Source organism: Streptomyces fildesensis (assembly GCF_016107395.1).
Taxonomy (GTDB): domain Bacteria; phylum Actinomycetota; class Actinomycetes; order Streptomycetales; family Streptomycetaceae; genus Actinacidiphila; species Actinacidiphila fildesensis.
Map to the genome: position 1 here is coordinate 1 of NZ_JAAIKO010000019.1, position 57671 is coordinate 57671.

Annotated in this window: 39 protein-coding genes, 1 tRNA gene and 2 pseudogenes (1 of these 42 running past the window's edge); 21 read left to right on the forward strand and 21 right to left on the reverse strand. The window is 70.9% G+C overall.

The features are described 5' to 3' along the window. From C6N31_RS45940 to C6N31_RS23455, 6 genes and pseudogenes are all read right to left on the reverse strand, one after another. A pseudogene (locus C6N31_RS45940) lies at nucleotides 1-136 on the reverse strand (ABC transporter permease); the annotation flags it as partial. Nucleotides 137-217: 81 nt separating this feature from the next. Further along, nucleotides 218-1099 (reverse strand): glycosyltransferase family 2 protein, encoded by an 882-nt coding sequence (locus tag C6N31_RS23435; RefSeq protein ID WP_198358131.1) that lies wholly within the window; start codon nucleotides 1097-1099, stop codon nucleotides 218-220. A gap of 8 nt (nucleotides 1100-1107) precedes the next feature. Further along, nucleotides 1108-1887: a CDP-alcohol phosphatidyltransferase family protein gene (locus C6N31_RS23440; RefSeq protein WP_138355762.1), complete on the reverse strand. Its 780-nt coding sequence runs from the start codon at nucleotides 1885-1887 to the stop codon at nucleotides 1108-1110. Then, nucleotides 1865-2926: an iron-containing alcohol dehydrogenase family protein gene (locus C6N31_RS23445; RefSeq protein WP_138355761.1), complete on the reverse strand. Its 1062-nt coding sequence runs from the start codon at nucleotides 2924-2926 to the stop codon at nucleotides 1865-1867. The genes C6N31_RS23440 and C6N31_RS23445 overlap by 23 nt, the downstream gene beginning before the upstream one ends. Beyond that, nucleotides 2914-3663, reverse strand: coding sequence for a phosphocholine cytidylyltransferase family protein (locus C6N31_RS23450; protein WP_198358100.1), 750 nt, complete (start codon nucleotides 3661-3663; stop codon nucleotides 2914-2916). The genes C6N31_RS23445 and C6N31_RS23450 overlap by 13 nt, the downstream gene beginning before the upstream one ends. Continuing rightward, nucleotides 3660-5471, reverse strand: a complete 1812-nt coding sequence (locus C6N31_RS23455; protein WP_138355759.1) for a DUF5941 domain-containing protein — start codon at nucleotides 5469-5471, stop codon at nucleotides 3660-3662. The genes C6N31_RS23450 and C6N31_RS23455 overlap by 4 nt, the downstream gene beginning before the upstream one ends. Nucleotides 5472-5938: 467 nt before the next feature. Here C6N31_RS23455 and idi point away from each other — a divergent pair, with 467 nt between their 5' ends. Continuing rightward, nucleotides 5939-6547 (forward strand): isopentenyl-diphosphate Delta-isomerase, encoded by a 609-nt coding sequence (gene idi / locus C6N31_RS23460; RefSeq protein WP_138355758.1) that lies wholly within the window; start codon nucleotides 5939-5941, stop codon nucleotides 6545-6547. Between the two features lie 94 nt (nucleotides 6548-6641). Here idi and C6N31_RS23465 read toward each other — a convergent pair whose 3' ends face one another. After that, nucleotides 6642-7184, reverse strand: coding sequence for an ATP-binding protein (locus C6N31_RS23465; RefSeq protein ID WP_138355772.1), 543 nt, complete (start codon nucleotides 7182-7184; stop codon nucleotides 6642-6644). A gap of 181 nt (nucleotides 7185-7365) precedes the next feature. Then, nucleotides 7366-8091 (reverse strand): HdeD family acid-resistance protein, encoded by a 726-nt coding sequence (locus tag C6N31_RS23470; RefSeq protein ID WP_244809511.1) that lies wholly within the window; start codon nucleotides 8089-8091, stop codon nucleotides 7366-7368. A 152-nt stretch (nucleotides 8092-8243) separates the two neighbouring features. On the opposite strand from C6N31_RS23470, the gene C6N31_RS23475 reads away from it, so the two are divergent. Next, a complete protein-coding gene (locus tag C6N31_RS23475) occupies nucleotides 8244-9038 on the forward strand; it encodes an enoyl-CoA hydratase/isomerase family protein (protein WP_164295578.1) in 795 nt (264 codons plus the stop codon). 54 nt (nucleotides 9039-9092) lie between these two features. Here C6N31_RS23475 and C6N31_RS23480 read toward each other — a convergent pair whose 3' ends face one another. Then, entirely contained in the window at nucleotides 9093-9779 is a 687-nt protein-coding gene (locus tag C6N31_RS23480) for a pyridoxamine 5'-phosphate oxidase family protein (protein ID WP_164295579.1), read from the reverse strand. A gap of 177 nt (nucleotides 9780-9956) precedes the next feature. Between C6N31_RS23480 and C6N31_RS23485 the strand changes: the two genes are divergently transcribed. Together C6N31_RS23485 and C6N31_RS23490 are read left to right on the forward strand one after the other, a co-directional pair. Continuing rightward, nucleotides 9957-10826, forward strand: coding sequence for an SCO6745 family protein (locus C6N31_RS23485; RefSeq protein WP_138355755.1), 870 nt, complete (start codon nucleotides 9957-9959; stop codon nucleotides 10824-10826). Between the two features lie 86 nt (nucleotides 10827-10912). After that, the gene (locus tag C6N31_RS23490; RefSeq protein ID WP_198358101.1) at nucleotides 10913-12031 is read left to right on the forward strand and encodes a winged helix DNA-binding domain-containing protein; all 1119 of its coding nucleotides are present in this window, start codon (nucleotides 10913-10915) and stop codon (nucleotides 12029-12031) included. Nucleotides 12032-12098: 67 nt separating this feature from the next. On the opposite strand, the gene C6N31_RS23495 is transcribed toward C6N31_RS23490, so the two are convergent. Beyond that, complete coding sequence (locus tag C6N31_RS23495) at nucleotides 12099-12992, reverse strand: DMT family transporter (protein ID WP_138355753.1); 894 nt, start codon at nucleotides 12990-12992, stop codon at nucleotides 12099-12101. A gap of 112 nt (nucleotides 12993-13104) precedes the next feature. Further along, entirely contained in the window at nucleotides 13105-13923 is an 819-nt protein-coding gene (locus tag C6N31_RS23500; RefSeq protein WP_138355752.1) for a TrmB family transcriptional regulator, read from the reverse strand. Nucleotides 13924-14299: 376 nt separating this feature from the next. On the opposite strand from C6N31_RS23500, the gene C6N31_RS23505 reads away from it, so the two are divergent. Beyond that, complete coding sequence (locus tag C6N31_RS23505; RefSeq protein ID WP_232485555.1) at nucleotides 14300-16222, forward strand: putative Ig domain-containing protein; 1923 nt, start codon at nucleotides 14300-14302, stop codon at nucleotides 16220-16222. 88 nt (nucleotides 16223-16310) lie between these two features. Here C6N31_RS23505 and C6N31_RS23510 read toward each other — a convergent pair whose 3' ends face one another. Continuing rightward, nucleotides 16311-16694 carry a hypothetical protein gene (locus C6N31_RS23510; protein ID WP_138355750.1) on the reverse strand — a complete coding sequence of 128 codons (384 nt, stop codon included), beginning with the start codon at nucleotides 16692-16694 and terminating at the stop codon, nucleotides 16311-16313. A 103-nt stretch (nucleotides 16695-16797) separates the two neighbouring features. Continuing rightward, on the reverse strand, nucleotides 16798-18435 hold the full coding sequence (locus tag C6N31_RS23515) for an ABC-F family ATP-binding cassette domain-containing protein (RefSeq protein WP_138355749.1): 1638 nt from the start codon (nucleotides 18433-18435) through the stop codon (nucleotides 16798-16800). A 17-nt stretch (nucleotides 18436-18452) separates the two neighbouring features. Here C6N31_RS23515 and ddaH point away from each other — a divergent pair, with 17 nt between their 5' ends. The 9 genes from ddaH to C6N31_RS23560 all read left to right on the forward strand — a co-directional run bounded on the left by ddaH (nucleotide 18453) and on the right by C6N31_RS23560 (nucleotide 28170). Then, nucleotides 18453-19235 (forward strand): dimethylargininase, encoded by a 783-nt coding sequence (ddaH, locus tag C6N31_RS23520; protein ID WP_138355748.1) that lies wholly within the window; start codon nucleotides 18453-18455, stop codon nucleotides 19233-19235. Between the two features lie 128 nt (nucleotides 19236-19363). Beyond that, nucleotides 19364-20332, forward strand: a complete 969-nt coding sequence (locus C6N31_RS23525; protein ID WP_138355747.1) for an acyl-ACP desaturase — start codon at nucleotides 19364-19366, stop codon at nucleotides 20330-20332. Between the two features lie 206 nt (nucleotides 20333-20538). Next, entirely contained in the window at nucleotides 20539-21417 is an 879-nt protein-coding gene (locus C6N31_RS23530; protein ID WP_198358102.1) for a TIGR03084 family metal-binding protein, read from the forward strand. After that, nucleotides 21414-23003: an acyl-CoA carboxylase subunit beta gene (locus C6N31_RS23535; RefSeq protein WP_198358103.1), complete on the forward strand. Its 1590-nt coding sequence runs from the start codon at nucleotides 21414-21416 to the stop codon at nucleotides 23001-23003. The genes C6N31_RS23530 and C6N31_RS23535 overlap by 4 nt, the downstream gene beginning before the upstream one ends. A 29-nt stretch (nucleotides 23004-23032) precedes the next feature. Next, the gene (locus C6N31_RS23540) at nucleotides 23033-24952 is read left to right on the forward strand and encodes an acetyl/propionyl/methylcrotonyl-CoA carboxylase subunit alpha (protein WP_138355744.1); all 1920 of its coding nucleotides are present in this window, start codon (nucleotides 23033-23035) and stop codon (nucleotides 24950-24952) included. Beyond that, nucleotides 24949-26133 carry an acyl-CoA dehydrogenase family protein gene (locus C6N31_RS23545; RefSeq protein WP_138355743.1) on the forward strand — a complete coding sequence of 395 codons (1185 nt, stop codon included), beginning with the start codon at nucleotides 24949-24951 and terminating at the stop codon, nucleotides 26131-26133. Before C6N31_RS23540 ends, C6N31_RS23545 begins: the two co-directional genes overlap by 4 nt. Nucleotides 26134-26246: 113 nt before the next feature. After that, on the forward strand, nucleotides 26247-26984 hold the full coding sequence (locus C6N31_RS23550) for an enoyl-CoA hydratase family protein (protein WP_138355742.1): 738 nt from the start codon (nucleotides 26247-26249) through the stop codon (nucleotides 26982-26984). Next, the gene (locus C6N31_RS23555; RefSeq protein ID WP_138355741.1) at nucleotides 26972-27604 is read left to right on the forward strand and encodes a TetR/AcrR family transcriptional regulator; all 633 of its coding nucleotides are present in this window, start codon (nucleotides 26972-26974) and stop codon (nucleotides 27602-27604) included. Before C6N31_RS23550 ends, C6N31_RS23555 begins: the two co-directional genes overlap by 13 nt. Before the next feature lie 176 nt (nucleotides 27605-27780). Further along, on the forward strand, nucleotides 27781-28170 hold the full coding sequence (locus C6N31_RS23560; RefSeq protein WP_138355740.1) for an MmcQ/YjbR family DNA-binding protein: 390 nt from the start codon (nucleotides 27781-27783) through the stop codon (nucleotides 28168-28170). Here the strand turns inward: C6N31_RS23560 and C6N31_RS23565 are convergent. The 3 genes from C6N31_RS23565 to C6N31_RS23575 form a co-directional block, all read right to left on the reverse strand. Then, nucleotides 28139-28942 (reverse strand): N-formylglutamate amidohydrolase, encoded by an 804-nt coding sequence (locus tag C6N31_RS23565; protein ID WP_138355739.1) that lies wholly within the window; start codon nucleotides 28940-28942, stop codon nucleotides 28139-28141. The genes C6N31_RS23560 and C6N31_RS23565 overlap by 32 nt on opposite strands. Before the next feature lie 135 nt (nucleotides 28943-29077). Further along, nucleotides 29078-29151 (reverse strand) — tRNA-Met (locus C6N31_RS23570). Between the two features lie 92 nt (nucleotides 29152-29243). Next, nucleotides 29244-29906 (reverse strand): nitroreductase family protein, encoded by a 663-nt coding sequence (locus C6N31_RS23575; protein WP_381588429.1) that lies wholly within the window; start codon nucleotides 29904-29906, stop codon nucleotides 29244-29246. Nucleotides 29907-30270: 364 nt separating this feature from the next. Here C6N31_RS23575 and C6N31_RS23580 point away from each other — a divergent pair, with 364 nt between their 5' ends. The 5 genes from C6N31_RS23580 (at nucleotide 30271) to C6N31_RS23600 (ending at nucleotide 35848) form a co-directional block, all read left to right on the forward strand. Beyond that, nucleotides 30271-31920, forward strand: coding sequence for an ABC-F family ATP-binding cassette domain-containing protein (locus C6N31_RS23580; protein ID WP_138355737.1), 1650 nt, complete (start codon nucleotides 30271-30273; stop codon nucleotides 31918-31920). Nucleotides 31921-31962: 42 nt separating this feature from the next. Next, on the forward strand, nucleotides 31963-32904 hold the full coding sequence (locus C6N31_RS23585; RefSeq protein ID WP_187145069.1) for a pseudouridine-5'-phosphate glycosidase: 942 nt from the start codon (nucleotides 31963-31965) through the stop codon (nucleotides 32902-32904). Then, nucleotides 32901-33806: a carbohydrate kinase family protein gene (locus C6N31_RS23590; RefSeq protein ID WP_138355736.1), complete on the forward strand. Its 906-nt coding sequence runs from the start codon at nucleotides 32901-32903 to the stop codon at nucleotides 33804-33806. The genes C6N31_RS23585 and C6N31_RS23590 overlap by 4 nt, the downstream gene beginning before the upstream one ends. 119 nt (nucleotides 33807-33925) lie before the next feature. Beyond that, a complete protein-coding gene (locus C6N31_RS23595; protein ID WP_138355735.1) occupies nucleotides 33926-34891 on the forward strand; it encodes an aldo/keto reductase in 966 nt (321 codons plus the stop codon). Nucleotides 34892-35056: 165 nt separating this feature from the next. Further along, entirely contained in the window at nucleotides 35057-35848 is a 792-nt protein-coding gene (locus C6N31_RS23600; RefSeq protein WP_138355734.1) for a VOC family protein, read from the forward strand. Between the two features lie 36 nt (nucleotides 35849-35884). On the opposite strand, the gene C6N31_RS23605 is transcribed toward C6N31_RS23600, so the two are convergent. The 5 genes and pseudogenes from C6N31_RS23605 to C6N31_RS46950 form a co-directional block, all read right to left on the reverse strand. Next, a complete protein-coding gene (locus tag C6N31_RS23605; protein ID WP_138355733.1) occupies nucleotides 35885-39289 on the reverse strand; it encodes a hypothetical protein in 3405 nt (1134 codons plus the stop codon). 765 nt (nucleotides 39290-40054) lie between these two features. Further along, complete coding sequence (locus C6N31_RS23610) at nucleotides 40055-41143, reverse strand: DEAD/DEAH box helicase (RefSeq protein ID WP_198358104.1); 1089 nt, start codon at nucleotides 41141-41143, stop codon at nucleotides 40055-40057. Then, on the reverse strand, nucleotides 41140-42993 hold the full coding sequence (gene drmB / locus C6N31_RS23615) for a DUF1998 domain-containing protein (protein ID WP_198358105.1): 1854 nt from the start codon (nucleotides 42991-42993) through the stop codon (nucleotides 41140-41142). Before drmB ends, C6N31_RS23610 begins: the two co-directional genes overlap by 4 nt. Then, nucleotides 42990-46115 carry a helicase-related protein gene (locus C6N31_RS23620; RefSeq protein ID WP_198358106.1) on the reverse strand — a complete coding sequence of 1042 codons (3126 nt, stop codon included), beginning with the start codon at nucleotides 46113-46115 and terminating at the stop codon, nucleotides 42990-42992. The genes drmB and C6N31_RS23620 overlap by 4 nt, the downstream gene beginning before the upstream one ends. Nucleotides 46116-47829: 1714 nt before the next feature. Further along, nucleotides 47830-48657, reverse strand: a pseudogene (locus C6N31_RS46950) (sigma-70 family RNA polymerase sigma factor); the annotation flags it as partial. Between the two features lie 757 nt (nucleotides 48658-49414). Here C6N31_RS46950 and C6N31_RS23630 point away from each other — a divergent pair. Together C6N31_RS23630 and C6N31_RS23635 are read left to right on the forward strand one after the other, a co-directional pair. Beyond that, complete coding sequence (locus C6N31_RS23630) at nucleotides 49415-55705, forward strand: protein kinase domain-containing protein (RefSeq protein ID WP_198358108.1); 6291 nt, start codon at nucleotides 49415-49417, stop codon at nucleotides 55703-55705. A gap of 28 nt (nucleotides 55706-55733) precedes the next feature. Further along, on the forward strand, nucleotides 55734-57671 hold the 5' portion of the coding sequence (locus C6N31_RS23635; RefSeq protein ID WP_198358109.1) for a DEAD/DEAH box helicase. Its footprint extends 1011 nt past the window's final position; the window shows 1938 of its 2949 coding nt (coding positions 1-1938); it begins with the start codon at nucleotides 55734-55736; its stop codon lies beyond the right edge, outside the window.

Consider the following 57671-nt stretch of genomic DNA (forward strand, 5'->3'; position numbering starts at 1 on the left):
CGCCGAGGCCCGGCCGGGCACCGCTGACCGACAGCCCGTACTTCGCCGCCAGCTCGGAAGCCGACAGCCCGTCGTCGGCCGGGGAGTCCGATGGGACACTCACGGCGACGGCGCCGTCGTGCGCTGTTCCGCTCACAGTAGACACTTTCGTCCTCAAGGTGCGCGTCCGGGGTAGGGGGGTCCCGGACTGCGACCGATGCTCTCAGGTTCGAGCTTGTCAGATGATCGGGGGTCGGCCCAGTCGGGTCAGCCGCCATACCGTGCGCCACTTCATGGGGCGCCGGGGGCCGCAGGGCGTCGCCCAGCCCTCCCGGAAGCCACCGATCCACGCCCGCAGTGCGGGACCGGAAGGACGTCTGGCCAGTGTCAGCAGGATCCAGGTGCCGAGATAGGCGGGCACCAGGGGCCAGGGCAGGTTCCGGCGTGCCAGCCACACCCGGTTGCGGGCCACCATCCGGTGGTAGACCGCGTGCCGGCTGGGCTCGGTGAGCGGGTGGTGCAGGACCATGTCCGACCGGTAGTCGATCATCCAGCCGGCGTCCAGCGCCCGCCAGGCCAGGTCCGTCTCCTCGTGCGCGTAGAAGAACTCGTCCGGCAGCCCGCCGACCTGCGCCAGCACCTTCGTACGGACCGCGCTGGCGCCGCCCAGGAAGGTGGTCACCCGCGAGGAGTGCATCGGGTCGGACGCCCGCAGGCGCGGCACGTGGCGGCGCTGGGTGGTGCCGGTCTCCGGGTCCGCGATCCGGAAGCTGACGATGCCCAGCTCCGGGTCGGCCGCGAAGGCGTCGCGGAGCAGCTCCCCGGTGTCGGTGCCGGGCAGCAGCCCGTCGTCGTCCAGGAACAGCACCACGTCGACATCGGAGCCGTTCGGGCCGAAGAGCTCGACGCCGACGTTGCGGCCGCCGGGAATGCCCAGGTTCTCGGGCAGCTCGACGGTGCGCAGCCGCGGCGCGGACCCTTCCAGCTCGGGGAGCGGGGAGCCGTTGCCGACCAGCGCGACCTCGATCGGCGGGCCGTCCTGCTTGGCCACGGAGTCCAGCAGGTCGCGCAACTCCACGGGACGGTTGCCCATGGTGATGATCACCGCGCCGAGCTTCAGCGGCGTACTCACTTCAGCCTGCTCGACGCGAGGATGCTGACCAGGTGCAGGAGGGACTGCAGCAGCGCGATGCCGGCCAGCACGGCGACACCGAGGCGCGAGAAGAACAGGTCGCCCCTGACCTGGTCCAGGATCGCCAGCACCAGGATCAGCAGCGACGCCTCGATGCCGAGGACGAGCCGGTGGAACTTCAGCGCCGCGGCGGCCTTGCGGGCCAGCGCCATACCGGACGAACGCGGCTCGGAGGCCGCCTCCTTGACCGGCGGCAGCCCGTGCTGGTGACGGGCGACGCCGACCAGGTCGGTCTCCGCCTTGATCAGCACGGCACCGAGGGCGGCCAGCGTGCCGAGGAACGCCCACAGCCAGTCGATCCGCCCGGAGCCCCACAGATCGGCGGCACGCAGACCGAAGCCGACCAGCACGGCGGCGTCGCACAGATAGGCGGCGACGCGGTCCAGGTACACCCCGCCCAGCGAGTACTGCTTCTTCCAGCGGGCGAGCTCGCCGTCGACACAGTCGAACAGCAGATACAGCTGGACCATCACCACACCGAGCACGGCACCGGCGATCCCCGGCACCAGCAGAGCCGGGGCGGCGAGGACGGCGGCGACGGTCATCACGTACGTCACCTGGTTGGGGGTGACCCGCGTGTTCACCAGGTGCCGGTCGATGCGCAGCGAGAGCTCACGCATGTAGAGCCGGCCGGCCCAGTGCTCGCCGCTCCGCCGGTCCTTCACCCCTGGGGGGTGAACGACCGGGCGGAGTTCAGCTACTGATGGTTTTGGCATAGTCGGCGTATGCGTCCTTGATCTGGTCTGCGGACAGGTCGAGGTGTTCCAGGATCGTGTAGCGCCCGGGGCGGGTCTGCGGTGCGTACTCGACCGCCTTGACGAACTCCTCGTCGGAGAAGCCGATCTCGCCGGGCGTGACCGGCAGGCCGTGGCGTCGCAGCACCTCGGCGATCAGGCCGGACTCCTCGTGCGCCCCGCGCAGGTACATGGCGAAGGCGGCGCCCAGGCCGACCTGCTCGCCGTGCGCGGCGGCGCGCTTCGGGTACAGCAGGTCGAAGGCGTGGCTGATCTCGTGGCAGGCGCCGGACGACGGGCGGGTGTCCCCGCTGATCGACATGGCGATGCCGGAGAGCACCAGGCCCTCGGCGAGCGTGGTGAGGAACGCGTCGTCACCCACCCCGCCCGGGTGCCGCAGTACGGACTCGCCCGCGGAGCGGGCCATGGCGGCGGCGAGACCGTCTATCGGCTCACCGGTCTCACGGTGCGACAGTTCCCAGTCCGCGATGGCGGAGAGGTTGGAGATCGCGTCGCCGATCCCGGAGCGCACATAGCGCACCGGGGCCTCGCGGATCACGTCCAGGTCGATGACCAGCGCTATCGGGGTGGGCACCCCGTAGGAGCCGCGCCCGTTGTCGTTGTCCAGCGTGGAGACCGGCGAACAGATGCCGTCGTGCGAGAGGTTCGTCGCGACGGCGACCATCGGCAGCCCGACCCGGGCGGCCGCGTACTTCGCGACGTCGATGATCTTGCCGCCGCCCAGGCCGACGACCGCGTCGTACCGCTTGCCGCGCATGGCGTCGGCGAGCTTGACGGCGGCGTCGATGGTGCCGCCGTCGACCGGGTACCAGTCGGCGCCGGGCAGCTCGGGAGCCAGCCGGTCGCGCAGCTTGAGGCCGGAGCCGCCGCTGACCGCGACGGCGAGCTTGCCCGAGCTGGAGATCCGCTGGTCGGCCAGGAGGCCGGCCAGATCGGCGAGAGCGCCGCCGTTGATGTCGACGACGACCGGCGAGGGGATCAGCCGGGTCAGTACTGGCACGCGATCCCCCGTGCCTTCTTCAGGTCGTCGTGGTTGTCGATCTCGACCCAGGCCACGTCGCCGATCGGCGCGGTGTCGATGGTGAAGCCGCGGTTGACGAGCTCCTGGTAGCCGTCCTCGTAGTAGAGGTCGGGGTCCTTCTCGAAGGTCGTCTTCAGCGCGTCGGCCAGGTCGGCTGCGGCCGACGACTCGATCAGCGTCACGCCGATGTACTCGCCGGTCGCGGTGGCCGGGTCCATCAGCTTGGTGATGCGCTGCACACCCTTGGCCGGGTCGGTGATGACCTTCATCTCCTCGTCGGCGAGCTTCTTCACCGTGTCGAGGGCGAGGATGATCCGCCGGTCCTGGCCGCGGGCGGCCAGCAGGGTCTTCTCCACGGAGACCGGGTGCACGGTGTCGCCGTTGGCGAGGATCACACCCTCCGTGAGAATGTCCCGGGCGCACCACAGCGAGTAGGCGTTGTTCCAGGTCTCCGCCTTGTCGTTGTCGACGAGGTACAGCTTGACGCCGTACTTCTTCTCCAGGGCGGCCTTGCGCTCGACGACGGCTTCGCCGCGGTAGCCGATCACGATCGCCGCGTCGGTGAGGCCGACCTCGGCGAAGTTGCCCAGGGTCAGGTCCAGGACGGTGGTGGTGCCCGCCCCCTCGGGGTCGACCGGCACCAGAGCCTTGGGCAGGGTGTCGGTGTAGGGACGCAGACGCCGTCCGGCGCCGGCTGCCAGCACGAGGCCGATCATGCGGGTTCTCCTGATTCGTCGTGTACAGCGGGTGCGGCTGACGACACCCAGAAACGGATGCTCTCGGTGAGCACCACGAGTGTCAGCGCCCCGGCGATGACCGTCAGCGTGACGGTAAAACCTGTGTGGTGCGCGAGGGCGGCCGCCGCGGTGACCGCCAGCGCCCTGCCCTCGTGTCCGCCGGTCGCGCGTACCAGGGCCCTCGGTGGCGCCCCGGTGCCGCCGCGGATGCGGTACACCGTGTCGTAGTGATGGTAGGCGACGGCGGCCACCAGGCCGAAAGCGGCGGGCAATGCCCCGTTCACGTCCGAGACGGCCGCCAGCGCGAGGATCGTGGTGTATTCGCCCGCCCGGAAGAACGGCGGGACCAGCCAGTCGAGCGCACCCTTCAGCGGCCGCGCGACGGCCAGACCCGAGGTCAGGACGTATACGACGGCGGCCAGCACCGGCCACCAGCTGCCCCATGGGGCCAGCGCCGCGGTCGCCACCAGCGCGGCGGCGCCGAGCAGGGCGATGGCGGGGGCGGTGAAGGACGGCAGCCGGCGGGCGAGCGGCCCGGTGGCGCGGGCGACGGCTTCGGCGAGCGGACCGCTGTCGGCCAGCTCGGCGAGCGCCTGGGCGGCCCGGTCGGTGCGGACCGCCTTGCGGGTGAGCGAGCGCAGCACCCGGCCGGCGGTGGTGTAGCAGGCGGCGAGCGCGCAGCCGATGATCAGCACGGTCAGGGTGATGCGGGGCGTGGTGACGGCGGTGAGCACCGCGATCATCGCCCAGCGCTCACCGATCGGCAGCACGATCATCCGGCGCACCCAGACCGTCCAGCCGACGCTGTCGAGCTTGTCGGACAGGGCGGCGGTCGGACTCGTGTTGGCCGTCGCGTCGTGGTTGGCCTCGGTGAACGAGAAGTCGACGACGTGCCGGCAGGTCTGCAGCACCATCGCGCCGAGCGCCAGCGCCCACACGTCGTCACCGCCTCGGGCCGCGCCGAGCGCGAGGCCGGCGTAGTACGCGTACTCCTTGGCCCGGTCGAAGGTGGCGTCGAGCCAGGCGCCGAGCGTCGAGTACTGCAGCGAGTAGCGGGCCAGCTGCCCGTCGGTGCAGTCCAGGACGAACGAGGCGATCAGCAGGACACCGGCGGCGACGAAGCCCGGCCGGGTGCCGGTGGCCGCGCAGCCGGCCGCGATGAGCGCGACGAGCAGGGACGCTGTGGTGACCTGGTTGGGGGTCAGCCCGCGGCGGGCACACCAGCGCGCGAGGTAGCGGGAGTACGGGCTGATGCAGTAAGTGGTGAAGAAGCCGTCGCGCGCCTTGACGGCGTTGCGCAGCCGGACCTTCTCCCCGTCGACCGCGGCGACGGCCGCTGCGGCTTCGGCCCGGTCGGCGTCCGAGGCGGGTACGGCGGCGACCAGGACACCGAGCTCAGGGCGGTGCGGAGCCACCCCCTCGGCCTCGATGGCGGTGGCGAGGGTATCCGGCAGCAGACCCTCGGCCGGCCCGGCGGCGAGCGCCCTGACCAGCGCGGGACGCGCCGCGGCCTGGACGGCCAGCGCGCCGGGAACGGCGGAGGCGTCGAAGCGGGGGTCCGTGAGTGCCAGCCGCAGCGCGTGCGTGTGGCCGACGAAGCGCCGGTCGACGATCGCCACCCGGTCGGTGGCGGGCACCGCGGCGATACGTGCCGCGAGACCGCCGGCCGCCGCTTCGGACTCGCTTCCGGACTCCGGCGCTTCGATCACGTCGAATCCGAGCGACCTCAGGTCGCCCTCGAGCGGCGACGCCGGAGCCGGCGGGCCGGTGAGGATGGCGGTCGGCAGAGGAACTCACTCCCTGGACATGTGGGGATGCCGGCGAGGACGGCGGTGGGCGGGCCGGTGTGGACGGCGGTCGGCAGAGGCTATCGGATCCGCGGAAGCGGCCGTTCACCACCCGTTTGCTTCCTCGTGCGCTTCGCCGGGGCCCTCCCCGCCGTGCGAATGACGTGATCATCATGGTCGATCCGGGCGCCAGCAACAAACAGCGGCCGTGCGGTGGCCGTACCCGGCCGTCCGGGTGACACCGACGCGGCTCTCGCGCCCTTCATCGCCGCAGCTCATCGCGGACGACGGGGGTCACCGGTAGCGGCCCCGCCACTGTGCGTCATGCCGTCGCACCGGCATCCGGAACGTGAGGCACACGTGTGCCAGCGACCCCGTCCGGGTGACAGGGAGCATGCGGTGCAACCACTTCGGTGAGCGGCGCGTGAGGCAGACTGAGGACTTGTCGTCGAATGCGAAGGATGGACATGCCAACCAGTCCCGCCACCGGCCGGCCCGGCACCCCCGCGACGGATCCCTCCAGCAACGGGGTCGCGGAACCGATCATGCTGGAGCTGGTCGACGAGGCCGGTGTGACGATCGGCACCGCCGAGAAGCTGTCCGCTCATCTGGCCCCCGGCCGGCTGCACCGCGCCTTCTCCGTCTTCCTCTTCGACGACGAGGGCCGGCTGCTGCTCCAGCGCCGGGCGATGGGCAAGTACCACTCCCCCGGCGTCTGGTCGAACACCTGCTGCGGGCACCCGTACCCGGCCGAGCCGCCGTTCGTGGCCGCCGCCCGCCGCACCGCCGAGGAGCTGGGAACGGCTCCCGCGCTGCTGCGGGAGGCCGGCACCGTCCGCTACAACCACCCGGACCCGGCGTCCGGGCTGGTCGAGCAGGAGTTCAACCACCTGTTCGTCGGCCTCGTACGGGCGCAGCTGCGGCCCGACCCCGAGGAGATCGGCGAGACCGCGTTCGTGACGCCGCCGGAGCTGGAGGAGATCCGCGAGCGCGGGCCGTTCTCCGCCTGGTTCGGAACGGTGTGGGACGCGTCGCTGCCCGCGATCCGCGAGCTGACCGGCGACGCCGGCTGGTAGGAACGCGCTGATCCGCCGGGGCGGCTCCGCGGAGCGGGCCCGGCGGACCGGCTCCGCGGCCTCAGGGGTTCAGCCTCAGGGGTTCGGGCACGTCTCAGGAGTTCGGGAACGGCAGTGGCAGCAGCGCCCAGATCACCTTGCCGCCGGAGTCGGTGTGCGTCACGTCGCACATGCCGCCGGCTTCCGCCGTGATGGCCTTGACCAGCAGCAGGCCGCGGCCGCCGGTGTCGCCGTACTCCGCCTCCAGCGCCTTGGGACGGTAGGGGTGGTTGTCCTCGACGCCGACCCGGATCCAGTCCGGGCCCACCGCGACCTCGATGGTGATCTGCGGCGACAGCAGCGCCGCGTGCCGGACCGCGTTCGTCACCAGCTCCGACACGATCAGCAGGATGCCGGCCATCAGATCGTCGCCGACGGGCACCTTCCGGTCGGTGATGAGATCCCGGACACCGTGCCGGACCTGGGGTACCGAGGAGTCCACCGCCGGTGCGGTGAAACGCCACGCCCCGGCGTACGGCGGCGGCGGAGCGAACGGACCGCCTGGCCCGCCCGAAGCGCCAGGACCACCCGGATCATCCGGATCGACCGGCACCTCGGCCGTCGCCGGATCGGGCGGGACGCTCCCGCGGACCTCCATGACGGCATCCACCATCGCCTTCGTGTGACGTGTCCCCGCAGTTCTTGCCGCTGCCCGCTGTCGGGCCGACGGCGAGATCCGCCTCACGGATCGAGTCTCCGGAGTGGGGGGCAGTTCACTGGGCGGGTGCCCGTAAGTCCGCACCTTTCGGCGCTTCATGTCCATCAGCGAAAGACTTTTGTCACTCGGGCGACCGATTCCGATCGCCTTGTTCCTGCTTCGTGGAATGTTCCACCATCGGGTCATTCGGCGGTCCCGCCGACGCCGCGGATTCCGGGCCCGCCCCCGCAACGGCCTCCCGCCGGGCTTCCGCCTGGGCGTCCGCCTCGGTGCGGGCGTCCGTGACCATGCCGACGACCCGCCGGCCGCCGATACCGCCGGCCATCAGTCCGAGGCCGTCCAAGAGCAGCATGAGGGAGAAGAAGAAGCCGAGGACGTAGCGGCTGCTCTCCGGCCAGTTGGCCAGCACCAGGACGCCCAGCAGGATGCCGACCGCGCCCTGCACCACGGTCGAGAGCGTCTGCGGTCCGCGCACCACCAGGCCGCCGAACAGCCGGAACACCCCGCCGGTCAGGAAGAGCAGCGCGGCGAACATCGTCAGTGCCGCGGCGGTGCCGTCCGGCCTGCGGATGACGACGACCCCCGCCGCCAGGTTCAGCGCCGCGACGACCAGCGCGAGCCAGAAGAAGTTCGTGTCGCGTGACTGGACGGCGTGCAGCAGGCCGACGAAGCCCCCGATCAGCAGCAGCCAGCCGAAGAGCAGCACCGAGGTGAGGGTGGCGAAGGCCGTGTAGGCGAGACCGAACAGCCCGCACAGCACCAGGACGGCGCCGAGTGCGGCAAGCCATCCGAAACTGCGGCTGATCCGGGCCTCCGGTCGCGGGTCCCGCTTCCTGAGTGCGGCCACGTCCGCCTCCTCGCCTCGGTCGAATGAATGTCCCGTATAGCCTTTTTACTCCTATTTGTTCGCGGATAGGATCCGATGATCGGCCACCTGCGCACCACACCCACGCCGAACGGAACATCACGCCGCACGGAACATACGGAAGGGGAGCCCGGATGCCCGAGCCCGGCCCGAAGCCCGGCCCACAGCCCGGACTGCTGCTGGACATCGCGGACGGCACCGCAACGGTGACGATCAGCAATCCGGCGAAGCGGAACGCCATGACCACGGAGATGTGGGAGGCGCTCCCCGGTCTGCTGGACGGGCTCGCCTCCGATCCCGCCGTGCGGGTCCTGGTGCTCACCGGCGCTGACGGCACCTTCTGTGCGGGCGCGGACATCTCAGGGCTGCGGGAGGCGGGCAGCGGCTCCGCCAGGACACAGGACGCGGCGGTCCGGGCCGAGGAGGCGCTGGCCGCCTTCCCCAAGCCGACGGTCGCGGCCGTGCGCGGCTTCTGCGTGGGCGGCGGCTGCCAGCTCGCCGCCGCCTGCGATCTGCGGTTCGCTGCCGAGGGAGCGCGCTTCGGCGTCACCCCGGCCCGGCTCGGCATCGTCTACGCCGCCTCGTCCACCCGGCGACTGGTCGGCCTGGTCGGGCCCGCGACCGCCAAGTACCTGCTGTTCTCGGCCGAGTTGATCGACCATGAGCGGGCGCTGCGGACCGGGCTCGTCGACGAGGTGCTCCCTGACGGGCAACTCGACAAGCGGGTCGCGGAGTTCACCGCGGTCCTGGCCTCGCGCTCGCAGCTCACCCAGGCCGCGGCGAAGGAGTTCGCGGCGCCCGGCCTGGACCCGGCGCGGATCGAGCACTGGGAGCGGCAGGCGCGCGCGAGCGGGGACACGGCCGAGGGCGTGGCCGCGTTCCTTGAGGGGCGGCCCGCCCGCTTCGACTGGTCGCCGACGGCGGGCTGAACCGGCCCGGATATCCGTTTCTGGGATCAGTCCCGCGGAGACCACCCCGGATGGTCAGCCCGCCTGCGTGCCCGCCCGTTCCGCCACGTGCGGCGGGAGCGGGATGCCGGCCCGCAGGGCCGGGTCCGGCTCGGGCTCGCCCCAGGTGTGGAGCAGCGGCAGCACCCCGGCCCATACGGGCAGTTCGCCGTCGGGGCCGTCGGCGTCGTCGGTGTGACCGGTGCTGGTCTTCACCGAGGCCTCGTCGATCCCCAGCGCGAGCAGCGTGGTGGCGGCGAGCTCCTTGCGGGACGGGCCGCGCGCGTGGTCCCACCGGCCGGGCGCGGACTGCTCGGCCAGGACGCGCAGCCCGTGCAGCTTCTCGTCGGGATCGGTGACGGCACGCGGCACGCCGAGCACCATCGCGCTGCGGTAGTTGACGCTGTGCTCGAAGACGGACCGGGCCAGCACCAGACCGTCGATGTGGGTGACGGTGACGCAGACGGACGCCCCGGGCGACTGCACCAGGCTGCGGCTGGCGGCCGAGCCGTGCAGATAGAGCGTGTCGGCGGCGGCGTCGAACCCGTAGACCGTGGGGACCGCCAGCGGCGAGCCGTCCACCACCACGGCGAGATGGCAGATGAAGCCGGCGCCCAGTACCGCGTCCAGGTCGTCGCGGGACACGCTGCCCTGCTCCCGCAGCCGCCGATGACGGGTCCGGTCCGTGACCGGGAGCATGCGTGCGGGTATGTCGGTGGACATCAGGGCCTCCGTAGGACGTACAGCTGACACGTCAATACTATCGATCTCGACACTTTGCTTCCGTTCCTTCCACCGATTCATGATTCTGGAACCTCTCGTGCAACGTTTTTCGTCGCGGTGGCCGGAACGTATGCATGCCTATCGGCAGCATGCTGACCAGTCGGTAACCTGGGGGCCATGACTACTACCGCTTCGGACCCCCGCGCGTCGCGCCGCTGTCAGAACACTCTCAACCCGCTGCACTCCAGTACGTACTTCTCGCCCGAGTTCACCGCCGAACTCTCCCGGCTCGGCCTCGAACCCGGCAGCATGACGTACTTCGCGGGCCGTGCGGCGCCGCTGGGGGCCGTCGGAGCCGGTACCGTCACCGCGACCTTCTACAACTTCAACCACGACCTGGTGGCCCGGCACATCCCGCGCGCCTGGACGATCGCCACCCCCGAGGCCGTCATCGACGCCCGGCTGCGCGCCGTCGACACCGCGCTCACCCGGCTGCTCGGCGCGGACACCGTCGCCTCGCCCGAGATGGCGGAGGCCGCCGCTCTGGCGCTGCGCGCCTCCGAGGCCTGCGACCGGGCCGCCCGCCCGCTCTACGCCGCCAACGCCGACCTGCCGGTGCCGACGGCGCCGCACCTCGCGCTCTGGCACGCCGCCACGCTGCTGCGCGAGCACCGGGGCGACGGGCACCTCGCCGCGTTGGTAGCGGCCGAACTCGACGGCCTGGAGGCCATCGTCAGCCACACCGCGACCGGCAAGGGCTTCACCCCCCGCTTCGTCCAGGCCAGCAGGGGCTGGACGGCCGAGCAGTGGGCCGCCGCCCAGGACCGGCTGCGCGAGCGCGGGCTGCTCGACACGGCGGGCGAGCTCACCGACGCGGGCGTCGAGCTGCGGCGGGACATCGAAGCCGCGACGGACCGCGTCGACCGGGCCCCGTACGAGCACCTCGGCGCCACCGGCGTCGCGCGCCTCACCGAACTGGCCGGATCCTTCACCCAGACCGCCCTGGCCTCCGGCGCCTTCCCGCTGGAGCACTTCGGCAAGGGGTGACACGGTCGCTCGCCGACGGTGGGTCAACGGGCCGTTCGTGACCGGATGCACAAGTCCTGGGCGGCAGGTGCGGCAGGATGGGGTCCATGCCGGAACTGACGCCCGCCCAGGTGCGGTCCTGGCGCGTGCATGCGCAGGGGCTGGCCGGCCCGCGCGACGGGGCCGGGGTCGTCGAGGCGGCGCGCCGGGCCGGCGCGCTGCAGGCGCAGGACGCCAAGGCGTGCCGGTTGCAGGTACGCGCCAGGACCTCGGGGCTCACCGCCGGGGACGTCGACGCGGCGTGCGGCGCCGGTGACCGGTCGCTGGTCCGTACGTGGCTGATGCGCGGCACCCTGCACGCCGTCCCGGCGGCGGACGTGCGCTGGATGACGTCGCTACTGGGCCCGCGTGCCACCGCCGCGCAGCGCGGCAGACGACTGCGGCTCGGTCTGGACGAGGAGACCTGCGCCCGCGCGCTTCCCGCGCTGGAGAAGGTGCTGGCCGGGCGCCCGCCGATGCTCCGCGACGACATCGTGCGCGGCCTCGGCGAGTTCGGCCTCACCCTGGATCCGCGCAGCCAGGCGCCGGCCCATCTGATGCTGTACGCGGCGGCGACGGGCCTGGTGTGCCGGGGACCCGAGGCCGACGGTGACAAGTCGACTTATGTCCTGCGCGAGGAGTGGCTCGACGGCGTCGCCGGGCCGGACCTGTCGGGGACCGAGGCCCTGGCCGCGCTCGCCGAGCGGTACGTGTCCGCCTACGGACCCGCGACCGACAAGGACTTCGCCAAGTGGTCGGGGCTGCCGGCCGGCCAGGCACGGCGCGGGTTCCAGGCGGCCGGGGAGTACCTGGCGGAGATCGCGGGACCGGACGGCCCGCTGTGGGTGGGGGCCGGCACGGACGCGCCACGGCCGCCGAACCCGTCCGTCCGGCTGATCGGGCACTTCGACCCGTATCTGCTCGGCTACCACGACCGGGATCTGCTGCTGGACCCGTCCTTCGCCCGTCTCGTCGCGACCGGCGGCGGGTTCCTCACCCCGTGCGTGCTGCTGGACGGCGAGGTGGTCGGCGTCTGGCGGCACGAGCGGGGTAGCGGCGACCGGCTCACCGTCCGCGTCGACCCGTTCCGGCCGCCGCTCGACGCCGTCGTCGTGCGCGGCATCGAGGCCGAGGTCGCCGATCTGGGGCGGTTCCTCGGGGTCGAAGCCGGCTGGGACCGGGCCTGAGAGCCCCTGCGAAACTGCGACGTCGACCAGTTCGGGCGCGTACTCGGCCGCCAGAACGGCTCGACCCTCAGCTCGCGCTCGTCGTGGATTCCTTCTCCGGCTGGCCGTCGGACTGCGCGCACGGCATCGCCGGGTGCCGTCCCAGCAGCACCACCCCCACCGTGATCGCCGCGAGCCCGGCCGCCTCCCAGGCCAGCGCCCCGGGTGTCACCCGCAGCCGGTCCCCGAGGAAGCCGATGCCGCAGGCGATGCCCGCCAGTGGCTGTGCGGCCGTCAGCGCGGGCAGCGACATCCGCAGCGGGGCGGTCTCGAAGGCGCTCTGGACGAGGACGAGTCCGGTGAGCCCGATCGCCGCGACCACGTACGGCTGCCAGTGCACCGCCAGTATCTGGACGCCGTCCTCCCGGGCCAACTCACCGCAGATCCGCGTCAGCGCGTCCTGCAGCCCGTAGAGCAGGCCGGCCGCCAGCGCCAGCAGGGTCGCCTCGGACGAGGCGGGCAGCCGTTTGGCACAGGCCACCAGCAGCAGCGCGAGCCCGACGACGATCCCCAGCACCAGCCAGTGGCGCAACGCTCCCGCCTCCGGGCCGCCGCCGGCCGGCTGCCCGGCGACGATGAACGCCGTCACGCCGAGGGCCAGCAGGGCGACTCCCGCCCAGCCGCTCCGGCCCAGCGGCTGCCCCGACAGCCATCTGGACAGCGCCAGGGCGAACAGCAGATTCGTCGCGAGGAGCGGTTCGACGAGGGACACCTCGCCGCGCGCCAGGGCCAGCGCCCCGAGCACCTGGCCGCCGATCATGAGTGCCATGCCCAGCAGCCACTGGGGCATCCTGATCAGATCGAGGAGGAGTCGGAAGGAGAGGAAGTCCGCGAGCGGGGCACGCTGCGCCGCGCGCTGCTGCAGTACGAAACCCAGTCCGAGGCAGCAGGCGGCACCGACTCCGAGCAGGAACACGGCCACGCGGCCACTTTAACTCCCGTGACGCGCGACCGAACGCGTCCCGGCCACCCCGGCCGGGCGGCGCCGCCCACGCCGGCCGAGCCGCCCCAGCCCGGTCGGAACCCCGCACTGCTCACGACGGCGGATCCATGGGCCGGGTCTCGGCGCTCCCCCATACGGTCAGGAAGGCGAGGCGCAGACAGCCCGCGAGGGCCGGGTGCTCGATGAAGAGCGCGGTGGTGGAGCCGGTTCCGGCCACCGGGTCGGGCATGTCGCACAGCACCAGCGAGGCGTCCGCGATGATCAGCTTCATCGGCAGTTCGGCGGCGAACCGCGCCTCCTCCCCCGCCTCGCCGAACCGGCGGACGTTCTCCAGGACTTCCGCGTCGCCGAGCGCGTCGTGCGTGTAGATCGCCCGGACCGTTCCCCCGGCCTTGCGCAGTCTGCGGACGACCTTGATGCCCTCGGTGTTGGCGGCGGGGGCGACGAAGGGCGGCTTGCAGAAGCTGAGCAGCTCGTGGCCGGCCTGCTCCTGGATGTCCGCGAAACGCTCGGCGATCACCTTCGGGTCGCGCAGCACCTCGATGTAGTCGAGCGGATCGGTGTGCGTGCGCCCGTCGGTCCAGATCGGCAGCAGCGCGGAGGCGAGCCCGGCCGAGACCCGGTCCAGCCGTTCCAGCGACTCCCGCTGAAGGGCCATCAGCCGGGCGATCGCCAGTTCCGGCGCGATCGCGGAGAACGTCGCCACCCGGCCGGGCCGTGCGACGGCGAGCCGTCGGCGCACGAGCGCGTCGAGGACGTCGTAGACCCGCTGCCGGGGAACGTCCGCCTCGCGGGCCACCTCCGCCGCGGTGTACGACTCGCGTCTGACGAGCGCGAGGTAGACGCGTGCCTCGTACCGCGCGAGCCCCAGCGCCACAAGGTCGTTGACCGGACCCTCTTCGAACTCCATGAGCGCTCAAGCTATACGCCCGGGATCACCCACCGAAAGGAAGACTTTGCCATTGCCCGGTAGTCCCTTGGGGCAGGTGTCACTACGTTCAGCGTTGGCCACCACTGAACGGGGTGGCAGTTGTTCCCCCAGCGTTGGCGTCACCCTCGCCGCCGCATTCCTCTCCAATGAACGTGCGCCACGCGAAGCCCTGCGGCGTTCTCTTCATCAGGCAGTGTCATGACCATGACACTGCCGTGGACGGTTGCCCGCCGCCGGGACCGATCCCCCCATGGAGGGCTGTTCATTGCCATCGAGAACCCCCACCCGCGCCGGACGCCTCACCCGTCGCGGCGTCACCGCCGTCCTGTCGGCGGCGGCCCTGGCCTCCGTCGGCATGCTGGCCGTCGCCGGCCCGGCCACCGCGTCGGCCGCCCCCACAACGGCCGCCCCGGCCGCGGCGAGCAGCTCCACCGCCCACACCGAGCGGCTCTGCTCGGAGCCCACCCAGGCCGGCTACATGGCCTGTCACGCACTCGCCCGCACCGACCTGGTCCAGCACCTGACCCTCGCCCCGAACGCGCTCCCGTCCGGCTACGGCCCCACTGACCTGCAGAGCGCATACGCCCTGCCTTCGGCCGGTGCCGGTGCGACCGTCGCGATCATCGACGCCAACGACGACCCCAAGGCCGAGGCGGACCTCGGTTCGTATCGCAGCACGTACGGCCTGCCGGCCTGCACCACCGCCAACGGGTGCTTCAAGAAGGTCGACCAGAACGGCGGCACCAGCTACCCGCCGGCCGACGCCGGCTGGGCGGGCGAGATCTCGCTCGACGTCGACATGGTCAGCGCCGTCTGCCCGCAGTGCCACATCCTGCTCGTCGAGGCGGCCACGGCGTCCATGGAGGACCTGGGCGCCGCGGTGAACCGCGCGGTCACGATGGGCGCCAAGTACGTCTCCAACAGCTACGGCGGCGGCGAGGACTCCACCGACCCCAGCTCGGACGCCTCGTACTTCAACCACCCCGGCGTCGCGATCACCGTCAGCTCCGGTGACAGCGGCTACGGCGTCGAGTACCCGGCGGCCTCGCAGTACGTCACCGCGGTCGGCGGCACCTCGCTGAGCCGCTCCAGCACCCCCCGCGGCTGGACCGAGAAGGTCTGGGGCAGCACCAGCGGCGACGGCGCCGGCTCCGGCTGCTCCGCCTACGACCCCAAGCCCTCCTGGCAGACCGACACCGGCTGTGCCAAGCGCACCGTCGCCGATGTCTCGGCGGTCGCCGACCCGGCCACCGGCCTCGCGGTCTACAACAGTTACCAGGCGAGCGGCTGGAACGTGTACGGCGGCACCAGCGCGTCCGCGCCGATCATCGCCTCCGTCTACGCCCTCGCCGGCACCCCGGCCGCGGGCACCACCCCGGCCTCGTACCCCTACGCCCACGCCTCGTCGCTCAACGACGTGACCACCGGCACCAACGGCTCCTGCGGCAGCAGCTACCTGTGCACCGCCAAGGCCGGCTACGACGGCCCGACCGGTCTCGGCACCCCCAACGGCACGGCCGCCTTCACCAACGGCTCGACCGGCGGCAACACCGTCACCGTGACGAACCCGGGCAGCCAGTCGAGCACCGTCAACACCGCGGTCTCCCTGCAGATCCAGGCCACCGACTCCGGCAGCGGACAGACCCTCACCTACAGCGCCACCGGCCTTCCGCCGGGCGTCACGATCAACCCCTCCACCGGCCTGATCAGCGGTACGCCCACCACCGCCGGGACCTACAACGTGACGGTGACCGCCAAGGACGGCACCAACGCCACCGGCAGCGCGTCCTTCACCTGGGTCGTCAACCCGGTCGGCGGCGGCTGCAGCACCTCGCAGCTCTTCGGCAACCCGGGCTTCGAGACCGGCACCGCCAGTCCCTGGACCGCCACCGCCGGCGTGGTCGACAACAGCGCCAGTGAGGCCGCCCACTCCGGCTCCTGGAAGGCGTGGCTCAACGGCTACGGCTCCACCCACACCGACTCGCTCGCCCAGACGGTGACGGTCCCCAGCGGCTGCCACGCCACCCTGACGTTCTGGGTGCACATCGACACCGCCGAGACGACCACCTCCACCGCCTACGACAACCTGACGGTGAAGGCCGGCACCACCACGCTGGCCACGTACTCCAACCTCAACAAGAACACCGGCTACGCGCAGAAGTCCTTCGACCTCTCCTCCTTCGCCGGGCAGTCGGTGAAGGTCACGTTCACCGGCACCGAGGACTCCAGCCTCCAGACGAGCTTCGTACTCGACGACACCGCCCTCAACATCAGCTGAACCACGGCTGGTTGAGGTAGTCCCGCAAGGAAGTCGAAGGACGTCAGACGGACCCGGGCAGGCCCCCACAGCCTGTCCGGGTCCGTGTCTATGGCTGCCGCACGCCGACCGTCACGGTCCATGCCTGCAGGGCGTGGCAGGAGACCATGCCGGGCGCCGAAGGCGCGGGGCAGACCTTCCGAGCGGCGGTCAGCTTCACGATGCCGCGGGAGGAGCCGCGGAAGGTGTCGGCGGACATCTCGGTCAGGCCGGCACCGGACGTGGTCACCGGGCCCCAGCCGGCACCCGGCAGCGAGACGCGTACCGAGCTGCCCACGTCGAGGCAGATGTGCGTGCCGTCCGACGACTCGCCCACGACGATGGAGTCGCAGCGGAGCCCGTTGTTCTTGTCGTTCGTCAACGGATGATCCGCACCGCAGCCGGCCGCACTCAGCAGCGCCACCACGGCAACTGCCCCTACCCATACGCGCATCCGACGGCCTCCCGGTCTCCCGGTTCCTGAACGGTCACGGGTTGGACGTGGCCCACGGCATTCCGGTTCCGCGCGGCGGACCCCGCGCGGAACCCCGCCCGGATCAGGCTTCGGAGACCCGGCCGTCCGCGACCTCGATGCGCCGCGTGGTGCTCACCGCGTCCAGCATCCGCCGGTCGTGCGTGACCAGCAGCAGCGTGCCGTTGTACGAGGCGAGCGCCGACTCCAGCTGCTCGATCGCGGGCAGGTCCAGGTGGTTGGTCGGCTCGTCGAGGACCAGCAGATTGACGCCGCGGGCCTGCAGCAGGGCCAGCGCGGCACGGGTCCGCTCCCCCGGCGACAGCGTCGCCGCGGGGCGCAGCACGTGCGCGGCCTTGAGGCCGAACTTGGCGAGCAGCGTCCGCACGTCGGCGGGCTCCAGGTCGGGGACCGACAGCGAGAACGCGTCCATCAGCGGTTCGTCGCCGAAGAACAGTCCGCGGGCCTGGTCCACCTCGCCCACGACGACGCCCGGGCCGAGTGCCGCGTTGCCGGCGTCCAGCGGGAGCCGGCCGAGCAGCGCGGCAAGCAGCGTGGACTTGCCGGAGCCGTTGGCGCCGGTGATCGCGACCCGGTCCGCCCAGTCGATCTGCAGGTCCACCGGGCCGAACGTGAAGTCCCCGCGGCGGACCTCGGCTCCGCGCAGCGTCGCCACCACGGCCCCGGACCGGGGCGCCGCGGCGATCTCCATCTTGAGCTCCCACTCCTTGCGGGGCTCTTCGACGACGTCGAGGCGTTCGATCATGCGCTGCGTCTGGCGGGCCTTCGCGGCCTGCTTCTCGGACGCCTCGCTGCGGAACTTGCGGCCGATCTTGTCGTTGTCCGTCGCCTTGCGGCGGGCGTTCTTGACACCCTGGTCCATCCACGAGCGCTGCATCTGTCCGCGCGCTTCGAGGGAGGACTTCTTGTCGGCGAACTCGTCGTACTCCTCGCGGGCGTGCCGGCGGGCGACCTCGCGCTCCTCCAGGTACGCCTCGTAGCCGCCGCCGTAGATGTTCACCTGCTGCTGGGCGAGGTCGAGTTCGACGACCTTGGTGACGGTGCGGCTGAGGAACTCGCGGTCATGGCTGACGACGACGGTGCCGGCGCGGAGCCCCTTGACGAACTTCTCCAGCCGGTCGAGGCCGTCGAGGTCCAGGTCGTTGGTGGGCTCGTCGAGCAGGAACACGTCGTAGCGGCTGAGGAGCAGCGAGGCGAGGCCGGCGCGGGCGGCCTGGCCGCCGGAGAGCGAGGTCATCTGCTGGTCGAGGCCGATGGCCAGCCCCAGCGAGGCGGCGACCTCCTCGGAGCGCTCCTCCAGGTCCGCGCCGCCGAGGTCGAGCCAGCGCTCCAGGCCGGTGGAGTACGCGTCGTCGGCGCCGGGAGCCTCGTCGACGAGGGCCTGGGTGGCGGCGTCGAGCGCGCTCTGCGCGGCGGCGACGCCGGTACGGCGGGCGAGGAAGTCCCGTACGGTCTCCCCGGGACGCCGCTCGGGCTCCTGCGGCAGATGGCCGACGGCGGCGCTGGGCGGGCTCAGCCGCAGCACACCCTGCTCGGGGGTGTCGAGCCCGGCGAGCAGCCGCAGCAGCGTCGACTTGCCGGCGCCGTTGGCACCGACCAGGCCGATCACATCGCCGGGGGCGACGACGAGTTCGAGGCCGGAGAACAGGACTCGGTCCCCGTGTCCTGCGGCAAGATCCTTGGCAACAAGAGTGGCACTCATCAGGGAGCAGATCCTATATGCCCAGCAAGAAGGCGATCGTCCGCCGTCCCGGTCCGCGCCTGGCCGAGGGCCTGGTCACGCACATCGAGCGCTCGCCCGTCGATCCCGCCCTCGCGCTGCGGCAGTGGGAGCGCTACACCGCCGTCCTGGCCGAGCACGGCTGGGAGACCACTGAGGCCGCCCCGGCGGACGACTGCCCGGACGGGGTGTTCGTCGAGGACACCATGGTCGTGTTCCGGGACGTGGCGCTGATCTCGCGCCCCGGCGCCCCCACACGGCGCCCGGAGACGGCCGGCGCCGAGGAGGCCGCGGTCGCGCTCGGCTGCTCGGTGCGGCGGATCCAGGAGCCCGGGACGCTGGAGGGCGGCGACGTCCTGAAGGTCGGGGACACCATCTACGTCGGCCAGGGCGGGCGCACCAACGCGGAGGGCCTGCGGCAGCTGCGTGCGGCCTTCGAGCCGCTGGGCGCGCGGGTGGTCGGCGTCCCGGTGAAGAAGGTGCTGCACCTGAAATCGGCGGTGACGGCCCTGCCGGACGGAACGATCATCGGATATCCGCCACTGGTCGACGATCCGGCCATCTTTACGCACTTCCGACCGATGCCGGAGGAGGGTGGGTCACACGTGGTGCTCCTCGGCGGAAATGTGCTGCTCATGGCCGCGAGCGCTCCCCGGAGCGCGGAGCTGCTGAGCGGCCTGGGATACCGGCCGGTGCTGGTCGACATCAGCGAATTCGAGAAGCTGGAGGGCTGCGTCACGTGCTTGTCCGTGCGGCTGCGCGAGCTGTCCGCGCGGAGCTAGTCATTCCGTATCTGTCGGTAGTCGTTCCATACACCCAGCGGGGCGACGGTTGCCTTTTCGGCGACTCATAACCTACGGTAGCGTAACTTACGTCCCCGTAGGTGCCTTGCCAGCCATCAGGAGCCACCGTGACCATCACCGAATCCCACCGTCCCGGATCGGACACATGGAGTGACGCGCGGCTGCTGTACGCCCTGGAAGAGGTCGTCGAGACCGAGCTCAACCGTCACCTCGCCGTAGCCAAGGAATGGATGCCGCACGAGTACGTGCCGTGGAGCGACGGCCGTAACTTCGACGGGATCATGGGCGGCGAGGCCTGGGCCCCCGAGCAGTCCAAGGTCACCGACATCGGCCGGATCGCGCTCGTCGTGAACCTGCTCACCGAGGACAACCTCCCGAGCTACCACCACGAGATCGCCTCGCTCTTCGGCCGCGACGGCGCCTGGGGCACCTGGGTGCACCGCTGGACCGCGGAAGAGGGCCGGCACGGCATCGTCATGCGTGACTACCTGCTGACCAGCCGTGCCGTGGACCCGGTCGAGCTGGAGCGCTTCCGCATGATGCACATGTCGGAGGGCTTCGAGTCCGACAACCGGCACAGCATGCTGCACTCGGTGGCCTACGTGGCCTTCCAGGAGCTGGCCACCCGCGTCTCGCACCGCAACACCGGACACCAGTCGGGGGACCCGGTCTGCGACCGGATGCTGGCCCGGATCGCGACCGACGAGAACCTGCACATGGTCTTCTACCGCAACCTGCTCGCGGCGGCACTGCAGCTCGCTCCCGACCTGACGATGCAGGCCATCCGCGATGTCGTCGTGCAGTTCCGGATGCCCGGTCACGGCATGCCCGGCTTCGAGCGGGCGGCGGCCCGGATGGCCATCGGCGGCATCTACAACCTGCGCATCCACCACGACGACGTGCTGCAGCCGGTGCTGCGCCACCTCAAGGTCCTCGAGGTCAGCGGCCTGAGCCCGGACGGACTGCGGGCACAGGAAGAGCTCGGCATGTTCATGGGCGGCCTCAACGACCAGGCCGTGAAGTTCGACGAGCGCAAGCTCGCGCTCGATGCGCGACGGGCGGCCCGCGCCTCCTGACGCCCGGCCGAGCGGCCACCCCTCTCGGATCAGCGCGCGAACGCGACACTGCTCGCACCGCCCATCGCCCCTGCGCACCAGCGCGGGGGCGATGGGCGGTTTTCGTGTGCGGCCAGAAAATCATGCATGCACGCTTGATTGTTCTTGGCGGCACTGCCAGTCTCTGACCCACAACGTTGCTGACCGGGTGTCAACAAGGGGTGGTCATGGCCGATCCACTGTCCGTGCTCGTCGACCTGCGGGCCGAGAGCGAAGACCTCGACCGGCTGGTGGCGCCGCTCCCGGCGGACCGCTGGGCGGCGCCCACCCCCGCCGAGGGCTGGACGATCGCCCACCAGATCGCCCACCTCGCCTGGACCGACGGCGTCGCCCTGATCTCGGTGACCGACCCCGAGGCGTTCGCCCGGGAGACCGAGCGGGCCGCCGCGACCTTCGAGACGTTCGTCGACGACGAGGCCCGCAAGGGCGCGTCGCTGCCGCCGGCCGAGCTGCTGAAACGCTGGCGCACGGGCCGCCAGGCCCTCCTCGACGCCCTGGCCGCTCAGCCGCCCGGCACCCGTTTCCCCTGGTACGGGCCCCCGATGAGCGCCGCCTCGATGGCCACCGGGCGGCTGATGGAGACCTGGGCGCACGGCCAGGACGTCGCCGACGCCCTGGACGCCCGGCGTGAGCCGACCGGCCGGCTGCGGCACGTGGCCCGGATCGGTGTGCGGGCCCGCGACTACGCGTACTTCGTACGGGGACTGAAGCCGCCCGCCGAGGAGTTCCGGGTCGAACTGACGGCGCCCGACGGCGAGCTGTGGACGTACGGGCCCGAGGACGCCGAGCAGCGGGTGACGGGTCCCATGATCGACTTCTGTCTGCTGGCCACCCAGCGCAGGCACCGCGACGACCTGGCCGTACGCGCCGAGGGGGAGGACGCGGACCGCTGGCTGGAGATCGCACAGGCCTTCGCCGGACCGGCGGGACCGGGTCGCGAACCGCAGTCCCCGACCCGGCCGAGGCCGGTGGACCCTCCTCGATCCGTGAATGCGCCGGAGTCGGCGGACGCCGCGTCCGCGCAAGAGGACGGGGCCGGCGCATGACTCTCCTGGACACCGCGGACGAGGAGTACACGGCCAACCGCGCGACCATGCTCGCCCGGCTCGCGGAGGTCGACGCCGCGCACACCACCGCGATCGACGGCGGCGGAGCGAAGTACGTGGAGCGGCACCGCAAGCGCGGCAAGCTGCTCGCCCGCGAGCGCATCGAGCTGCTGCTCGACCCGGACACCCCGTTCCTCGAACTCTCACCGCTCGCCGCCTGGGGCAGCGACTACCCGGTGGGCGCTTCGCTGGTCACGGGCATCGGTGTCGTGGAGGGCGTCGAGTGTCTGATCACCGCCAGCGACCCGACCGTGCGCGGCGGCGCCAGCAACCCGTGGACGCTGAAGAAGGCGCTGCGCGCCAACGAGATCGCCTTCGCCAACCGGCTGCCGGTGATCAGCCTCGTCGAGTCCGGCGGCGCCGATCTCCCCAGCCAGAAGGAGATCTTCATACCCGGCGGCGCGCTGTTCCGGGACCTGACGCGGCTGTCGGCCGCCGGGATCCCCACCATCGCCGTCGTCTTCGGCAACTCGACCGCGGGCGGGGCGTACATCCCCGGCATGTCCGACCACGTGATCATGGTCAAGGACCGGTCGAAGGTCTTCCTCGGTGGACCGCCGCTGGTCAAGATGGCGACCGGCGAGGAGAGCGACGACGAGTCGCTGGGCGGCGCCGACATGCACGCTCGGGTCTCCGGTCTCGCCGACTACTACGCCCTCGACGAGCCCGACGCCCTGCGGACCGCCCGCCGCGTCGTCTCCCGCCTCAACTGGCGCAAGCAGGGCCCGGCCCCGCGGGCGTCCGTCGAACCGCCGCTGCACGATGAGGACGAGCTGCTCGGTATCGTCCCCGGCGATCTGCGGACGCCCTTCGACCCCCGCGAGGTGATCACCCGCGTCGTCGACGGCTCGCGGTTCGACGAGTTCAAGCCGCTGTACGGGCCGAGCCTGGCCACCGGCTGGGCCGAGGTGCACGGCTACCCCGTCGGGATCCTCGCCAACGCGCAGGGCGTGCTGTTCAGCGCCGAATCGCAGAAGGCCGCGCAGTTCATCCAGCTCGCCAACCAGCGGGACATCCCGCTGCTCTTCCTGCACAACACCACCGGCTACATGGTCGGCAAGGAGTACGAGCAGGCCGGGATCATCAAGCACGGCGCCATGATGATCAACGCGGTCGCCAACTCCAAGGTCCCGCATCTGTCGGTCCTGATGGGCGCGAGCTACGGCGCCGGCCACTACGGCATGTGCGGCCGGGCCTTCGACCCGCGCTTCCTCTTCGCCTGGCCCAGCGCCAAGTCCGCCGTGATGGGGCCCGCCCAGCTCGCCGGGGTGCTCTCGATCGTCGCCCGCCAGTCGGCGGCGGCGAAGGGACTGCCGTACGACGACGAGGCGGACGCCGCGCTGCGCGCCATGGTCGAGCAGCAGATCGAGTCCGAGTCGCTCCCGATGTTCCTGTCCGGACGGCTCTACGACGACGGCGTCATCGACCCGCGCGACACGCGGACCGTACTCGGCCTGTGCCTGTCAGCCCTGCACGGCGCGCCCGTCGAGGGCGCGCGTGGCGGCTTCGGCGTCTTCCGGATGTGAGGGCAGTGATGCCGGATGTGAGGGCAGTGATGATCGAGTCCGTTCTGGTGGCCAACCGCGGCGAAATCGCCCGGCGGGTCTTCCGCACCTGCCGTGACCTGGGGATCGCCACGGTCGCGGTGTACTCCGACGCGGACGCCGGCGCCCCGCACGTACGGGAGGCCGACACCGCCGTACGCCTGCCGGGGAACGCTCCCGCCGACACGTATCTGCGCGGCGATCTGATCGTCGCGGCCGCCAAGGCGGCGGGTGCGGACGCCGTCCACCCCGGATACGGCTTCCTCTCCGAGAACGCCGGCTTCGCCCAGGCCGTGCTCGACGCGGGGCTGGTCTGGATCGGCCCGTCCCCCGGCGTGATCGAGTCCATGGGGTCCAAGACCCGCGCCAAGAGCATCATGTCGGCGGCCTCCGTTCCGGTGCTGACCGGTCTCCGGCCGGAGTCGATCGGTCCGGACGACCTCCCGGTGTTGGTGAAGGCGGCGGCCGGCGGCGGCGGGCGCGGCATGCGGATCGTGCGGGATCTCGCGCTGCTGGACGAGGAGTTGGCCGCGGCGCGTGCCGAGGCGGCCTCGGCCTTCGGCGACGGTGAGGTCTTCGTCGAGCCGTTCGTGGAGACGGGCCGGCATATCGAGGTGCAGGTCCTCGCGGACACCCATGGAACGGTGTGGACGCTCGGCGAACGGGACTGTTCGGTGCAGCGCCGGCACCAGAAGGTGATCGAGGAGACCCCGGCGCCGGGCATCGGCGACGAGTTGCGCCGTACGCTGCACGACGCCGCCTCCGCGGCCGCCCGCGCGATCGGCTACACCGGTGCCGGCACCGTCGAGTTCCTGGTGACGCCGGGCGGCCGTCCGTTCTTCCTGGAGGTGAACACCCGCCTCCAGGTCGAACACCCGGTCACCGAATGTGTGACTGGACTCGACCTCGTACAGCTCCAGCTGCGGATAGCCGAGGGCGCCGCGCTGCCGGCGGAGCCGCCCGCGCCGCAGGGCCACGCGATCGAGGCCCGGCTGTACGCCGAGGACCCGGCACGCGGCTGGCAGCCGCAGTCCGGCGTCCTGCACCGGATGGAGCTGCCCGAACTGCCCGAACTGCGGCTCGACTCAGGGGTGGTGAGCGGCGACACCATCGGCGTGCACTACGACCCGATGCTCGCCAAGGTCATCGCCTGGGCCGACACCCGGGACGAGGCCGTACGGCTGCTCGCCCGCGCCCTGGAACGTGCCCGGCTGCACGGCCCGGTCACCAACCGGGAGCTGCTGGTGCGCGTGCTGCGGCACCCGGAGTTCGCGGCGGGCCGGCACTCCACCGCGTTCCTGGAACAGCACAGCTCGGTACTGGCCGGCGACGGCGCGGACACCGGTCCCGTACGGCTGGCGGCGCTCGCCGCCGCGCTGTCCGACGCGTCGGGCCGCTCCGCGTTCGGCGGCTGGCGAAACGTCCCTTCCCAGCCGCAGACCAAGAACTACGCGACGGTGCCCGGCGCCGAGCCGTACGAGGTCCGGTACCGCCTCACCCGTTCCGGCCTGGACGCCCCGGACCATCCGGGGGTGCGGCTGCTGCACGCGGAACGCGGCCAGGTCGTCCTGGAGGCGGACGGGGTACGCCGCGCGTTCGACGTGGCGGTCTACGGCGACCGGGTCCATGTCGACTGCGCACTCGGCGCGTTCGCCTTCACCGCCCTACCGCGCTTCCCGGAACCGGTCAGCGGCACCGAGCCGGGCTCGCTGCTCGCTCCCATGCCCGGCACCGTCATCCGGATCGGTGAATTCGCCGTCGGCGACCACGTCGAAGCGGGCCGCCCGCTGCTCTGGCTCGAGGCGATGAAGATGGAGCACCGGATCACCGCTCCCGCCTCGGGAACGCTCACCGCACTGAACGCCGAGGTCGGCCGTCAGGTCGACGTCGGCGCCGTACTCGCCGTCGTCAAGGAGGAAGCACGCCCATGACCACCAGCCAAGGCACCTTCGACAGCGCACTCCTGGAAAGCGACGAGCGGCGCGCCCTGCGTGCCGCCGTCGGGGATCTCGGCCGGCGCTACGGCCGCGACTACTTCACCGCGGCCGTCCGCGCGGGGAAGCAGACCGACGAGCTGTGGCGGGAGGCAGGCGCGCTCGGCTATCTCGGGGTGAACCTCCCCGAGGAGTACGGCGGAGGAGGCGGCGGCATGGCCGAACTCTCCATAGTGCTGGAGGAGTTGGGCGCGGCCGGCTGCCCACTGCTGCTGCTCATCGTCTCCCCCGCCATCTGCGGCACCGTCATCGCCCGCTTCGGCACCGAGGAACAGAAGCGCCGCTGGCTGCCGGGGCTGTCTGACGGGTCGCTGCGGATGGCCTTCGGGATCACCGAGCCCGAGGCCGGCTCCAACTCGCACCGCATCACCACCACCGCCCGCCGCGACGGCGACGACTGGCTGCTGACCGGGCGCAAGGTCTTCATCTCGGGTGTGGACATCGCGGACGCCACGCTCATCGTCGGCCGCACCGAGGACGCGCGCACCGGCAAGCTCAAGCCGTGTCTGTTCATCGTCGACCGGGAGACACCGGGGTTCGAATACCGGCAGATAGAGATGGAACTGGGCGCTCCCGAGAAGCAGTTCCAGCTCTTCCTCGACGATGTGCGGCTGCCGGCCGACGCCCTGGTCGGCGACGAGGACGCCGGGCTGCTGCAGCTGTTCGCGGGCCTCAACCCGGAGCGGATCATGACCGCCGCGTTCTCGCTGGGCATGGGCCGGTTCGCTCTGGACAAGGCCGTCGAGTACGCCCGCACCCGCCAGGTGTGGCAGTCCCCCATCGGCGCCCACCAGGCGATAGCCCACCCGCTCGCGGTCGCCCACATCGAGCTGGAACTCGCCCGGCTGATGATGCAGAAGGCCGCCTACCTCTATGACGCGGGCGACGACATGGGGGCGGGCGAGGCCGCCAACATGGCGAAGTACGCGGCCGCCGAGGCCGGGGCCAAGGCCGTCGACCAAGCCGTGCACACACTCGGCGGCAACGGGCTCACCACCGAGTACGGGCTGGCCGCCCTGCTCACCGCGTCCCGCGTGGGCCGGATCGCTCCGGTCAGCCGTGAGATGATCCTCAACTTCGTCTCGCACCACACCCTGGGCCTGCCCAAGTCATACTGATATCCACCCATTCACGGTGATGCACACCGAGTCCGGGGCCCCGAGTCCTTCTGGGCCCGACGAGTCCCGCCGGGCCCGCCGCGGCCTGCCGATCCGCATGGAGGAGACCGATCGTGTCCGACGCGCCCTTCGTACGCCGCGACCACCAGCGCGGTATCGCCCTGCTCACCCTGGACTCGCCGCACAACCGCAACGCCCTGTCGGCCCGCCTGGTCACCGAGCTGCGCGAAGGGCTCGACGAGGCGGTCAAGGACCCCGGCGTCCGCGCGATCCTGCTCACCCACACCGGGAGCACGTTCTGCGCGGGCGCCGACCTCAAGGATCCGGCCGCCGGAGGGCCGCTCGGCCTGGCGGAGCTGCTGCGGAGCATCGTCGAGTCGCCCAAGCCCGTGGTCGCCGAGGTCACCGGCCACGCACGGGCCGGCGGTCTCGGGCTGCTCGCGGCGTGCGACATATCGGTGGCCGGCGAGGGAGCGAGCTTCGCCTTCACCGAGGCGCGGCTAGGCCTGGCCCCGGCCGTCATCTCGCTCACCGTCCTGCCGCGCACCGACCCGCGCGCGGCCGCCCGCTACTACCTGACGGGCGAGGTCTTCGACGCGGCGGAGGCCGTCCGGATCGGCCTGGTGAGCGCGACCGCCGACGCGCTGGACGGCATCCTGGACGGTCTGCGGGCCGCCTCGCCGCAGGGTCTCGCCGAGTCCAAACGGCTCACCACCGCAGAGGTGCTGCGTACCTTCGACCGGGACACGGCGGCACTGGCCGAACAGTCCGCCCGGCTCTTCGCCTCGCCCGAGGCGGCGGAGGGGATACGGTCCTTCGCCGAACGCCGGAGTCCGTCATGGGCGTGGTGACCACCCGGGCCCCCAAGCAGGACCGCAGCCGCGCCACCCGGCGGAAGCTGCTGGAGGCGGCCGTCTCCTGTCTGGCGGAACGCGGCTGGAGCGGCAGCACGGTCGCCGCCGTGGCCGAACGCGCCGGGGTCACCCGGGGCGCGGCCCAGCACCACTTCCCGACCCGGGAGGACCTCTTCACCGCCGCGATCGAGCATGTCGCGGAGGAGTGGCTGGACGCCGTCCGGGAACGGGCCCGCGCACTGCCCCGTGACGGTGAGTCCCGTACCCGCGCCGTCGTCGACATGCTCGTCGGCGTCTACACCGGCCCGCTCTTCCGCGCCGCCCTCCACCTGTGGGTCGCGGCCGCGGACGAGGAACAGCTGCGGCCCCGGGTCAACGCCCTGGAGGCCCGGATAGGCCGCGAGGCACACCGTCTCGCGGTGGAGTTCCTGGACGCCGACGAATCCGTCGAGGGCGTCCGGGAATCCGTCCAGGCCACCCTGGACATGGCCCGCGGCCTCGGGCTGGCCAACCTGCTCAGTGACGACTCGGCTCGCCGCGCGGGCATCGTCCGGCAGTGGTCACGCATCCTGGACACCGTCATCCACACCCGCCCGGAGCAGCCGCCGGGGTCGTGACACCGCTGCCGCCGGCGTACCGGCCCTGGCCTACCGGCCCTGGCCTACCGGCTCCGGCGTACCGGCTCCGGCGGGTGATCACGGGCGTGGGCGTGCACGGCAGGCGGGCTGTCGGACCCCGGCCCTACCATCGATCACAGACAGCCACGGTCCGCCGCCGAGCTCCTGGAGTCGCCATGCCCCGCCGCGCCCACGATCCGCTCGCCGTCCGCGGGAAGGTCCGCGCGTTCGCCCTGCGGCTGCCGGAGGCGGTCGAGGAGTTCCCCTGGGGCGAGTCCGTCATCAAGGTCAACAAGAAGGTCTTCATCTTCCTCGGTGTCGAGGACGGCAGCTATCCGCCGGCCATCACCGTGAAGCTCAAGGACGAGGACGTGCACGCCCACGCGATGACCGCTCCCGGCGCCGAACCGGCCGGCTACGGCCTGGGCAAGGCGGGCTGGGTCCGGATCCCGCTCGACGAGGGCGTCCCGTCCGCGGAGCTGTTGTCGGACTGGACGGAGGAGAGCTATCGCGTGATCGCCCCCAAGCGGCTCGTCAAGGAGCTGGACGGGCCGCCGGCTCCGTGACGGCGTCGACGAGCGCGGTCAGTGCCCGCACCACGGCGGACAGACCACCGGTGGGCGCTCCGCCCGGCTCGCTCATATAGAGGTCCCGGCGGATCTCGATCATGAGCGCGGACACCTCGGTGCGGTGGCCGTAGTGCTTGAGCGGGACGTAGCAGCCCGCGAACGGGGTGTTGAGGCCGAGCTCACCGCACTCCGCGAAGGCCCGGCGGGCGGCGTCGAGCAGCCAGCGCGGGGTGTGGTGCTCGTCGGTGCCCAGACAGATCGCGGGGCGGGCGCCGGCCGCGTGCAGTTCGTAGGGCAGCGGCCGGGACGGGTACGAGTGCACATCGATGATGACGGCGCGGCCGGTGGCGGCGAGGCGGGCGTCGATCAGCTCGGTGAAGGCTGCCGCGTAGGGGTCGAAGTGCTCGGCGAGCAGCTCCCGTTCGTGGTCGGGGTCGTCGTCGCGCAGCCGCCCGCGGTGCGAGGTGCCGGTGTAGACCGCGCCCATGCCCACGGCCCGCATCTCCTCCCGCTCGTCGGGGAATCGCTCCGGGTCGACGACGAGGCGCGAGAGCAGATTGGCGTGCGTCCAGGGCGTGACGGCGGCACCGTCCGCCGCCCGGCCGGCGATGAGATCGGTATGGGCGTCCGTCATGTGGTCCAGCTCCCGCGACAGCACGGCGTCGTCCAGCAGAACGCTCCTCCGGGCGGCGGGAGTCAGCGTCCGTGAACTGTGCGGGACATGGAGGACGACGGGCGATCGGTCGGCACCGGATCTCTGCTCATACATCGGTCCGGTATATCCCAACGGATCTTCCCGATCACCTCATTTGCGCCGCAGCAGACGGGCGCCGGCGGCCGGGCCGGAACCGGCACATGACAAAGCAGCAGGCCCGGTGCTTGCGCACCGGGCCTGCTGTGTAAGTAGCGGGGACAGGATTTGAACCTGCGACCTCTGGGTTATGAGCCCAGCGAGCTACCGAGCTGCTCCACCCCGCGTCGGTGAACCCAACCCTACGCGGTGGGGGACGCAGGACCAAATCATTATCCGCGCGGCGCTCCCCGGGAGCCGGTACAGCCGGCCTGACCGGTCAGAGCCGGACCACGACCTGGTCGAGGTCCTTGCGGTGGATGTCCGGGACCCGGGCGCCCTCCGCCGGGTAGCCGACCGGGATGACGTACGAGGCGCGCTCCTCGGGAGGGCGGTCGCAGACGTCGTTCAGGAAGCGCATCGGGCTCGGTGTGTGGGTGAGGGTGGCCAGGCCCGCCTGGTGGAGCGAGGCCAGCAGCAGGCCGACGGCGATCCCCACCGACTCCTTGGTGTAGTAGGGCCGGGGCGATTCCGGGCCCTTGTGGACCTCGAAGACGACGATGACGGCCGGGGCGTCCTCGAGGAACGGCTTGTGCCAGTCGGTGCCGATCGGGGCGAGCGCCGCCAGCCACTCCTCGGAGGCCCGGCGCTCGTAGAACTCGCGCTCCTCGGCCTCCGCCGCCTCGCGCAGGGCACGTTTGCGCTCCGGGTCGGTGAGGACGACGAACCGCCAGGGCTGCACGTTCGCCCCGCTCGGGGCGGTGGCCGCGGTGCGGATCGCCCATTCGACGACGCCCTGCGGGATCGGCCGGGAGGAGAAGTCCCGCACGGTCCGTCGGCTCGCCATGACCTCGTGGAAGGTGCGGCTGCGCGCCTCCGCCTCGTGGGCGGGGACCGTGTGGGGGTGGAGCGGCACCGTGGGATATGCGGAGTCGTCAACCATGGGCATCACCTCAGCACATCGCGCGCCGTCACGGAAGAAGGCACCCCGGCCACACGACCCCCGGCCACGGGACCCACCGGCCGCCCGGCCGGCAGTCAGAAAAGGCGTTGCACGCCCACCGACCCCCGGCGTAACGTCTTTCTCGGCCCTGTTGTCGTCGATTGGAGAAGGCCGTTGCGCGTCTGAGGTCATGAGACACCGTGCCCGTGGGGATTCCCGCGTGCCCGAGTGCGACCTCGGCAGTGACCCGCCTTCCGTTCCGCCAGGGCGTCATCACCCACTCCATCTCCCCCTCAGGGGTTGAGCCGCGTCGCGTTCCGGTGTCTCCACAGTTGCCCTCTCATCCAGCAACCAGGAGGCCCTCATGGCATTCACCCCCCTTTCCATCACCTGCTCCCGCCTCTCCTTCTCCTGGCCGGACGGCACCCCCGTGCTCGACGAGTTCGACTTCGCCGCCGGCCCCGGCCGCACCGGCCTGATCGGACTCAACGGCTCGGGGAAGTCGACGCTGCTCCGGCTCATCGCCGGTGAACTACGCCCGGCCGGGGGAACGGTGAAGGTCTCCGGCGAGATCGGCTACCTGCCGCAGAACGTCTCGCTCGACACGTCCGTCAGGGTCGACACCGCGCTCGGCATCGACGTGGCCCGCGCCGCCCTGCACGCGATCGAGGGCGGCGACGCGAGCGAGGAGCACTTCGCCGCGGTCGGCGACGACTGGGACGTGGAGGAGCGCGCCCGCGCCACCCTCGACCAGCTCGGCCTCGGCCACATCACCCTCGACCGCACCATCGGCGAGGTGTCGGGCGGGGAGTCGGTGCTGCTGCGGCTGGCCGCGCTGCTGCTGCGCCGGCCGGACGTCCTGCTGCTCGACGAGCCGACCAACAATCTGGACCTGGACGCCCGGCGCCGCCTCCATGAGGCCGTCGCGTCCTGGTCCGGGCTGCTGCTCGTGGTCAGCCACGACCGGGAGCTGCTGGAGCTGGTCGACCGGATCGCCGATCTGCGCGGCGGCGAGACGCACTGGTACGGCGGGAACTTCTCGGCGTACGAGGAGGCGCTCGCCGTCGAGCAGGAGGCCGCGGAACGGATGGTGCGGGCGGCCGGGACCGATCTGCGCCGGCAGAAGCGCGACCTGGCCGAGGCCCGGGTCAAGCTGGCCCACCGGGTCCGCTACGGCCAGAAGATGTCCGACCAGAAGCGCGAGCCGAAGATCGTGATGAACCAGCGCAAGCGCGATGCCCAGGTCTCTGCCGGCAAGCACCGCATCCTGCACACCGAGAAGCTGGAGGAGGCCAAGGAGCGCTTCGACGAGGCCGTCGAGGCGGTCAGGGACGACGACGAGATCCGCATCGACCTGCCGCACACCACCGTCCCCGCCGGCCGGACCGTACTGACCCTGCGCGGGCTGCAGGTCCGCTACGGCGCCCGCGCCGACCTGGACGTGCACGGCCCGGAACGGATCGCGCTCCTGGGCCGCAACGGGGCGGGCAAGTCCACTCTGCTGCGGACGATCGCCGGGCAGCTGGAGCCGGTGGCGGGCGAGGCGGTGGCGCACGTGCCGATGCGGTACCTGCCGCAGCGGCTCGACCTCCTCGACGACGAGCTGACGGTCGCGGGCAATGTCGCCCGCTTCGCGCCCGGCGCGACCGACAACCAGATCAGGGCGCGGCTGGCCCGTTTCCTCTTCCGGGGCGGGCGCGCGGACCAGCCGGTCGGCACCCTCTCGGGCGGTGAACGGTTCCGCGCGTCACTCGCCGCGCTGATGCTCGCCGATCCCGCTCCGCAGCTGCTGATGCTCGACGAGCCGACGAACAATCTGGACCTGGCCAGCGTGCGCCGGCTCACGGCGGCCCTGGCCTCGTACCGGGGAGCGCTGATCGTGGCCGGACACGATCTTCCGTTCCTGCACGGCATCGGCATCACACGCTGGGTGCGGCTCGACGGCGAGCTGACGGGCATCGATCCGCCCACCGCCGGCGGCGAGCCGGAAAGGGAGCTGTGGAGGGAGGTGTGAGCTGGAGGTTTGGGAACGCCGGCGGTCCGACAGGAATGAGAGATGGACCCTCGTACAGTCGTTCCCTCCTCGCTGTCCCTTGCGCTCTCCGACGAAGTGCGGGACGCCCTCGACCGGCGCACGCCGGTGGTGGCCCTCGAATCGACGATCATCGCCCACGGTCTCCCCCGGCCCCGCAACCTCCGGGTGGCCGTGGAACTGGAGGACATCGTCCGTGCCGCGGGCGCCGTCCCGGCGACCGTCGCCGTGCTCGACGGGACGGCGCACATCGGGCTCGGCAAGGATCAGCTGGAGCGGGTCGCGAGCGACCAGGGCCTGCGCAAACTCGGCTTCCGGGACCTCGCGCCGGCGCTCGCCACCGGTGCCGGCGGCGCGACGACGGTCTCCGGCACGGCGTTCCTGGCCGCCCGTGCCGGGATCCGGGTCTTCGCCACCGGCGGTCTCGGTGGGGTGCACCGCGACTGGGTCAGCCATCAGGACGAGTCCGCGGACCTCAGGCTGCTCGCCCGTACCCGCATCACGGTCGTCTGCGCGGGCGTGAAGTCGATACTGGACGTGCCGGCCACCCTGCAGCGGCTGGAGACGCTGGGCGTCGGCGTCCTCGGCTTCCGTACCGCTACCTTCCCCGGCTTCTACCTGACGAGTTCCGGTGAGCCACTGGACTGGACGCTGCAGGAACCGTCCGAGGTCGCCGCCGTGATGCGCGCCCAGGACGCGCTGGGCGGTCCTGGCGCCGCGCTGATCGTGGCCAATCGCGTCCCCGAGGCGGAGCAGCTCGATCCCGCGCTGCACGACCGGGTCCTGGTCGACGCCCATGAGGCGGCTCGCGCGGCGGGGGTCACCGGGCAGGCCATCACGCCGTTTCTGCTCGCGTACTTCGCCGAACACACCGGCGGCGCCTCCCTGGAGGCGAATCTGGCGGCGGTGCGGGGCAATGTCCGGCTCGCCTCCGCGATCGCCGCGGACTGGTCGCGGCACATATGACGGCCGCCGAGGCCGGGACATCTCTGGTGGTCATCGGTGACGTCGTCACCGACATCGTGGCCCTGCACGACAAACCCCTCGCGCCCGACACCGACACCTCCGCCAGGATCGCGGTCCGACCCGGCGGGTCCGGCGCCAACACCGCTTCCTGGGCCGCCCGTTCCGGGGCCGACGTGCGGCTGCTGGCTCGCGCCGGGGCGGATTCCGCCGACTGGCACCGGGACGTACTGCGGCGCTGCGGGGTACAGCCCCATCTGCGCGTCGACCCGTCGCTGCCGACCGCCGTCGTGATCGCGCTGGTCGACGCGGCGGCGGAGCGCACCCTGGTCACCGACAGCGGCGCGAGCGTGCGGCTCGGCCCGGAGGACTGGGACGCGGCGCTGCTCGACGGCGCCGGCCGGCTGCACCTTTCCGGCTATCTGTTCTTCAACGGGCCGGGCCGGGAACTCACCGCGCTGGCCATGGCCGCGGCCCGCGCCCGGAACATCCCGGTGAGCGTGGACCCCGCCTCCACCGGTTTCATCCAGCAGCTCGGGGTCCGCCCTTTCCTGGACGCCATCGCGGGCGCCGACCTGCTGCTGCCGAATCTCGCGGAGGCCCGGTTGCTGACCGGTGACCCCGATCCGGTGCGCGCCGCCCAGCAGTTGAGCGCCGTCCATGGAGTGGCGGTGGTGAAACTCGGCGGCGCGGGTGCGCTGGTCGCCGAACGGGGAAAGGTCACCGCCCGCGTGCCCGGGGTCGCGGCCGACGCCGTCGACACCACGGGCGCCGGCGACGCCTTCGCCGGCGGCTTCCTGGCGGCCCGGCTCACCGGCGCCGACCTGGCTGAATCCGCAGCCGCGGGCTGCCGTACGGGCGCGGCGGCGGTCGCCGCAGTGGGCGGCCGGCCGGAATATCCATGAGACCGGGCGCACTGTCATACGGCAAGGTGATGATCGTCGCCGATCACGCAGCGGGTCGGTTCCGCGGTCCGTCGTCCCGCGACCGGCCGACTCCGCTGCCGTCCGAAGGAGCAGCACCCATGCGCACCACCACCCTCGGCACCAAGGGTCCCGAAGTCGGCGTCATAGGACTCGGCTGCATGGGCATGACCCATGCCTACGACCCGAGCGGCCGTGACGACACCGTGTCCGTCGACGTCATCCGGCGCGCCCTCGACCTGGGTGTGACGCTGATCGACACCGCAGACGCCTATGGCCCCTACACCAACGAGGAGTTGGTCGGCCGCGCGCTCGCGGGGCCCTACCGGGAGCGGGCCGTACTGGCCACCAAGGTGGGCCTGGTGCTGACCGGCTCGGACGAGGGACGGCCCGTCTACGGCCAGAACGGCCGCCCGGAGCACATCAAGGCGTCGATCGACGCGAGCCTGCGCCGGCTGGGCACCGACCACGTCGACCTCTACCAGCTGCACCGCATCGACGCCGAGGTCCCGGTCGAGGAGACCTGGGGCGCGCTCGCGGAGGTGGTGGCCGCGGGAAAGGCCCGCAGGATCGGCCTGTCCGAGGCCTCGGTCGAGGAGATCGGGCGGGCCCACGCCGTCCACCCGGTCGGCTCCGTCCAGTCCGAGCTGTCGCTGTGGACCCGTGACGCGCTGGCGGACGTCCTGCCGCACTGCGAACGCGAGGGCATCGCCTTCCTGCCGTTCTCCCCGCTGGGCCGCGGTTTCCTCGCCGGCCGCTTCAGCTCGTACGACGACCTGCCGGCCGACGACATGCGCCGCAACCTCCCCCGCTTCCAGCAGGAGGCGCTGCGCACCAATCTCGCCATGGTCGGCACGGTCCGCGCCATCGCCGGGCGCACCGGCTCCACCCCCGCCCAGGTCGCCCTCGCCTGGGTCCTCGCGCAGGGCCGCTACGTCGTCCCCATCCCCGGCACCAAGACCCCGAAGTACCTCACCGACAACGCGGGCGCCGCCGACCTCACCCTCTCCCCCGCCGACCTCGCCGAATTGGACGCCCTCCCGGCCGCCACGGGCACGCGGTACTGACCCGCGGCACCTTGCCGGGCCCGGAGCATCACCGGCGGCGGGAAAATCACCGAGCGGCCGCCGCGCGCCCGATGGCGGTATCGGCGGACCGCGAGGAAGGTGGTCAGCGGGGATACAGACCCGCCCGGGCGCCGCCCGCGGCGGACCACCGCTGGGAGACGTCAGATGTCCGAAGTCACCGCTCCGTACGAACCCGGAACACCGTGCTGGATCGACCTGATGGTCCCGGACCAGCAGGCAGCCCTGGACTTCTACCGGGACCTCTTCGGCTGGCAGGGCGAGGTCGGCGCCGAGGAGTTCGGCGGCTACTCGGTCTGCACGCTGAAGGGCAAGCCGGTCGCCGGGATCATGAAGGCGATGTCGATGGGCGACGAGCCCGCACCGCCACCCAACTGGACCAGCTACTTCTCCACCGCCGACGCCGACGCCACGCAGGCCGCGATCAGCGCGAACGGCGGCACGGTGATGGCCCCCGCCATGGACGTCGGCGACACCGGCCGGATGCTGGTCGCGGTGGACCCGCAGGGCGCGGTCTTCGGCGTCTGGCAGCCGAAGGAGTTCCCCGGCGCGCAGATCGTCAACGAACCCGGCGCCCTGGTCTGGAACCAGCTCGCCACCCCCGACCCGAAGGCCGCCGGCACCTTCTACGAGGCGGCGCTGGGACTGGTGGCCGGCCCCATGCCGGACATGCCGGAGTTCACCGGCTTCCAGGTCAAGGGCCGCACCATCGGCGGCATGCAGGGCATGGAGAACATGCCGGAAGGCGTCCCGCCGCACTGGCTGGTGAACTTCTCCGTGGACGACGTCGACAGCACGGTCGACGCCCTGGTCCGCGCCGGCGGCTCGGTGATGGCGCCCCCCTTCGACATGGACAAGGTCGGCCGGATGGCAGTCGTGCAAGACCCGCAGGGCGCCGCCTTCGCAGTGGTCGCCACCACGGCACCCGCACAGCCCTGATCAAGCCCCGGCCGGGCGCGTTCGTCGCGCCCGGCCCTATTCGGGTGCCGTCGCCAGCAGCAGCGCCTCGTCACGGACGTCCGGGTGCGGGTGGCGGCGCAGCAGCCGCAGCTGCTCGCGCCAGGACTCCGGCCACTGGGTGCGTCTGCCCCCCACCTCGGTGAGGGCGACGGCGAGCAGCCCCGCGAGACAACCGTCCTCCGTGGACAGCCGGCGGGCCGCGTGCAGCAGGCCGTCCGGGGTGCCCGGCTGCCCCGCGGTCTTCAGCCGTCCGCGCAGGATCTGGGCGGTCCGTACGGCGAGCGCGGGCCGGCCCTCGTTCAGCGGCACCAGCCGGACGAGGGCCGCCGTGAGCACCGCCGGTTCGGCGTCCAGATCCACGGCGCTCACCAGGATGTGGACCGCGTCGGGTACGAACGCGTCGAACCCGGCGAGGAGCTCGCCTGCCGCCTTGGCGACGGGCCGGGTGGCGCCCGCCGCCATCCGGGCGTGGACGGCGAGCTGTTCGACGAGGGCCCTCACCCGGCGCCGGGCCGGCCGGTCACGGTCGGGGGCGGCGTCCGGCTCGTCCGGCAGAGCCGCGGCGGCCACCAGCGACGTCAGAGCGCGGGCCAGCGGACCGCCCTGCTCCGAGCCGGCCGATTCGGAGATCGCCAGGACGACCAGCGCCCCGGCCGCCGCACTCCAGGTCTCCCGGTTGTCGAGGTCGGTGACAGCGGACACCAGGACCTCTGCCGCGTCGGGCGCCCAGGGGGCCCACCGCGGAAGTGCTCCGAACGCCCGCAGGGCGGTTTCCGGATCAGCGCTTTCGCACACGGCTGTGACAAGTCGCGCGTAGCGCCCGCGGTGCCGGTCCGCGATGTCGAGCGGCTGGGTGCGCAGCACGGCCTGCCGCACTTCCGGCCCTCCGGTCGCCGCCGCCTCCAGCAGTTCCCAGGCCGGTTCGCAGCCGAGCAGCCCCGTCGCGAAGGCCACGCACGCGGCCCGCACGTCATGGTGCTGCCCGGCCCGTCGGCAGGTGTCGGCGAGCAGGTCGGCCGCGGCCGCCAGGGGAAGCCGGGTGGCGGCCAGCCTGGCCGCCTCTTTGCGGCTCGTCACCTTCGTGGAGGCGGCGTCCTCGGGCAGCAGCACGGCGCGCAGGTGCGCGTGCAGCCGGGACGGCTCGACGTACAGCGTCGCGCGGGTCGCCGCGTAGGCGGCCACCCGGGCACGGTCGCCCCCGACGTGGGCAAGCAGCTCCGGCAGTGCCTCCCCCGGCCGGTCCGTCCACACCAGCGCGCCGAGCGCGGCTTCGGCGAGCGGAACGCTGGAGGACCCGGTGAAGCGACGGACCAGGCCGGCGCCGAGCTCCGGGATGACGGCGGCCTGGGCGATCGCCGCGGTGCGCTCGTGCATCGGCAGGGAGGCATCACCCGCTCGCCGGGCCAGCAGCCGCGCCGCGGCGGCCTGGTGGCGGGGCAGCCAACGATTCACCGAGCTGTCGATCCACGGCATCCATCGGGCACCCTCGACCAGGAAGCGCCCGTAGGGCGGAGTGTCGCCCAGGACGGCGTCGAGCAGATCGGTACGGTGCTCGGTCAGTACGGTGAGGACGGGCCCCAGCACAGCCGCCGACGGTTCGAGCGCGAGAATCACGGCCACCTCGTCGTCCCTGGCCGGCGAGCCCTCGAGCCAGTAACCGATGGCTTCCTGCACGGTCGCGTTGTCGCCGAACTGGATCGCCTGCCACAGCAGTTCGCGCAGCTGTGACATGGCGTGGGCGCGGCGGCCCAGCGAGCGGGTAAGGGCGAACGTCAGCGCGTGGTCCGCCTTCTCGGCGCCCGCCTCCAGCCACGGCCGCAGCGCCGCGAACACCTCCTGTTCCTGGCCACGGCGCAGCCCCTGGTCCAGTCGGCCCAGATCAACGCCACCGGTGTGCCCGTGGAGCCGTTCCAGAGTGCCCAGGGACCAGCCGACCAGCCGCCGCTCCCCGCTGACGGCATGTTCGCGCAGCAGACCGACGGCGAGCGTGCGCAGGGCGTGATGGGTGCGCCAGGACGAGTCGCGCGCCTCGATCGCGTCGGTGGCGATGCGCTCGAGGACGCTCGTGTTGTCGTCCGTGAAGAGGCGGGGATGCGTCTGGGCGAGCGCTTCGAGGGCGGCGGACCGTACCGGGTCCTGTTCGTTGCGCAGTCGTTCCAGGCTGCCCAGCAGTTCGGTGACACGCGCGGGCTCGCCGGAACGCGCCGCGTTGCGCACCAGCAGCGGCCAGGCCTGAGCCCGGCCCTCCGCCTCGGACCGGCGGGTCGCGGCGGTCAGTTCCGCGACCGCCTCCCCGACCGGCAGGTAGGAGACCGCGGTCAGCACCGTCGTCCAGAACTCGCCGCGCTCGCGCGCCTGAGCGGCCATCCGGCGCGCCTCGGACTCGCGGCGCGCCCGCGGAAGGACATCCAGCAGCACCGGGTTCAGGACCGCCCGGCTCATGTCCTGCCCGCTGGTCCAGGCATCGAACAGGGCGTTGCGGCGGGACGGCGGCTGCGCCTTGAGCAGCTTGGCGAGAGCCGCGTGGTCCTGGCTCATGGCCCGGCCGAGATCGGCCAGTTCGGGCGGGTCCAGGCGTACGAGGCGGTGCAGGGTGGAACGGTTCAGGCCCCGCCGCCGCAGCGCGTCGGCACGTTCGGGGGCCAGCAGGTACCGCAGGGTACGGCCGGGCGCCGCCGACACGAGATCGTCGATCCGGTCCAGGATCCGGGCCGGGGGCGGCCCGGGACACAGCCGCTCCAGCAGCTCGAGTACCCGTTCCGGCTCCGCCGTCACGGCCGCCGCCACACCCGCCACCCGCCCTTCCCACCAGGCGTCGCGCATCGTCTCCGGCAGCGCTTCGAGCTGGCGTCCCGCCTCGTCCAGCACCGCCACGGGGTGCCGCAGGCCCAGCAGCGTCCATCCCCTGACGGCGTGGGACAGTTCCGGCAGCAGCCGTACGACGGTCGGCGTACCGCAGCCGCCCAGCAGCCGGGCCGCCTCCTCGTCGCCCCAGCACGTCCGGTAGGGATCGATCAGCCGGTCGGCGAGCGCGGAGCGCCGCCCGCCGACGATCGCGCGAACCACCTGCCGGCGTACGGCGGCGGGAGCGTCGTCGAGCGCGTCGATGACTGCGTCATCAGGGATGTCTCCGCGCTGGACGGCCTTGACCGCGTACCCGCGCACCATCGCGTCCGGATCCGCGATCCTGTCCCGCAGATAACCGACGTCACGTCCGACGGCCGCCGCGGCGGCGGCCAGCCGCCGTTCGTAGGTGCCGCGGCCCGACAGCTCCCGCAGCAGCACAGCCAGATCACCGCGCGCGGCGGCGTCCCGTGCGCGCTGGGCGAGCACGCGCATGCGTGCCGGGTAGGGCAGCGGGTCCAGCGCCGTGAGCAGGGCGTCGGCGAGGGAACCGGAATCGTGCGGGGTACGGGCCATAACGGCGATTGTGCCGGGCCGGCCACCGCCCTGACCAGCGGATTTACCGGCGGCGAGCGACTCGTCGGGCGGCGGCTCGGGCCGACCCGAGCAAGCGCCACCAACGCAAACAGTGCCGACCGAAGATCGGTCGACACTGTGAGGACTCCAAAAAGTGGGTCGTTCACGAGATCCTCTGACCACCCATAACGCACCTAATTGATCATGGGCTTCCCGAGGGCCTCAAGATCACTACCCAGGAATATGCGCACACATATATCTAGGGCGCATTTAAATAATGCTAGCGAGCTTGGACGGAGACCCGAGAGCGGACCGCTTCAGTCCAGACCTGCCTGGCAGCCTGGACTGGCGGCAGACACCTGCGGCATGGGGCGCTCCCCGCCGCTCGCAGCCGCCCGCCCCGCCCCGAGGCCGGCTGCGCATGGTGCTCGCTGGAAAGGAGCGCCGGCAGCAGGTACTCGACGCCGTCCAGCAGATCAACGGCCCGCTCGCCAAAGCCGACACACGCGCTGTCCTTGCTGCTCGCCCAGGCGGTCACGGACCTGCTCCGGCCCTGCGCCCCGGCAGACCAGGCGTGGCTCGACATACCCGGCCCCCGCGGTTCATCCCCACGCCTCCCCATGCAGCTCGTGTGGGGGTGCATGTTCGCAAACGTTAGACGAGGCAGCCGAATCTAGTGTCGACAGGACGGCGTCATTCGGCCAGCGGGCACGCGCGTGCCATCTCCTGCGGCTATCGCAAGCGTGGGGCGCGCGTGGTGATCCATCAACCGCGCATCAGCACGCTCCCCCCTACCTCCGCAAGCACGGGTGGCTCACCATCCCCTTGGTACGCGAGATGCAGCTCCCGCCGCGCTCGGGTGGCAAGCACGTAATACGTCATGCGGAGCGACGCCGACGACGGATCGGTGGCGGCGTCGGTATGTGTGTCGGGTACGACCACGATGTCGAACCCGAGACCCTTCGCACTGGCGCGATGTACCAGAACAATGCCTGGTCGGCCGAGATCCAGGCTGAGATAACGCCCCTGTGTGGCCTGGGCTGTGTACATCTGAGGCCTGAGGCGGGGGGCCTTGTGCTCCAGGCGGGTGAGCAGGTCGAACTGGGTGCGAGTGGAATTGACGATCACGCCGATGCTTTGTCCGGGGTGACTTTCGGCCATCGTGATGAGAAAGTCGATGACTGCTCCCTGGTGGATCAGCCGGTGCAGCCGCGGTACGGGACCCTCGCGATCCGGCGGGTCGGGCAGACCCGCTCCGGTGTAGAAATGGGCGGCGAAGGCCGCGATCCGGCGGGTATTGCGATGATTCCCTTCGAGGTCGTGGCGGGTGCAGTTCCCCAGACGCTGGGTGATCTCCGCGAGGGTGGAGTGGGTTTCGGTGAGACGCTGGCATTCGTCGGCGTAGACCGTGACGCGGGCGCGGAGCAGGCGGCACAGCCGGTAGAACTCGGGCGGCAGATCCTGGCCTTCGTCGACGACAAGCGTAAGGCTAGGGACCGGCTCTGCGACAGCGGCCCTTTCGAAGAAGGCCGGCCAGTCGTACCAGCCGTCGTCGCCGCGCGGGGCATCCGCGCCGTACCACCGGGCAAGCCAGGAGTGCGCAGTCGCCACGAGTACGCCGCCGTCGGCCGGACCGAGCGCCTCAATGACAGGTGTAAGGGACTGGCGCAGCAGGTTGGAACGGGTCAGCAGGACGACTGGTGTTCCGGTCAGCGCGAGCATGACGGCCCGCTGAGCGGCCAGAAGACTCTTTCCGCTGCCAGGTGGGCCACTGACCAGGTGGTTTCCTTCGAAGGGAAGACCTTCGAGTGACGCGCGCTGCTCAGGTGTGAGATCCATGTAGGTGAGGGTCATGAGGTCGCCTGCCCCAGGGCGGCGGCCGCGGCGGCCCAGGCTGTGACGACGATGGGTTCGAAGTATCCGGGCACGTGTTCGCCTCCGACGACGAGTGCGCGGTCGAGCAGGGCGTTACCGGTCTCGCAACTCGTTTCGGGCAGGAGGGCGCAGGCATGGCAGGCCGCCCGGTTGAGGTTGCCGAACCCCTGACCGGAGTGCTCGGCGCAGAGAGGGTCGGCCGAACACCAGGCCGCGGCTTCGGTCATCCGCAGGAGTGTCTCCGCCAGACGTGGAGCTTCGCCTTGCTGGACGAGGCCTCCGAGGGTGCCTTCGGCGTCTCCCGCGGCGGTGTACACGAGGATTCCGTGCTGGTCCTGTTCGGGACGTGCGTAGATCCGTTCGCGGAGACTGGCCGTCGTGTAGCCGGATTCAAAGGAGAGCTGGCGGATGAGAAGGTGCGCGAGCGTGTGCAGGAGGACGAAGCGGGGGGAAAGCTCCGCCCCGGTCAGTGCCTCCAGGCGGTCCTTCTGGAATGAGCGGTCCAGGTCCCCGCGCATTCCGGACACACGCTTACGTACCCTCGTGTCACTTTCCCATTTGGCTAGTTCCTGGTTGTCGAGGGTAAGGAAGATGCCCTCGCCAAAAACCTCGACGGCTGGCAGCCACTTGAGGCGCCGCGCGGTGTCGGCGGGGACGACAGTGGAGTCCGGGGAGACCCGGGTGAAGCCCGACAGGGCACGCACCTCTCGCAGCCGGTCGGCAAGGACGACCCTGCCGATGCGGCGCCGCAAGCCCGCCCAGGGGTCTTGGGTCTCGTGGGCGAGGCCAAGGGTGGTCTCACGCAGCGCGAAGTCGCGGGTGGCCGGTGGCACCGGTGCCGTCAGGGCTGCCCATTCCTCACGGCTGAGGTCGGGGCGGACCGGGGTAGCGGGCGAGTCGGGGGACACCGCCGTGGTCTGGCCGGTTTCCTCGGCGATGAGGGTGTCCAAGAGTTGGTCGTCGGCGCCGGTGTCTTCCCGAATCATCGTCCGGAAGACCTCAGCACGCGATGTCCCCGCCACTCGGCACAGTGACACCCACAGGTCGTGTTCGCGTACCCGGCCGGCGAGTTCTTCATCGGCGTACACCGGAGCTTCCGTCTCCGGGATGTCGAGCGCCGAGTGCACGACCGGGTAATACAGGTTGCCCGCTGTGCGCTGTACGACCTGCACAGGCTTCACGCAGTCCATGGCTTCGGTGGCTCGCTGCCAGGGATTGCGTCCCGAGCATCGCATCCCGTGCGTGCCGAGGATGTCGAGCAGGTCCCGGGACGCCCCGCATCCCTTGGCCGCGCAGGCGACGGAGAGCGCTTCGAGGCCGGAGGCACGCTCGGAGACCTGGAAGCGCAGCATCTCGCGTTCGCCGCACTGCCGTCGCTCGTCGGAGTTGCGCCGCGAATGGGCCCAGAACCACCAGTCGATGTCGCTCAAATGACCAGCCGCACAGATCTGCACGAACCGCATGGGCACGAGCGTCCGGGCGGGTGAGCAGGACGGGCAGCGTGGCGGCGACCCCGGCTTCTCATCGGCGATACGCCAGCGCTTCATACGGCGGCAGGCTCCGCAGAACAGCCAGGACGGGAAGCGGATGTAAGGAGCGCCGGGAGAATCGGCGCTGTCGAAGCGCTCGTTGACGGTCGCGGGAGCGGCGTAGAAGCCCGTCGCGCCGAGCCGCGAGGCGAGCCGGGGCGACTCGACCTTCTGCCTGGCCCGCGATGGCCAGTCGCCGATCCCGGTGGCGACGAACGACTCGCCCTGGATGTCAACGACGGCTCCAACCCCGAAGGGCAAAACGGTCTGCGACTGGCGTACCCGTAGCGTGCGGCTCACAGGTCGGCTCCTTTCACCATCACGCGACATTCCCGGTCGACGTTGCGCATGGAGTTCGGTGTCTCCCACAGTCCGTACGTTTGCTCGAAACCCTTGATCAGGTTCGACTGCCCTTTGCCTTGGCTGCGGTAGTACAGCTCCCGGCCAGCCTTTCGTGCCTCGCGTGCGGCGTCCTCCCAGTCGGCGAGAAGTGCCGCCAGTTCCTTGCGTACCGCGTCGGCGGCGAGCGGCTCACCTGCTCCGGCACGCGACGTCAACTCCTCGACGAGGCCTTCTGCCTCGGGCAACCATTCGAGGATCTGCCCGGCCTGGTTCTCCGCGGCCAGCCCCAGGCGATGGCGTACGAGGATGACGAGCGCGGCATGCAGGGCTCGTCGGCGTGAGGGGACGGACCAGGGAGTGACGCTGGCCGGTTCGACGTGCCGGTAAAGGGAGCGGTGGTAGACGTCGAAGGTCTCGTAGTGAGAGCGGTCCCTCGGGCGGGTGGCGTTGAAGAACGTGACGACCAGACCGGGCACCGTGTGCCGGCCTACGCGACTGGTGGCCTGGATGTATTCCGAAGTCGTCTTCGGCTGGCCTTGCATCAGCATCAGTGCGAGGCGCTTCACGTCGACGCCGACGGACAGCATGTTGGTGCAGGGCAGGAACGACACCGACTGCGGGTCGGTCCAGGATTTTTCCAGGCGGTCGAGCAGCACGGGCTGCTCTGTGCGGGGCAGGTTGCTAGTCAGTTCCTGAACCTGGTGGTCCGACAGCTGTCGCACGTCCGAGCCTGAATCGAGTCCGGTGAGCTGCGCCGGGATGTCATCGGCTGCGGCGGTGACTGTGCGGCCTAGTTCGCGCAGGCTGTGGTGGTAGGCGACCAGCGTCCAGTAAGCGTCCCGGTGTTCTTCCGGCAGCTCCCAGGCCCCCTGAAGCATCGCGGCAGCGGTGGCCACGGCAGCGCGGCCCGCCGTGTGTCCCTGAGCCATGACACCGAGGTAGCGGCGTCCCGGGCGGGAGGTGTCGGCTTCGGCGAAGTAGGAGTGGCGGGCGTCGAGCCCAGCGGGCGGGAAGAGCTGCACGCCACGGCCGTAGAGCGCGCGGACCTGTTCGCCGGAGCGTCGGATGGTCGCCGTGGACGCCACGACCTTGGGTCCAATACCGTCGCGCGTCGTACACAAGCCGAGCACGGCGGACTCGTACAGTCCCATCGTGGTGCCGAGAGGCCCGGTCAGCAGGTGCAGCTCGTCCTGGATGACGAGGGAAGGCGGCAGATTCCCGCTGCCCCTGCCGAACAGCCGGCCCGAGCGCGGCTCCCACGCCAGTCGGGCGAACTTGTCCACGGTGCCGAGGACGAACGTGGGTGGCCGGTCGTACAGCTGCTCGTCGACGACGCTGACCGGCAGCTCGTCGTGGAAGGCGCATTCCTGACGCGGGCAGTAGAAGGCGAACGAGTCTGCAGTGACGCGTACTCCGTAGTCGCCGATATCCGGCGACTTGCGGGTCGGCATGATGCGGGTGCCGCACCACGGACACCGGTCGAGGATGAAGACGTCGTCCGGCCGAGTGGCGGCGCGCACGTCGTCGAAGGCTGTTCGGGCCTTGTCGTACGTGTTCGGCGAGGTCGCCTCGCCCACCCACAGACCGATCGAGAAGGGCTCTTGTCCGTAGGTGGCCGGGTCGGCGCGTCGCATGGTCTCCAGGGCGCAGACGGTGGTCGCCGCGCGCTGGAACTGCTGGGTGGTGAGGAGGCTCAGGGTGTAGCGGCTCAGGACAGCGGTCCCACCGCCCTCAGGTTCGCCCCGGCGGAGCACCATGGCGAAAGCCGCGAGCAGGAGATAGGCCTCCGTCTTGCCTCCGCCCGTCGGGAACCAGATCAGGTCGGTCGTCTCACGGTCACGGTGCCGGGGGTCGGCGACTCCGTCCAGAGCCAACAGAAAGAACGCCAGCTGGAAGGGCCGCCAGGTGGCGTCCGCGCTCGGCTGTGGGTCCAGGAGTACGGGATCACGTCGGGACCGGCGTTCGCCTGCCTGGTCGCCGGCGGAGTGACGCATCTGGAGGGCCATGGCACGATTCGCGGTCCGAAACGCGTGCAACAGTTCGGGACGGTTCGGGTCGCAGAGTGTGCGAACACCGGACTGGATACGGGTGACGGCGGTGCCGATGCGGACGAGGATGCGGTCTGCGGCTTCGCGTCCCCATGCCGGGACCTCGGTGTTTAGTTGTCCCACATACCAGGCGTAGTAGTCGGACGCGAACTCCGCCAATTCCTCTCGGAGCTGATCAACCGGAACCTCGGCGTCGACCAGGTGAAGCACATTCAGCACGGGAGAGTCGCGGAAGCCTGCGGCCCGGGTGCCGGGCACCTCGGCCTCCGGCATGACGGCGGCCTTCAGGCCTACGACCTGTCCGCCATCCTCGTCGTACTGTTCCTCGACCGCGCAACTGTGGCCGACCGCATGCGTTCGCACGTGCCGGTACTGGAGGCGCAGCTCCTGTTCCTCCAGGTCACGGCTGGCCAGGCGGACACTCGGGTACTGCAGGACAGCCCCGTCCACCGGACGTGCCTCGAGACCGACCTGAAATAGCATCCGGTCCCACTGCGCGGCCTTGCCGAGCGCCTGTTCATGGCGCGCTGCGTTGACCAGAGCAACGGTGACCAGCTGTCCGCTGCCGAAGTTACGTCGCCGGATGCGGATTTCGGCTCGGCCGTCGAGCACGGTGATGTGGTCACGGTCTGGGCCGAGGGTGTGCGTCTCCTCGGGAAGCGGAGCGCGGTCCCAACGTCGGCCCCGCTCGCCGGTTGCGGCCCGAGTCACGTAGCGTGCGCCGATACAGCTGACGGCGATGTCGGTGGCATCGGTGAAGAAGCTGAGTCCGAGAGAGGACGGCAGCCACGAGTTGGACTCGGGCACCGGATCGTTGGAGGGGGCCGTGTCGTCGGCGGCTCCTTCCGTGCCGGTCCCGTCCAGTTCCTCCGCGGCTAGGTCCAGCTGTCTTTGCAGGTCGGCATCCTGCGGATACAGAGTGCCCATAAGGTACTGACGGTCGGGTGGGGCTTCAAGGGTCTCGTGCTCCCCAGCAGCTGGGCCCACCAGTTGGCGGCGCAGATAGGCGACGAGTTCCTGTCGAGGGTCCATGGCGCTCCTCAGGAGTACGAGTCATGGTTGATGCGGGCGGGCTGCGGCATCAGGATCGGCGCCAGCGCTCTCGGAATGATGCGCGGCTGTTGGTGCCTCCGCGCTCGACCGCGAGCTGTTCCTGAAGCTCGGTGATGCGGGCCCACGCGTCGTGTTCGGCCTGGGCAATGCGCCGGGCGGCCCGCTGCTCAGCAGCGTTCGCCCGGGCTGCCCCTTGCTGGTGGGCCGCTCGGACGGCATCGTCGCGTTCGACGAGCATGCTCTGGGTCTGCCGCAGTCGCTCTTGGAGAGCTTTGATGCGCGCCTCCGCGTCCTCGCGCTGCCGCCGCAGCCGCTTGTCGGCTTCGTACTCACGCTGCTGAGCCCAGGCCATGCGTTCGGCCATGACTCGTAGAGCTTCACGGTGATCCTCTTCGAGGCGTGCGATTCTGTCATCGGCCTGCTTGTGCAGATGCTGTTCCTGACGGAGTAGCGACTCGTCGACGCGGCGCAGCAGTGCTTCCTCCTGGGCACCGAGTTGGCGTTCGGTGTCCGCATGAGCGGCGTCGATCCGAGCGTCGGCACGGCCCTGTTCATCGGCCAGATGCACCTGGTGCTCGTGCCTCAACCGGGCCATCTGCGCGTCGTATTCTTCGCGGGCTGCAGTGAGGCTCTGGTCGGCTTCCGCCCGGAGCTGAGCGAGCTGCCGCTCGGTCTCCGCGCGGGCCAAGTCCCGCTCCCGTCCGGCCACCAAGTCCTCGCTGCGGGCGGGGTCGGCCTCAGCCGGGGTGGTAGGCACGTCGGGCAAACCCGCATAGTTGGGCGCCTCTTCCGGCTGCACGAGCTGATCAGCCGACGGGTTCCCGGACAAGCTGTGCGCGTCTTCCTTAGCGTCGGTGGGCGGACCCGCGGCATCTTCGCGCAACGGCACCTCCGCGACGAATTCCAGCAGCGCGTCACGTACCGCGAGCCGGGACTCGCTGAGCACCAGCGGCTTCTTGGACAGGTACATCCGGGGCGTCAGCCCGACCAATGCCTCGGCCGGCCGCTCGAAGAAGTCCTCAGGCATCAGACCGGCCGCTTTGACGGTGTCGAAGACACGCCGCAGCACCTCCAGGGCGGTGACCACCGGGCGGTCGAGGATCCCCTGCTCCCGCGCGGCGCATATCACAGCGTCGGCGGCGGAACGTCCGAGTAGCACCGTGAGCTGAAGATGTCCGACGGCCAGCAGCGCGTATTCGGCGAGCCAGGCCACCCCGCCGGCGAATGCCGTCGGCATCCGCAGAGCTTCCTGCCAGTCCGCAGGGTGCTGAGCGGGTTCGGCTACAGCGGGCGCCATCGCCGCCGGTGGGCTCTGCTCAGGAGTCACCGAGGCAACGGAGACTCCCGAAGTGGCGACCCCACTCGAGGGCGACCTCTCCGGGAGGTCGCCGATTCCGCGGTCCGCCTGGGGCTCATGGATTTCCTCGGCCACCGCTGCCAGCTCCTCTGCCCGTGGCGTCAGCTGCTGCTCCGGTACCGGCACGGGCACGGGCACGGGCACGGGCACGGGCTTCAGATTCTTCAGGGGCTCTCGCTCCACGTCATGCTCCGGCTGGGGCTCTTGCGCCACCGCAGCAATCGCAGCATTGCCGACGGAACGCCGTGCCGCGGGCCCTGTCTCCTCCTCGTCGAGTTCCCGGCCGTGCCCGTCGTCGTGGCGGTGGACGATCCCGGCTTCCTGGAGCCGGTCCTTCAAAGCAACGCGGGCTTTGACTTCCACCTGGCGGATGCGCTCCCGCGTCACCCCGAACTCCCGCCCCAGCTCATCCAGTGTGGAGGGGTCGTCCCCGTCCAGCCCCAGGCGTCTGACGAGGATGCGGGCGTCTCGCCCGGAGAACGAGTCGACGACCGCCATTACCTGCTCCAGCTGGATCGCGTGCAGCACGCCCTGCTCCACCGAGGGCAAGGCGTGCGTCCGTCCGACAAGGTCGCCAAGTGTCGAGCCGTCGCCGATGACGCGGTCGAGCGAGTCGGTGCGCCGGCTCAGCCTGCGGACTTCTTCGATCTTCCCCACGCTCATGTCGCAGTAGACCGCCACGTCCGCAGCCCGCGTAGACCGCCCCTGCCCCGCCAGGGTGCGTTCCGCTCCGGCCACCTTGCGGACCTGCTCGTGCATATGGACCGGAATTCGGATGAGGGCACCCTCGTCCGCGATGGCACGGCTGATCGACTGCCGGATCCACCAGGTCGCGTATGTCGAGAACTTGAAGCCTTTGGCCGGGTTGAACTTCCGCGCCGCCGTCATCAGCCCCAGCACGCCGTTCTGGAACAGATCCTCGTAGTCCAGCCCTTGCTCCAAATACCGAGGCACCAACTTGTGCACGAGGCGCTGGTTGTGCAGGACCATGCAGTCCCGGGCCCGGACCCGGATGTCCCCGGACGGCAGACATTTGAGCGCTTCCCTATCGGGTTCCTGGGCGATACGGTCCGCACCGCCCCGCACGAGCACGGCAAGTCCGACTTCGGCATCGGCCTTGAGGAGGTAATTCTCTGCCCGGCGGCGAAACCGGTCGTCATCCATGATGACCAGAGCGGCTGCCACGGCTGCGGCGAGGTCCCCGGCTTCCAACTCCGTCTCCTGGGTGGGCGCAGGGAGCGGCTCGACCGTCTCCTCCTCGCGGTCGGACGGTGCAGGGACGGCATCCCGCACCGTCACGCCCGACCGTAGCTCCGCGGTCTCCCGAGCGCCGAGCCCGGCCAGTCGGGCGACGCCGTCAACAGCCCGAGAGGTCACATGTCCCTCGGAGTCCGCGTAACGCCGCAGAAGTGCTCGCACCACCCCGCCCCGAGGGGGCACACTTTCTTCACCATCCTGTACAACCTTATTCACAGCCGCACAGTCCGCGTCTGTGTGCACCTCCGACGCTTGGACGGACAACCCCAGCCGGGCGAGCTCCACCCTCAGCCGCTCCCGCTCGACATCACCGAGCCCGAGCGCACGAGCCTGCGCCACAAAGACGCACTCGGGTACGACGCCACGCACTGCGGCACGCCGTACCTGAGCCAAAAGCTCACCCAGGGCGGCCTTCAACCCTGGCCCACTCTGCCCGTTGACGGACTGATACCCCACACCGCCCACCCCCACCCGACTACAAACCAGAGCGTAGCTTCGGCGCGTTTACATTGTCAACAGACTGAACTTCTATCGCCTACCACACACCTCGTGTACGGTGACGAGTGCCACTCTCACCGCTCTGCCACGATGGGCGGTGCGGCAGCAGGGACCGAGGGCGCGACCCCGCTATGGGATTGTGCGTAGAGGGCAGAGGAGCGCGGCAGTGAGCCACGAGCTGGTCGATGGCAGATTCCGCATCGGGCACGTCATCGGCAAGGGAAACATGGGGGAGGTTCACCGGGCAGAGGATCTCCAGGCCGCCGAGGGCACCCCCGAGCGCCATGTCGCCGTCAAGACCATCCTGCGCCGCCGCACAGGGACCCAGATCGATACCGGCGCCGATCCGAAGGCCGTGGAACGCTTCGCCCGCGAAGTACGCATCATGCGCCGCCTCGACCACCCCAACGTCACACGGCTCATCGACGGCGGGGTCGCCGAGAACAGTGGCAGCCTGCCCTACCTCGCTATGGAGTTCCTGGACGGTGAGACGCTGCGCGACCTCATCGAGGAGGAGAGGCAGCTCCCCGTCTCCTGGGTCGCCGCCATCGGCGCCCAGGTCGCCAACGGCCTCGCCGCCGCGCACGCCGCCGGGATCGTCCACCGCGACCTGAAGCCGGCCAACGTCATGCTGACCCAGGGCGGTACGGTCAAGATCCTCGACTTCGGCATGGGTCGCATCGTCGACGATCCCGATGAGGCGCGGCTGACCAGCTCCGGCGTCAGCGTGGGCACCGCTCGCTACATGGCTCCCGAACAGTTCCAGGCCAAGCAGGTCACGCAGGCCGCCGACCTGTACGCGCTGGGCTGTGTCCTGTACGAGATGCTCGTCGGCGTACCCCCGTTCACGAGCGAGTCTCCCTACGAACTCGCCCGCAAGCACGTCGCTGAGACCCCGACGCCGCTTGCCGTGATCCGCAGCAACGTCCCCGCCGAACTCACCCGCCTGGTCGACCGGCTGCTCGCAAAGGATCCTGCGGCCCGTCCGGTGGATGCCGTGGCCGCCCGTGATGCGCTGCTCCCGCTGGTCGGACAGGCCGAGGCGACTCCTCAGCTGCCGCACTGGAGCGCCCTGGACCCGACCCGTCCCCTCCACGGTCCCGGCACGCGGACCCCCGCGCGTCCGGCAGCCGCCCCGGAGCCCGTGCCGGTGACCGCTTCAGGTGCCGGAATGGATGTCTTCGGTCTCCACCGCACGCTCATCAAGGAGTACCGCTCCTTCACCGAGGGCGGCACGATCATCCGCGACGACCGCATCGCCGCCTTCGTCGAGGAAGACCTGAACGGCAAGTCCCAGTGGCCGGACCCGTGGCTGTCGCTCAACCCGTTCTTCCAGGGTGGCGGCACCGTCGTGGAACTGGCTGGACAGAAGGTGCTGCACGAGGAGTGCGCCCGGATCTTCCAGTCGGGTAAGACCGAGGGCGGCACGGTCTGCGACGGCCGCCCGCTGACCCTCCATCAGCATCAGCGCGCAGCCATCGATGCGGCAGCGTCCCGCGCGTCCTACGTACTGACGACCGGCACCGGTTCCGGCAAGTCGCTCGCGTACATCGTGCCGATCGTGAACAAGGTGCTTCAGGAGCGGGACGCCGAAGGGCCCAAGGCCCGGAAGCGGGTGCGGGCCATCATTGTTTATCCGATGAACGCGCTCGCCAACAGTCAGCTCAAGGAGCTGGAGAAGTTTCTGCGGGACGGGTACGGCGAGCGCCGTGAGCCGGTCACCTTCGCCCGGTACACGGGCCAGGAGGACGACGAGCGGCGCAAGGAGATCCGCGACAATCCGCCGGACATCCTGCTCACCAACTACGTAATGCTGGAACTGATGCTCACCCGCCCCGCCGACCGGGCCAGCCTCATCAAGATGGCCCGGGGCCTGGAGTTCCTGGTCTTCGACGAGCTGCACACCTACCGCGGCCGGCAGGGCGCAGACGTGGCCCTGTTGATCCGCCGGGTCCGCGAGGCCTGCCAGGCGCAGGACGTCCAGTGCATCGGCACCTCGGCCACCATGTCCACGGAAGGCACGGCCGAGGATCAGAAGAGGGTCGTCGCCGGGGTGGCGAGCACCCTGTTCGGAACCCCGGTGCTTCCAGAGCATGTCATCGGCGAGACCCTCGTCCGCGCGACCGACGAAACGCCCGACGCCGTCCCCGTCGAGCGCCTCACGTCACCCGCCGCCCCGCGCTCTTATGTCGATCTGGTGCGCGATCCGCTAGCGCGCTGGATCGAGACCCGCTTCGGCCTGGCCACGGACGAGGCCACCGGGCGGCTGGTGCGCCAGCAGCCCACGAAGATCGAGGTCGCCGCGAAGGAGCTGGCCGAGGCGTCCGGGGTCGGCGAGGACGATTGCGTCAACGCGATCCGCGCCACCCTGGAGGCCGGATCGCAGGCGCGGCATCCGGTGACGGACCGGCCACTGTTCGCGTTTCGGCTGCACCAGTTCCTCTCCAAGGGAGACACGGTGTACGTCACCCTGGAGGACAAGCTCTCCCGCCACCTCACCCGCTCCTACCAGCTGGAACAGCCGGACAGCGGCGGCAAGCTGCTGATGCCGCTGGCCTTCTGCCGCGAGTGCGGTCAGGAGTATCTGACGGTATGGCGCAACGAGAAGGACGGCGTGGTCCGGTACGAAGCACGCCGTGACACCTCCGCGACCGGCGGGCGGCAGGGCGACGGCTACCTGTACGTCGACCACGAGCGCGGGTGGCCGTCGAACGTCCAGTACGCGGTGGACGACCGCCGACTGCCCGAGTCCTGGCTGGAGCTGGACGACAAGGGCCAGGAGGTCGTGAAGAAGTCCTACCGCGACCGGGTGCCGCGCGCCGTCACCGTCGACCCGCTCGGCTACGAGGGCCGCGGCGAGTTCCAGGCCGCGTTCGTCCCCTCCCCCTTCCTGTTCTGCCTGCACTGCGGGGTGGCGTACGAGCAGACGCGCGGCCGGGACTTCGCCAAGCTCGCGACGCTCGACCAGGAGGGCCGGTCATCCGCGACCTCGCTGATCTCCGCGTCGGTGGTGCGGTCGCTGAAGTCGGTGCCGGCCGAGGCCCTGGACAAGGAAGCGCGCAAGCTCCTCACGTTCGTCGACAACCGACAGGACGCGTCCCTCCAGGCGGGCCATTTCAACGACTTCGTCCAGATCACGCAGTTGCGCGGCGCGCTGTACCGGGCTGCTGTGGACGCGGGCGAGGGCGGCGTCCACCACGAGGAGCTGGCCTCCGCGGTGACGAACGCGCTCGCCATCGATCCGGCCGACTACACGGGTGAGGGCGATCTTCCGCCAGCGCTCGCCCGTAATGCCGCTAAGACCCTCCGCGACGTGATCGCGTTCCGGCTCTACCTCGATCTGGAGCGCGGCTGGCGCATCACCATGCCGAACCTGGAGCAGACAGGCCTGCTGGAGATCGACTACGAGGATCTGGCCTGGGTCGCGGCCAAGCAGGACCGATGGGCGCACACCCATGAGTCCCTGCGCGACGCGGATCCGGGGCTGCGCGCCGAGGTCATGAAGGCGCTGCTCAACGAGATGCGCCGCTCTCTGGCGATCGACGTGTCGTACTTCCGCGACGACTTCGACTCGCTGCAACGGGCGAGCGAGGAGCGGCTGGTGGACCCGTGGGTGCTGTCCACCTCCGACAAGCCCAGCGTCGGCACTGCCTATCCGCACCCATCCGGCCGGGGGATGGACCGGTCGGGGCTGTTCCTGTCGGCGCGCGGCAAGTTCGGCAAGTATCTGCGGCGCGCTTACGGGGCGTTCAAGGAGCTGGATCCCGCAGATCTGCAGGTGGTCATCGAGGAGCTGCTGAAGGTCCTGGCCAAGGCCGGTCTGGTGAAGGAGGTAGCGGACGCCCCGCAGCGCGCGGGCCGCTACCGCAGGCCGTCCGCCCCAGGCCCGACCGGCTACCGGGTGGCCGCCCAGTCGCTCATCTGGCGGGCCGGCAAGGGCGAGACGGGCACGCACGACCCACTGACGCGCACCTACCAGAGCGGCGACGGTCCGCGCGTGAACACCTTCTTCCGCGATCTGTACCGGGACGCTGCGGGCTCCCTTTCCGGGCTCTTCGCGCGCGAGCACACCGCTCAGGTCGCGCCACAAGAGCGGGAGAAGCGCGAGGAGGCATTCCGGAAGGCCGAGCTGAAGCTGCTGTACTGCTCCCCGACAATGGAGCTGGGCGTCGACATCTCCTCGCTGAACGCGGTGATGATGCGCAATGTGCCACCCACACCGGCGAACTACGCGCAGCGCTCCGGCCGTGCGGGCCGCAGTGGCCAGCCTGCTCTGGTGACCACGTACTGCGCGACGGGCAACAGCCACGACCAGTACTACTTCCGCCGCTCGGAGCGGATGGTGGCGGGCGCCGTCGCCCCGCCGCGCCTGGACCTCGCCAACGAGGACCTGGTCCTCTCCCACCTGCAGGGCATCTGGATCGCGGAGGCCGGCCTGAAGCTGGGCCGCGCCATCCCCGAGGTGCTCGACGTGTCGTACCCGGACCCGGGCGACCGTCCGGCCCCCGCCCTGGAGCTGCTGCCCGAAATCCTGGCTGCCTCCCTCGACGAGGACGCCCGGCGGCGTACCGTGGAGGCCGCGCTGCGGGTCCTCGGCCCGCTCCTGCCCGACTTCGCCGAGACAACGTGGTGGCACGACGACTGGATCCAGGACCGCGTACGGACGGTCCCCAAACGCTTCGACGACGCCTTCGACCGCTGGCGTCAGCTGTTCCGTGCCGCCCTCGACGACCAGTACATCCAGAACAAGCGCCGCCTGGACTACAGCCTCACCGAGGGTGACCGCATTCGGGCCAACTCCCGCCGCCGCGAGGCCGAGACACAGCTGAACCTGTTGATGAACGAGAGCGCCGACAGCAAGTCCGTCCTCTCCGACTTCAACCCGTATCGCTATCTGGCGTCCGAGGGCTTCCTGCCCGGCTACAGCTTCCCGCGCCTCCCGCTCGCCGCCTACATCCCGACGGTCGGCCGTCGCCGCGGCGACGGAGACTACCTCCAGCGGCCCCGCTTCCTCGCGATCCGCGAATTCGGCCCGGGTGCGCTGATCTACCACGAGGGCGCCCGCTACCAGGTGACCCGCATCCAGATCCCGCCGGACTCCTCGGGCGACCTCGCGACCAGCGAAGCCCGCCGCTGCGCGCAGTGCGGCTACCACCACGACCCGGAGCAGCGCGAGGACCGCTGCGCCATGTGCAACGAGCCGCTGGGCTCGGCAACGTACGGCCTGCTGCACCTGCACACCGTGTACACCACGCGCCGTGAGCGGATCTCCTCCGACGAGGAGGAGCGGCGCCGCGCCGGCTACAAGCTGGAGACGTCTTACCGCTTCCAGGACCACGGCGCCCGCAAGGGCCGCCTGAACGCCTCCGTCACCGACACCTCGGGCGCCGTGCTCGCAGAAGTGGCGTACGGCGACTCGGCGACGGTCCGGATCACCAACACCGGCCGGGTACGCGCCAAGAACGACGAGCCGCCGGGCTACTGGCTGGACCTTGCTGACGGCCGCTGGATGAACGACAAGGACGCCTCCGACGCGTCCGGCGACTCCAGCGAGCTGCCGGTGATCGACGCGGACGGCAACGAGCGGCGCCGCAAGAAGCGCGTCATCCCGTATGTGGAGGACCGCCGCAACATCCTCGTCGTCACCCTCGACGAGCCGCTGCCCGAGCCGGCCGCACTGTCCCTGATGTACGCCCTTGAGCGGGGCATCGAAGCCGCCTTCGAGCTGGAGGACGCCGAGCTGTCCAGCGAGCTGCTGCCGCCGGACGACGGTCCCCGGAACCGCATCCTGTTCACGGAGGCGGCGGAGGGCGGGGCCGGTGTGCTGCGCCGTCTCCAGGCGGAGCCCGACGCCCTGGCACAGGCAGCCCGACGCGCACTGGAGATCTGCCACTTCGACACGGACGGTACCGATCTGAAGGGCCCGCACCCGGACCGGCCGTGCGCGCTCGGCTGCTACGAGTGCCTGCTGACATACGGCAACCAGCTGAACCACGCGCTCATCAACCGGCACTCGGTGAGCCACCTGCTGGTGCGGCTCGCGTCGGCGACGGCGGCCCGGGAGTCCCGGGGGGAGTCGCGCTCGGAGCAGTACCGGCGGCTCCTCGCCCAGTCCCCCGCCGAGCCCACAGTGGTCGAGGCCTCGGCCGCCGAGCTGGCGGCCCAGGGCGACTTCCTGGGCTGGGCCAAGGCCCGTGGCCTGCGGCTGCCGGACGAGCCCGGCACGTTCCTCACGGAGGCGAACGCGACCCCCGACTACGTGTACAGGCTGCCCGGGGTGAATCTGGCGGTCTTCGTGGACCTGGCGGACACCGAGCAGGACACCTTCCGGGACAAGGACGCCGAGGACCGTCTTTTCAACGCCCGCTGGGACGTCATCCGCTTCCCGCACGGCGCCGACTGGGATGCCATCGCTGCTGCAAACTCCGGCTATTTCGGTTCACCCGCCGCCAACTGACCTTGCACCAGAGGATTTGACGACAGCCATGGCATACACATACTCCGCCGGTTCCCTGGTGAAAGCCCGCGGCCGGGAATGGGTCGTGCTCCCCGAGAGCAAGCCCGATCTCCTCGTCCTGCGCCCGCTGGGCGGCTCGGACGACGACATCGCCGCGGTGTTCCCGGCGTTCGAGACGGTGAACGAGGCGAAGTTCGTGCCGCCGGAACCGGGCGACCTCGGCGACCAGCGGGCGGCGGGCCTGCTGCGTACGGCACTTCGAGTCGGCTTCCGCTCCGGCGCGGGCCCGTTCCGCTCACTCGCCGGCATCGCGGTGGAACCGCGCGCTTATCAGCTCGTGCCCCTCCTCATGGCGCTGCGCCAGAAGACGGTCCGGATGCTCATTTCCGACGACGTCGGCATCGGCAAGACGATCGAGGCGGGCCTGGTCGCCAGCGAGCTCCTCGCGCAGGGCGAGGCGACCGGCCTGGCCGTGCTCTGTTCCCCCGCGCTCGCGGAGCAGTGGCAGCAGGAGCTGCGCACGAAGTTCGGGATCGACGCGGAGCTGGTCCTCTCCTCGACGGTCTCGCGCCTCGAACGGGGCCTGGACCTGGGCCAGTCCCTCTTCGACAAGTACCCGCACGTCATCGTCTCGACGGACTTCATCAAGTCCCCGCGCCACCGCGACGACTTCGTACGTCATTGCCCCGACCTCGTAATCGTCGACGAGGCCCACACCTGCGTGGTCGCCGACGATACCTCGACGGCTTCGCAGAACCAGCTCCGCTACGAGCTGCTGCGCCGCGTCTCGGCGGACGAGAACCGGCATCTGCTGCTCGTGACGGCGACCCCGCACAGCGGCAAGGAGTCCGCGTTCCGCAACCTCCTCGGCCTGGTGAAGCCCGAGCTGGCCGATGTGAGCCTGGATTCGGAAGCGGGCAGGAAGCTCCTCGCCCAGCACTTCGTGGCGCGTAAGCGGGCGGATGTACGCCAGTACCTCACCAAAGAGGACGGTCTCACCGACGACTCCCTCGCGGAGCGGACGGCATTCCCCTCGGACCGCTACTTCAAGGACGAGACGTACAAGCTGTCACCGGAGTACCGGGCCCTGCTCGACGACGCGATCGCGTACGCGAGTGAGCGCGTCGAGCAAGCTGGCAGCCAGGGCAAGCGGGAGGCACGCATCGCCTGGTGGTCGGCGATCGCCCTGCTCCGCTCCCTGGTGTCGTCGCCGCGCGCCGCCGCGCAGACGCTGCGGACTCGCTCAGCGGCAGCGATCGCCGCATCGGCGGAGGAGGCCGACAAGCTCGGCGCCCCCCTCAACAGAGACGCGGCCGACAGCGATGCGATGGAGGGCATGGACGTCGCCCCGGGCGCAGAGACGACCGAGGACCCACGTTCCTACCTCGGGGAGCTCGCCGACATCGCCGAACAGCTGGAAGGCCCGGCCAAGGACCTAAAGCTCAAGGCGCTGATCAAGCACCTCAAGGCGCTCCTCGCGGACGGCCACAACCCGATCGTGTTCTGCCGCTACATCCCGACAGCCGAGTACCTCGCCGCCCAGCTGGAGAACGACAAGGAATCCGGCAAGCGCGGCCCGCTCGGCGCGAAGACCGTCGTCAAGGCGGTCACCGGCACACTCTCCCCGCAGCAGCGCATGGAGCGCATCGAAAAGCTCGCCGAGGAGGCCGGCACGGACGCCGCCGCCCGCCGCGTCCTGATCGCGACGGACTGTCTGTCGGAGGGCGTGAACCTCCAGCATCACTTCGACGCCGTGCTCCACTACGACCTGGCCTGGAACCCGACCCGCCACGACCAGCGCGAGGGCCGCGTCGACCGCTACGGCCAACGCAGGGACCAGGTCCGCGTCATCACCCTGTACGGCGACGACAACGGCATCGACGGCAAAGTCCTGGAAGTCCTCATCAAGAAGCACCGCCAGATCAAGAAGGACCTCGGCATCTCCGTCTCCGTACCCGACGAACTG

Excerpts from the sequence above, each read along its gene's own strand:
- C6N31_RS23440 (WP_138355762.1), bottom strand. The coding sequence starts at position 1,887 with ATGCCAAAACCATCAGTAGCTGAACTCCGCCCGGTCGTTCACCCCCCA.
- C6N31_RS23450 (WP_198358100.1), bottom strand. The coding sequence starts at position 3,663 with ATGATCGGCCTCGTGCTGGCAGCCGGCGCCGGACGGCGTCTGCGTCCC.
- idi (WP_138355758.1), top strand. The coding sequence starts at position 5,939 with ATGCCAACCAGTCCCGCCACCGGCCGGCCCGGCACCCCCGCGACGGAT.
- C6N31_RS23465 (WP_138355772.1), bottom strand. The coding sequence starts at position 7,184 with ATGGAGGTCCGCGGGAGCGTCCCGCCCGATCCGGCGACGGCCGAGGTG.
- C6N31_RS23475 (WP_164295578.1), top strand. The coding sequence starts at position 8,244 with ATGCCCGAGCCCGGCCCGAAGCCCGGCCCACAGCCCGGACTGCTGCTG.
- C6N31_RS23480 (WP_164295579.1), bottom strand. The coding sequence starts at position 9,779 with ATGTCCACCGACATACCCGCACGCATGCTCCCGGTCACGGACCGGACC.
- C6N31_RS23485 (WP_138355755.1), top strand. The coding sequence starts at position 9,957 with ATGACTACTACCGCTTCGGACCCCCGCGCGTCGCGCCGCTGTCAGAAC.
- C6N31_RS23490 (WP_198358101.1), top strand. The coding sequence starts at position 10,913 with ATGCCGGAACTGACGCCCGCCCAGGTGCGGTCCTGGCGCGTGCATGCG.
- C6N31_RS23500 (WP_138355752.1), bottom strand. The coding sequence starts at position 13,923 with ATGGAGTTCGAAGAGGGTCCGGTCAACGACCTTGTGGCGCTGGGGCTC.
- C6N31_RS23505 (WP_232485555.1), top strand. The coding sequence starts at position 14,300 with ATGCTGGCCGTCGCCGGCCCGGCCACCGCGTCGGCCGCCCCCACAACG.
- C6N31_RS23510 (WP_138355750.1), bottom strand. The coding sequence starts at position 16,694 with ATGCGCGTATGGGTAGGGGCAGTTGCCGTGGTGGCGCTGCTGAGTGCG.
- C6N31_RS23515 (WP_138355749.1), bottom strand. The coding sequence starts at position 18,435 with ATGAGTGCCACTCTTGTTGCCAAGGATCTTGCCGCAGGACACGGGGAC.
- ddaH (WP_138355748.1), top strand. The coding sequence starts at position 18,453 with ATGCCCAGCAAGAAGGCGATCGTCCGCCGTCCCGGTCCGCGCCTGGCC.
- C6N31_RS23530 (WP_198358102.1), top strand. The coding sequence starts at position 20,539 with ATGGCCGATCCACTGTCCGTGCTCGTCGACCTGCGGGCCGAGAGCGAA.
- C6N31_RS23535 (WP_198358103.1), top strand. The coding sequence starts at position 21,414 with ATGACTCTCCTGGACACCGCGGACGAGGAGTACACGGCCAACCGCGCG.
- C6N31_RS23540 (WP_138355744.1), top strand. The coding sequence starts at position 23,033 with ATGATCGAGTCCGTTCTGGTGGCCAACCGCGGCGAAATCGCCCGGCGG.
- C6N31_RS23545 (WP_138355743.1), top strand. The coding sequence starts at position 24,949 with ATGACCACCAGCCAAGGCACCTTCGACAGCGCACTCCTGGAAAGCGAC.
- C6N31_RS23555 (WP_138355741.1), top strand. The coding sequence starts at position 26,972 with ATGGGCGTGGTGACCACCCGGGCCCCCAAGCAGGACCGCAGCCGCGCC.
- C6N31_RS23560 (WP_138355740.1), top strand. The coding sequence starts at position 27,781 with ATGCCCCGCCGCGCCCACGATCCGCTCGCCGTCCGCGGGAAGGTCCGC.
- C6N31_RS23565 (WP_138355739.1), bottom strand. The coding sequence starts at position 28,942 with ATGTATGAGCAGAGATCCGGTGCCGACCGATCGCCCGTCGTCCTCCAT.
- C6N31_RS23575 (WP_381588429.1), bottom strand. The coding sequence starts at position 29,906 with ATGGTTGACGACTCCGCATATCCCACGGTGCCGCTCCACCCCCACACG.
- C6N31_RS23580 (WP_138355737.1), top strand. The coding sequence starts at position 30,271 with ATGGCATTCACCCCCCTTTCCATCACCTGCTCCCGCCTCTCCTTCTCC.
- C6N31_RS23585 (WP_187145069.1), top strand. The coding sequence starts at position 31,963 with ATGGACCCTCGTACAGTCGTTCCCTCCTCGCTGTCCCTTGCGCTCTCC.
- C6N31_RS23590 (WP_138355736.1), top strand. The coding sequence starts at position 32,901 with ATGACGGCCGCCGAGGCCGGGACATCTCTGGTGGTCATCGGTGACGTC.
- C6N31_RS23595 (WP_138355735.1), top strand. The coding sequence starts at position 33,926 with ATGCGCACCACCACCCTCGGCACCAAGGGTCCCGAAGTCGGCGTCATA.
- C6N31_RS23600 (WP_138355734.1), top strand. The coding sequence starts at position 35,057 with ATGTCCGAAGTCACCGCTCCGTACGAACCCGGAACACCGTGCTGGATC.
- C6N31_RS23605 (WP_138355733.1), bottom strand. The coding sequence starts at position 39,289 with ATGGCCCGTACCCCGCACGATTCCGGTTCCCTCGCCGACGCCCTGCTC.
- C6N31_RS23610 (WP_198358104.1), bottom strand. The coding sequence starts at position 41,143 with ATGACCCTCACCTACATGGATCTCACACCTGAGCAGCGCGCGTCACTC.
- C6N31_RS23620 (WP_198358106.1), bottom strand. The coding sequence starts at position 46,115 with ATGGACCCTCGACAGGAACTCGTCGCCTATCTGCGCCGCCAACTGGTG.